This is a genomic window from Mesorhizobium sp. M0678 (assembly GCF_040320505.1).
Classification (GTDB): domain Bacteria; phylum Pseudomonadota; class Alphaproteobacteria; order Rhizobiales; family Rhizobiaceae; genus Mesorhizobium.
This window is the reverse complement of record NZ_JAMYPT010000007.1, coordinates 56,461-112,270: the sequence shown is the minus strand read 5'-3', so window position 1 is coordinate 112,270 and position 55,810 is coordinate 56,461. Positions and strand designations below refer to the sequence as shown.

The window sequence follows — 55,810 nt, the reverse complement described above, 5'->3', positions numbered from 1 at the left end:
CGCATTGGGTTTCGGCGCTGCCGTCCGACAGAGGGGAACAGCATGGACACCACCGACCTTGTGCTTGCCATCTTCCATCATCTGCTGGTGTTTTCGCTGGCAGGCATCATCGGCGCCGAGTTCGTCCTGATCCGCAGCGACTTGTCCGCCGCGACGCTGAAGCGGCTTGTCGGCATCGATCGCCACTACGGCATCATCGCCATGCTGATCATCGTCGCCGGCATCGGCCGCGTCATCCATGGTCTCAAGGGCTGGGAATTCTACGTCTACAACTGGATGTTCTGGGCAAAGATGGCCGCTTTCGCAATTGTCGGCCTGTTGTCGATTATCCCGACCGTCCGATTCCTGTCCTGGAACAGGCAGGCGAGCGCCAGTCCCGGCTTCCAGGTGCCTGCGGCGGAGCTAGCGTCCGTTCGCACCTATGTCCGCACCGAGGCATCGATCTTCCTATTGATCCCGGTGTTCGCGGCGGCGATGGCGCGCGGCTATGGCTACTAGCATAGGTTGGAGGAAGGGCATCGCACGGCCCATCCTTCCCACTCATTTGCGCGGATAGACGTGCAGTTTGCCGTTTGAGCCCGATTGTCATTTGTCGGGTTGCGCTAGTTATTGCTCCATCTACAGTCGGTTTTAGAGGAATCCGCGCAGCGGTTGGCAATCATATCCTGGGAGGAAACACGATGCGAAAATTCGTCGCCGCGCTAGCTGTCGCTGCGGCCGCCATGCTTTACCCACCGGCCGCTGGCGCGCAGACCTACCCCGAACGCACCATCACCATTGTCGTGCCGTTTTCGGCCGGCGGCCCTACTGACACCGTCACGCGTCTTGTCGCGGAAGCCATGTCGAAGGACCTCGGCCAGCAGGTCATCGTCGAGAATGTCGGCGGCGCCGGCGGCACACTGGGCGCGGGCCGCGTCGCAAATGCCGAGCCTGACGGCTACACGCTGCTCCTCCATCACATCGGCATGGCGACGAGTGCTACGCTCTACAGAAAGCTCGCCTACGACACGCTGAACGCATTCGAATATGTCGGCCTCGTCACCGAGGTGCCGATGACCATCGTCGGCCGCAAGGACCTCGAGCCGACCGATCTGAAGGGGCTGGTCGACTACGCCAAGGCCAACAAGGACAGCATCACCGTTGCCAATGCCGGGATCGGTGCCGCCTCGCATCTGTGCGGCATGCTGTTTATGAGCGCCATCGGCACGCCGCTGGTCACCGTACCCTATAAGGGCACCGGCCCGGCCATGACCGATCTTCTCGGCGGCCAGGTCGACATCATGTGCGACCAGACGACCAATACCACCAAGCAGATCCAGGGCGGCACGATCAAGGCTTATGCCGTAACCTCGCCGCAACGGCTAGACGTGCTGCCGGACGTGCCGACGACGATAGAGGCCGGTCTTCCCCAGGTGCAGGTCGGCATCTGGCACGGCATCTATGCACCCAAGGGCACGCCGGCCGAGATCACCGAACGCCTGTCGAAATCTCTGCAGGTGGCGCTGAAGGACCAGAACGTCGTCGCCAGATTTGCCGAACTCGGCACCAAGCCGTCGCCCGAGGCCGATGCCACGCCGGCCGCGCTCAAGGCCAAGCTGGAAAGTGAGATTGCGCGCTGGAAGCCGATCATCGAAGCGGCTGGCCAGTACGCCGACTAAAGGTTTTTAACGGGGCGCCGCCAGCGCCCCGTTTTTACACCGGCATCGGCACGCCCGTGAGGCGGGCCGGGAGGACGCCATGAAACCTTTCGCAATCGACAGAACCAACGGCATATGCGCCGCGCTGTTGATCTTTATTGGCGCCTTTTTCGCGCTGCAGTCGCTGGGCCTCGAAATCGGCACCGCCTTTCGCATGGGGCCGGGCTATTTCCCCCTGGTTCTGGCGATCGTGCTCATTCTGCTCGGCGCCGTCATCCTAGTCGAGGCAGTGCGCTTCGAGAGTGAGCCGATCGGTTACATTGCGTGGCGCGGCATGCTGTTCATCCTGCCTGCTCCGATCTTCTTCGGCCTGACGGTGCGCGGCCTCGGCTTCATCCCGTCGATCTTCCTGACGGCGCTGATCGCATCTTTCGGTAGCGGCCGTATGAAGCCGCTGACTGCACTCGTGCTGTCAGCCGGCCTGACGCTGTTCGCATTCGTCGTCTTCAGCTACGCACTCGGCCTGCCGTTTCGGCGTTTCGGCCCGTGGTTGCCACTGTCGTTGTGAGGAGATGAAATGGAACTCCTCAACAACCTCGCACTCGGCTTTTCGACAGCCACATCTTTGGCAAACCTCGGTTTCTGCCTGATCGGCGTCCTTCTCGGCACGCTGATTGGCGTTCTGCCCGGCATCGGTGCCACCGCAACCATCGCCATGCTGTTGCCGATCACCTTCCAGATCGGCGACCCGGTTTCCTCTCTCATCATGCTCGCCGGCATCTATTACGGCGCGCAGTATGGCGGCTCGACCACCGCCATTCTCATCAACATGCCCGGCGAATCCTCGTCGGCCGTCACCGCAATCGACGGCTATCAGATGGCCAGGAACGGCCGCGCCGGAGCAGCCCTGGCGACCGCGGCGATAGGCTCGTTCTTTGCCGGCACGGTGTCGACCTTCCTCGTCGCCATCTTTGCCCCACCGCTGACGGCGATAGCGCTGAGATTCGGCGCGGCCGAGTATTTTTCGCTGATGATCGTCGGCCTGGTCTCGTCCGTCGCGCTCGCCCACGGCTCGATCGTCAAGGCGCTGGCTATGGTCGTGCTCGGCCTGCTGCTGGGACTTGTCGGCACCGATATCTACACCGGTACGCCCCGCTTCACACTCGGTATCCGCGAATATGCCGACGGGCTGAATTTCGTCGCAGTGGCGGTCGGTGTCTTCGGCGTCGCCGAGATACTGCGCAACCTCGAAAACGAGCATGAGCGTTCCGTGCTGATCCGAAAGATCTCCGGCCTTATGCCGACCCGCGAAGATTTTCGGCGCATGGCGGCTCCCATCGTGCGCGGAACGATCATCGGTTCGGCGCTCGGCATCCTGCCGGGAGGCGGCGCGATCCTTGCCGCCTTTGCCTCCTACACCGTCGAAAAACGTGTCTCGAAAAATCCCGGGGAATTCGGCAAGGGCGCCATCGAAGGCGTCGCCGGACCGGAATCGGCCAACAATGCCGGCGCCCAAACCTCCTTCATCCCGATGCTGACGCTCGGCATTCCGGCCAACCCGGTAATGGCGCTGATGATCGGCGCGATGATCATCCAGGGCATCGTGCCCGGCCCCAATGTCGCCATCGAACAGCCTGCACTGTTTTGGGGTATCATCACCTCGATGTGGATCGGCAATCTGATGCTGATCATCTTGAACCTGCCGCTGATCGGGCTTTGGGTGAAACTTCTTACCATCCCCTACTATGTGCTCTTCCCGATCATCATGGCGTTCTGCTCGATCGGCGTTTACAGCGTCAACACCAACGTCTACGACCTCTATGCCGTCGCCTTCTTCGGCTTGCTTGGCTACCTCCTGACCAAGCTGCGCTGCGAACCTGCGCCGCTGCTGCTCGGCTTCGTGCTCGGCCCGCTGCTCGAGGAAAACCTACGCCGCGCCATGATCCTCTCGCGCGGCGATCCGAGCACCTTCGTGACGCGGCCGATCAGCGCCAGCCTGCTCCTCATCGCGCTTGCCGTGCTCGTCATCGTGTTTCTCCCCGCGGTCAGGAAGAAGCGCGAGGAGGTGTTCGTCGAGGAGAGTTCCTGAATGTGGACGGCGCCACATACGAGGAACTTCAGAGTCACTTGCCGGGCACTGACTCAGTAGCCGCTTCTACTGGCCCGAGCGGCGCGATCTCGACCAGCGGTGCAGGCACGCTGGTCGTCTTTTCCTTGGCCTTGCAGATATCGGCGATGACGCAGGCCGGGCAATCCGGCTTGCGCGCCTTGCAGACATAGCGGCCGTGCAGGATCAGCCAATGATGCGCGTGCCGCATATATTCATCCGGAATGATCTTCAGGAAACCTTGCTCGACCTGTTCCGGCGTCTTGCCCGGCGCCAGGCCGAGCCTGTTACCGATGCGGAAGATGTGCGTGTCGACCGCCATCGTATGCTGGCCGAATGCCACGTTGAGCACGACGTTGGCGGTCTTGCGGCCGACACCCGGCAGCTCGACCAGTTGATCGCGATCCTCAGGCACCTCGCCGCCATGGTCGCGGATCAGCGCCTCCGACAGCGCGATGACGTTCTTGGCCTTGTTGCGCCATAGCCCGATGGTGCGGATATGGTCGCCGAGCTTGGCCTCGCCTAGCGCCAGCATCTTTTGCGGCGTGTCGGCGATTTTGAACAGCGCCCGCGTCGCCTTGTTGACGCCGGCGTCCGTCGCCTGAGCCGAAAGCACCACCGCCACCAACAGCGTGAAGGCGTTGATATGTTCGAGCTCGCCCCTCGGTTCCGGCCGCTGAACGGAAAAGCGCCGGAAAATCTCATGCACCTCGGCCGCGCTGTAAAGCGCCCGCGATCTCGCCGGCCGCGGACGCGGCTTGACGTTCGAGCCGTCGCGGCGGCCGGGCAACAGGTCTTTTTTTAGCGCAGAAGAGTTTTTGGGCTTGGGGCTTGTCATTGCCTTCCTATAATATTCCCCAATGAGCGACACAAACGCCTCATTTCAGGCCGACGAGCCATTTTTCCAGGCGCTGCTGACACCGCACCGGTCGCTGGGCAAGACCGGCTTTGCCATCCTGATGGGCGCCCTGCTGTTCGGCTGGCTGGTGACCGGAGCTTTTTTTCTGTCGCGCGGCGCCTGGCCGGTGTTCGGCTTCTTCGGCCTCGACGTGATCGCCGTCTACATCGCCTTCCGCGCCAATTATCGTGCCGCCCGGGCTCGCGAGGAGGTATCGGTGTCGCGCACCAGCCTCGACATCCGCAAGACTGCCCCGTCAGGCAAATCGGAAGCACACCGCTTCAATCCGTTCTGGGCGCGCTTTTCGATCGCCCGCCACGCCGAGATCGGCATCACCAGAATGGCGGTCGAGGCGCAAGGAAAAACCGTCTCGATCGGCGGCTTCCTCAACCCTGCCGACCGCGAAAGTTTTGCCACCGCATTTTCGCGCGCTCTGGCAGCCGCCAAGGCGCGCTGAGCCAGCGTTTCAGAACCGATAGCGCAACAGCCTGCCGATCTTGCGCAATGCTGGAATATATTTCCAAAGGCGAACGAACAGTTTCGCGAACCAGCGCATGCGAGCGGCATGTTCCGGCTTATAGGCAGGGATGTCCTCGACGAACCGCAGCTTCGGAACGGCTCGCTCCAATTCATGCGGGTTCTCGATGCTCCAGTGGACCTCGGCGCCGGTGGCGCGGAAGGAGGAATTGAGGCGAATGATCTTCAGTCCCAGGCGACTATAGTCAGGCCTTCCGCCACGACTATGGCCGGGCGATCCCGAGGTACTTTGTTCAGCCATCCAGGTTCGGTGACCGACGAAGCGATCAGATGGTAGTGATCCCGCACTGGATAGAGCTTGCGCCTGAGATCGATGACTTCGGGATAGTCGACGTCGAACCAGTCCACGCCGGCTGGCGGGTCGATACGGAATATGCGCGTATCGAGCCCACACCCGAGATGCAGTACGATGGCGTCAGGATTTCGGGCGAGAAAGTCCTGAACGCAGACGTCCAGCGTCTTTGCCCTGATTGCTAGACCGATGCCGAGATTGTTGTCGACCTTGAGCCGTGAGAAATCATAGTCGATGTTGCGCACCGCCTCGTCGGCAAAGTAGTCCCTGAGCAGCGAATTGGGCAGCCGGCTCTCCAGCGCCTTGCCGTAAAGTGTCAAAAGCAAAGTCTCCTTTGCCCCGGTCAGGTTTACTTTTTCACCAGCCACGACCGTCCTCCCCATTCAAAGCCCAGCTCTATCTGGGTACATGCCGCGGGAAAGCAAGTTTCGGGTGGTGATCGGCGCCGCGAAGGACGATATTCGCACTCAAGGAGATACTGCCATGAACGCCCAAATGCCTCTCAAAACGACAGCAATCCTTCAGAAAGACATCACGCCTGAAGGTGGAGACTACGAAATCGTCCGTCGTGCCATCGAAAAGATCAGCCTCGACTATCGCGACCAGCCTTCGTTGGAAGTGCTGGCCGAGGAGGTCGGCGAGACGCCGACCGGGCTGCAGAAGCTGTTCACCCGCTGGGCCGGCCTGTCGCCCAAGGCTTTTCTGCAGGCCGTCACCCTCGATCATGCGCGCAAGCTGCTCGATGCCGGCATGCCGCTGCTTGAAACCTCGTTCGAACTCGGCATGTCCGGCCCAGGCCGGCTGCACGATCTGTTCGTCACCCACGAAGCGATGTCGCCGGGCGATTACAAGACCCGCGGCGCAGGGCTCACCATCCGCTACGGCTATCATATCTCGCCTTTCGGCATCGCGCTGATCATGGTGACGGACCGCGGCCTTGCCGGCCTCGCCTTCAACGACCCAGGCGGCGAGCGTGCGGCCTTTGCCGACATGTCCAGCCGCTGGCCGAATGCGACCTATGTCGAGGACATGGCTGCAACGGCGCCCTATGCCGCGCGCATCTTCGATCCGACGCTGTGGCGCGCCGACCAGCCGCTGCGCGTCGTCATGATCGGCACCGACTTCCAGGTCCGCGTCTGGGAAGCCTTGCTGCGTATTCCGATGGGCCAGGCCTGCACCTATTCCTCAATCGCCGCGCGCATCGGCGCACCGAGCGCCAGCCGGGCTGTCGGTGCCGCGGTCGGTGCCAATCCGATGTCCTTCGTCGTGCCGTGCCACCGGGCTCTCGGCAAGTCCGGTGCGCTCACCGGCTACCATTGGGGCCTGACCCGCAAACGCGCCATCCTCGGCTGGGAGGCGGGACAGGTCTCTTCTTGAATAGCCAACAAATGGAACGATAGGAGCGATGCAAGGACCGCTAGGGTGACAAGCAGCGATCTTACGGAGTAGCTTCCCGCGCAATTAGAGTGGTATGCGCTAGCGGGAGGCACTTCTTGATCGTCGTCATCGGCTCCATCAATCTCGATCTCATCGCAAGTGTCGACCGCTTGCCCGGTCCCGGCGAGACCGTGCGCGGCTCCGGTTTCGCTACCGCCCCCGGCGGCAAGGGCGCCAACCAGGCGCTGGCCGCCGCCCGCGCCGGCGCCAAGGTGCGCATGGTCGGCGCGGTCGGCAAGGACAGCTTCGCCAGCGACGCTCTGGCGCTGCTGCGCGACGGCAAGATCGACCTGTCCGGCGTCGGCGAGACCTTTGCCTCGACCGGTACCGCGTTGATCATGGTCGGCGCCGACGGCGAGAACGTGATCGCCGTTGTGCCGGGCGCTAATGATTCGGTCGTGCCGGGTGACCTTTCCAAGGCTTTCGTAAAAAACGGCGACGTCGTGCTGCTGCAACTGGAGATCCCGCTGCAGACCGTCGAGGCAGCACTCGACGCGGCAAGCACGGCCGGCGCGATCACAGTGCTCAACACCGCACCTTTCCATGGCGACGCGGCCGGCTTCCTCGGCAAGGCCGACTATCTCGTCGCCAACGAAACCGAGTTCGACCTCTATGGCGAAGCGCTGTCGTTGAATGGCCGCGACCGCCCGGCACGGATGCGCGACTATGCCGCGAGAACCGGGCGCACCATCGTCGTCACGCTTGGCGCGGACGGCGTTCTGGCGGCAACGCCGGACGATCTCCTGATGGTTCCGGCGCTGAAGATCAGTCCGCTCGATACGGTCGGCGCCGGCGACACGTTCTGCGGCTATTTTGCAGCCGGGCTGGCAGCCGGCCTGCCGCTCGACCAGGCGCTTGCCCGCGCTGCCGCAGCCGGTTCGCTGGCCTGCCTGAAGGCCGGTGCACAGCCGGCCATCCCGCTGGCCAGGGACGTCGATGCCGCCCTGCAGAAATCTGCAGGCTAAAGCGGGATGACAGCCATGCGCCCGACGACCAAGCATGCGGTGCCGCCCGCCGGCGACATCTGCCGCCTGTCTGCCGTGGAGCTTGCCGAGAAGATCAGGCGCCGGCAGCTTTCGGTGCGCGAAGTGGTCGCGGCATTCCTCGACAGGATCGAGGCGGTGAACCCGCTGGTCAACGCTATCGTTTCATTGCGTGAGCGTGCCGACATCCTGCGCGAGGCCGACAGCGCGGACGCTCACCTGGCGCGAGGAGTAGATACCGGATCGCTGTTCGGCCTGCCGATCGCGATCAAGGATCTTGCGCTGACATACGGCCTGAGAACCACCTTCGGCTCGCCGATCTTCGCCGATTTCGTGCCTGAGGAAGACGACTTCTTCGTCGAGCGCGTCCGTAAAGCCGGCGCGATCATCATCGGCAAGACCAACGTTCCCGAATTCGGGCTCGGCTCCAACACCTACAACACCGTGTTCGGACAGACGCTCAACGCATTTGACCCGGCGCTGACCGCCGGCGGCTCGAGCGGCGGTGCGGCGGTCGCGCTGGCGCTCGACATGGTTCCCGTTGCCGATGGCAGCGATTTTGGCGGTTCCCTGCGCAATCCCGCTGCCTACAACAATGTCTATGGCTTCCGTCCATCGCAGGGATTGGTGCCGGCCGGCCCTGACCTTGATGTGTTTCTTGCGCAAATGGGCGTCGAAGGGCCGATGGGGCGTAACGTGCGTGACATGGCGTTGCTGCTCGACGTTCAGGCCGGCTATCATCCTCGCGCGCCGCTGTCGCATGATAAGCCAGGCTCGTTCCTCGAAGGGCTGGAAGCACCGGCGCCCGGCGGGCGCATCGCCTGGCTCGGCGATCTCGAAGGCCATCTGCCGGTTGAAGCAGGCATTCTACAGCTTTGCGAGGCAGCACTCGACCGGTTCGCGGTTGTATCCTTCGAGGCCGAGCCGCTGATGCCGGGATGCGACTTCGAAGCCCTGTGGCAGGCCTTTGTAACGCTTCGCCAGGCGAGCAGCGGTTGTGCACTCAAGGCGCATTACGACGATCCCTCGAAACGCAGTCTGCTGAAGCCGGAGGCCGTTTGGGAGGTGGAACATGCACTGCGCCTCACCGCGCCGCAGATCCACGCCGCCACGGTGAGGCGCTCGTCCTGGCATCGAATGCTGCTGTCGCTCTTCGAGCGTTTCGACCTGATTGCGCTGCCAGCCGCACAGGTCTTTCCCTTCGATGTCGTCACCCACTGGCCAAGGGAAGTGGCCGGGCGTGCCATGGACAGCTATCATCGCTGGATGCAGGTTTCAGCGTTCGCCACGCTGGGCGGCTGCCCGGCGGTCAACGTACCGGCGGGCTTCGACGCCAGGGGCAGGCCGATGGGCATGCAATTGATCGGGCGGCCGCGCGGTGACCTCTCAGTGCTGAGGGCGGCTGCGGCCTATGAGGCAACGCTGCCATGGCAGGCCGGCGCCTGCTGAAATCAACTCCGCATTGTCGGCGCCGACTTGCACGCAACTCATCGCCATGCATTGATCGCGACAGCGCGCCGCACGAGCGGCATCTGTGGAGGGAAAAAATGTCGCTGGAACTCTACGCCACCTATGTCGTCGCCTGCATCGTCATCATCCTGGTGCCGGGGCCGACGGTGACGCTGATCATTGCCAACAGCATCCGCCACGGCTCGCGCGCCGGGCTCGCCAATGTCGCCGGCACCCAGGCCGGGCTAGCCATCATGATCGCCATCGTCGGCATCGGGCTGACCTCGCTGATCGCCGGCATGGGCCACTGGTTCGAATGGGTCCGGCTGATCGGCGCCGCTTACCTGATCTGGATGGGCGTGCAGATGTTCCGCTCGAAAGGCAAGCTTAACGCCGACGGATCGGCAAAAAGGCCGCGTGGCGGCTTCTTTTTGCAGGGGCTGCTGGTGGCGATCAGCAATCCAAAGACACTGGTGTTCTTCGGCGCCTTCTTTCCGCAGTTCATCGCGCCTGAAGGCAATTACGCGTTACAGATCGGCGTCATGGGTTTCACTGCGATGATCTTCGCCGCCGTCTCGGATTCGACCTACGCGCTGGCCGCCGGCCGCGCCGGACGCCTGCTGTCGGCCGGCCGCGTCAAGCTCTTGTCGAGGATCAGCGGCAGCTTCCTGGTCGGCGGCGGCCTGTGGCTGGCGTTTTCCAAGGCGAAGTAACGGCCGCGAGCCCGGCGACGCCAACAGCAGCATCCTGGAATAGGAAGGCCGATTGAAAGTCGGCCTTCAGGCCACCACATGGATCAACAGTTGGGGATTCATGTCTATGCCGTGGACTTACGCGGGTTTGAAAAGGAACGCGTTTGGCGTGATCCTGTTCATTGGTTTGTTCGCGGCGATGGTTCCGTCGGCTCTGAACAAATGGGCGAATGACGCAAGTCCGATCCGGTCGGTCGACCGGTCGATGCAACGATCAAAAGTGGACAGGGTAAAGGGCGCAATATCCAATATCTGCTGGTCCTTGAGAACGGTTCGACGGTCCTCGTTTACGACGACCTCCCGCATCTGATCGGCTCGCGCGTAGGCATCGAGCGCGTCACGCGCGACAATGGCTTCGTCTTTTACCGGTTTGCAAATTGAACGACGATCGATCGATAAGCTGTTTTCAAAGGTGAAGCGAGTGACATGGCTTTTTCGGGGAATCGCTCTTGAACAATGCCCCTATGCTACTCAACTCTAAGATATGGGGCCGACAAATATTTCTCTTAGAACCCGCATTCTTTTGCTTCGGGAAGAGTTTCGCGACAGAGTTGTTGGCATCACAATTTTGTGCGCGCTCGCTCTCGCGATCGCTGTGCCGATTGTAACTAGGCAGAACAGTCCGATCACTGGCACACAACTCGTAGGACGCACCGTCGAAGATGTTGCGACGATGCCTCTAAATCCGAAAGGTTCCGTCGGACATGGACTTTATTATAGATATGAAGTCCGCCTCCATGACGGCAACGCTCGGATATTTGTCGATGGTGAGGTGGAAACACCCCACATGATCGGATCGGAAGTCTCGATCGAAGAACAGCAACGCCAGGACGGTACCACCACCTACCGCCTGCTCAACTACTGAGCAGCCCTAAAGCCGCCCCAGCCTTTCCAGCAACAGCGCGAAAAACGCATCATGGTCGATGTCGCGCATTACCATGGCGTTCTTCGGCCGCTTGGTCACCCCCCACCAGTCGATCACCGTCATGCCCATCGTGAGCTCCGAGGCGGTTTCCACGCTGACATTGCAGTTGCGACCCTTGAACAGCTTCGGCTTCAGCAGATACGCGATCACGCAAGGATCGTGCAGCGGGCCGCCGTCGGTACCGTATTTCTCCTCGTCGAAACGTTCGAAGAATTCCAGCATGTCCGCGGTGGCCGTGCCGACCCTGGTGCCGAGCTTGCGGAAGGCCTTCGTGCGCTTGGCGGTGGTCAGCGCCTTGTGGGTGACGTCCAGCGGCATCATCACGATCGGAATGCCGGATTTGAACACGACATCGGCGGCATGCGGATCGACATAGATGTTGAACTCGGCGGTCGGCGTGACGTTGCCGCCCTCGAAGAAGCCGCCGCCCATCAGCACGATTTCCTTGATGCGCGGCGCGATTTTCGGCTCGCGGATCAGCGCCAACGCAATGTTGGTGAGCGGCCCGAGCGCGCAAAGCGTGATCGTGCCGCTCTCCTCCCTCATCAGTGTCTCGACTATGAAATCGACCGCATACTCTTCCTGCAGTTTCATCTTTGGTTCGGGCAGTTGCGGCCCGTTGAGGCCGGTCTTGCCATGCACTTCCTCGGCGGTGACCAGTTCGCGCGCCAGCGGCCGGATGGCGCCTGCATAGACCTTGACGTCCGGCCGGCCGGCCAGCTCGCAGATCTTGCGGGCGTTTTTTTCGGTAAGTTTCAACGGCACGTTGCCGGCCACCGCGGTGATGCCGACGATCTCCAGCTCGGCGCTGCCGAGCGCCAGCAATATGGCGACGGCATCGTCCTGGCCGGGGTCAGTGTCGATGATGATCCTGCGGGATTGGGGCATTTCAATTCCTTGTTTTGGCAAGTCTTTTTGGGCGGGACGTGTGACGGCTTGAAGTCTGCCGGGCGGCGGACCATATCAAGACCATCGGGAAAAATGCCATCCGGGTTTTTCCACTTTATGTCGCTCTTGAGAGGACACTGTAACATGAGCCGAATGACGCCTTTTTCCAGCCCGCTTCTCCTCGGTTTCGATTCCATGGAAAAGACGCTGGAGCGCTTGGCAAAGTCCGGTGACAGCTATCCTCCCTACAACATCGAGCGCCTCAGCGGTGCCGACGGCAAAACCGAAAGGCTGCGTATCACGCTCGCCGTCGCCGGTTTCGCGGAAAGCGATCTCGATGTCACAACGGAGGAGAACCAGTTGGTCGTGCGCGGCCGTCAGAACGACGACACCGAGCGCGAATTTCTCCACCGCGGCATCGCCGCGCGCCAGTTCCAGCGCTGTTTCGTGCTGGCCGACGGCATGCGGGTGATTGCGGCGGAATTGAAGAACGGCCTTCTGTCGATCGATCTCGATCGGCCGGAATCCGAACGGCTGGTACGAAAAATAAACATATCGGTGAAAGACTGATTTTTGCCGATAGCTCTCATGCGGGATGGCCTTGAGCGGCGTCTCGCGGCAAGGAGGCTTGAAATGACCAGAACTAACGAGAATATCATCATGACCAGCGGCGAATTCGCCCATCTCGGCGAAGGTTCGGTCGCCTATCTCAGGAAAGTGTCGAGCGACGATCTGCGCGGCCGTTTCCCGGGCCTCGGCGAAATCGCGCCGGGTCTGGAACTGTGGGCCCTGTTTGCCGCTAATGGCCAGCCGATCCTGCTTTCGGACGCTCGCGACCGGGCACTGGCTGGCGCGCTGGAAAACGATCTGACCCCGGTCGCTATCCACTAACGTCGCTATCCACCAACATTGGCGCCATCGACTGACAAATACGGCGCAGCGATCTGGCTGGAAACGGACAGGGCCGCTCACGGCGGCCCTTCAAAGGATTTAATCAAAACCTCAAGCGGCGTGCGAGGCCTGCGTGTCCGACAGCAGCGCATGGATGGCCACGGCGTCGCGCGTGCCCCTGATCTTGGCAACCGTGTCGGCGTCGCGCAGCACCCGCGCGATGCGCGACAGCGCCTTGAGGTGGTCGGCGCCGGCACCTTCGGGAGCCAAAAGCAGAAACACCAGGTCGACCGGCTGATCATCGAGGGCCTCGAAGTCCACCGGTGTCTCCAGCCGGGCAAAAACGCCGGCGATCCGCTTCACCCCAGCCAGCTTGCCGTGCGGAATGGCGATGCCGTTGCCGACGCCGGTGGAGCCGAGCCGCTCGCGTTGCAGGATGGTGTCGAACACCTCTCGCTCCGGAATGCCGGAAATTGCCGCCGCCCTTTCGGACAGCAATTGCAGCAGCTGCTTTTTGGAGTTCGCCTTCAACGCCGGCATGATTGCCGGAACGCTGACGAGATCGCTCAGATCCATGCTTGAAATCCCTTGTTCGCCTGCCGTCGCCAGTCCCCACGCTCGCGTGCGGCTGGTCTTTACCCCTGCGCGACCTTGGCCGTGGACGGGTCGATCCAGCCGATATTCCCGTCCGGCCGGCGATAGACGATGTTGAGATGGTCATTTCCGGCATTGCGGAAGACCAGGACCGGGCTGTCCTTGGTGTCGAGTTCGATCACCGCTGACGCCACCGACATGGTCCGCAGCGTCATAGTCGATTCGGCGACGATGGCCGGCGCGAAATTCTCCGGTATGTCCTCCTCGTCGTCGGCAAGCGGCGCCATCACCGTATAGGCGACGTCGGTGAGCTCGCCGTTGCTATTGCCTGAATTGTGCGACTTCAGCCGGCGCTTGTAGCGCCTGAGGCGCGTTTCCAGACGGTCTGCCGCGGTATCGAAGGCAAGCGTTGGATCCTGGGCATCGCCGGTCGCCTGCAGCGAAGCACCGGAGTCCAGCCGGATCATGCAATCGGCCGTGTAGCGCGACCCCGATTTGACGACTACGATTTGCCCTGAAAAGCCCCGATCGAAATATTTCCCGATCACTTCCCCGACACGGTCGTTGATGCGCGTACGGAACGCATCGCCGATATCCATGTGTTTTCCCGATATGCGCAGTGTCATCTGAAAACTGACCTTCCTTGCTCAGGCTTCAAACTGTCCCGAGTTTATACTCGTGGTCCGCGCGCACAAGCTTTTGCGGCGTCACTTGCGCCGATTTTAGATCCGAACTTTCCGGTTGATCACAAGCCGCCTTCTTGGCCGTCCCGTGGCCTACGTCGTGACGGACCATCTCTCGTGCGGGCATCGGCGAACTCAAATCCACTCGCCAGCCCGTCTCATGCGGGCGGGCTTCTAGCCACTTCGTCGCCGCTTGTCAATGAAGGGCGAAAGCTGTGGAAATTCCGCCGGAGATCAACGGCCGGCGCTGGCCAAAGCGCGTTTTTCGCGCCGCCGCTGCACCGAAGAGGGTATGTTCATGCCTTCCCGGTATTTGGCCACCGTGCGCCTGGCGATGTCGACGCCGCTTTCCCGCAGCATGTCCACGATGGCATCGTCGGAAAGCACATCGATGGCTTTCTCCTCGTCGATCAGCTGCTTTATGCGGTCGCGCACCGCTTCCGACGAATGCGCATCGCCGCCACCTGACGAAGCGATCGAGGCGGTGAAGAAATAGCGCAGCTCGAACACACCGCGCGGCGTCAGCATGTATTTGTTTGCCGTGACCCGGCTGACCGTTGATTCGTGCATGCCGATGGCGTCCGCCACCGTGCGCAGGTTGAGCGGCTTCAGGTGCCGCACGCCGTGGACGAGAAAAGCGTCCTGCTGGCGCACGATCTCAGAGGCCACCTTGAGAATGGTCTTCGCCCGCTGGTCGAGGCTGCGCGTGAGCCAGTTGGCGTTCTGCAGGCATTCGGCAAGGAAATCCTTTTCCGCCTGGTTTTTCGCATGTGGCGTGACCTGGGCGAAATAGATGTGATCGACCAGCACGCGCGGCAGCGTCTCGGCATTGAGCTCGACCGTCCAGCTGCCGTCATTGGCTGCACGCACCTCGACGTCGGCCACGATCGCATCGCTGGCACCGCGCGAAAACGCCATTCCAGGCCGCGGGTCGAGCGCCCGGATCTCGGCCAGCATGTCGAGCAGATCCTCCTCGTCGACGCCGCAAATCCGCTTCAGCGTCTGGAAATCGCGCCGTGCCAGGAGTTCGAGATTGGCGATCAGCACCTTCATCGCCGGATCGAGCCGGTCGCGCACGGCCAGCTGCAGCAACAGGCATTCGGCGAGGTCGCGGGCGAATATGCCGGCTGGCTCAAATGTCTGGCAGACCGCCAGGACCGGTGCCATCGCCGTGGCGTCCGTGCCGAGGCGGGCGGCGATCTCGGCCATGTCGGCACGCATGTAGCCGGCCTCGTCGAGGCCGTCGGCAAGCTCGCCGGCGATCAGGCACGCCGCCGGATCAGCAAAGGCGAGCGCCACCTGCTCGCCGACATGGTCGCGCAGCGTGATGGCCGCCGCCGCCATATCCGCGACGTCGAAGCCGTCGGAGGAAGAGGTGGAGCCGTTGCCGGACGCCGATTTCCATTGTGCCGTCAGGTCGGGCCCGAGCCGCTCGCTCGTACCAGGATCGTCAGGAAACAGGTTTTCCAGCGACGTATCGAGCTTTTCCGAGATCGCCTCGGCGCTCCACGCCGTTTCCGCCTCGAACCAGTCGCCGTCGGCAGCCGGTTCCGATGCGGCGTCGCCCTTCTGCGCCTGGTCGCTGGCGGCGTCCTCCTGCGGTTCGGCGCGTTCCAGCAGGGGATTGCGTTCGATCTCGTCGTCGATGAAGCGTTCCAGCTCGAGATGGGTGAACTGCAGCAGGCGGATCGACTGCATCAGCTGCGGCGTCATCACCAGCGACTGCGACTGTCGTAGCTGTAGTTTTGCCGCCAACGCCATGGTTCGGTTTCAAACGCTCCGTCTACGCACCCGCACTGCTGGAAGGAATTTTCCAGGCCAGCATAGAAACTGGCCCGGCTTTTGCTTGTCAAGGCGAGGAGCGGTAAAACTCGCCTGTCGGAGCGTTTTCAGGCAGAAAATTGAAGAAAAAGCTGCTGGACTACGCCGGAAATCCCGCTCGAGCCGGAATTTCGCACTTAGAGCGTAAATCCCTCGCCGAGATAAAGCCGCCGCACATCGGCATTTGCGACCACTTCGTCGGCTCGACCATGGGTCAGCACCTGGCCGGCATGGATGATGTAGGCGCGGTCGATCAGGCCAAGTGTCTCGCGGACATTGTGGTCGGTGATCAGAACGCCGATGCCACGTGCCGTCAAGTGGCGCACGAGCTGCTGGATGTCGGCGACGGCGATCGGATCGATGCCGGCGAAAGGTTCGTCGAGCAACATGTAGGCGGGGCGGGTTGCCAAGGCGCGGGCAATTTCGAGGCGTCGCCGCTCACCGCCGGAGAGCGACAGCGACGGAGCCTTGCGCAGATGGCTGATGTGAAATTCCTCGAGCAATTCGTCGAGCAGGCGCTCACGCTCCTTGCGGCTCTTTTCGACCACTTCGAGCACGGCCCGGATGTTTTGCTCGACATTCAGGCCGCGAAAAATCGAGGCTTCCTGCGGCAGATAGCCGATGCCGAGACGGGCGCGGCGATACATCGGCATCGACGTGACGTCGAAACCGTCGATTTCGATCGTGCCTTCATCGACCGGCACCAGGCCGGTTACCATGTAGAAACAGGTCGTCTTGCCGGCGCCGTTGGGGCCGAGCAGCCCAACCGCCTCGCCGGCGCGCACGCCCAGCGTCACGCCGCTGACGACTTTGCGGCCCTTGTAGCTTTTGGTCAGCCCCTTGGCGATCAAGGTTCCCTTGAACTTTGCCGCTTCGACGGTGACCCTGGCCGGTGCCGCAAGTTGGCTGGCGGCGCGCCCTGGAAGACGCGCCAGCAGCGACGATATGCCGGTCATCAGGGTTTCGCTGCTCCAGACTTCGCCGGCGGCGTGATCGACATCATGACGCGGCCGCCGCAGGCGTCGACCTGGGCAAGGCCGCTCTTCATCTGCACAGTGAGCTTGCAGCCGACAAGCACGTTGTCGCCTTGCGAGAGCACGACCTTGCTGCCCGAAAGCACCAGCACTTCGGTCTTCATGTCGAAAGTGCCGCGGTCGCCGGTGGCAACCTGATTGTCCGATTTGATGTAGACCTTATCGTCGACCTCGAGATGGTCGATGTTGGCGGATCCGGTCATTGCCGCGGCACCCGCCGGCTGGGCGCTTTTGGCGGCGCCTGCATCCCTGACGTAATAGACCGTCATTTTGCCGGCCTTGAGCACAGTTGGACCCTGGACGACGTTGACGTTGCCGGTGAAGACGGCAACGCTTTCCGCTTGGCGCACCTCGAGCTTGTCGCTTTCGATCTGGATCGGCTTGTCGCCCGACAGCCTGAGGCCGGACATTTGGCTGGTGGCCTTGGACTGCGCCAGCGACGGCGCCGTCCCCAAGGTCAGCCCCAAGGTTAGCAACGCCGAAATCGCGGCGAGGCGCCGTGCCGAACTACTGAACCGCATTGGTCTCTCCGCTCTTTGCCTCTGCCGCCTTCAAACTGGCGGGATCGATGTCGACGCGCACCTTGTTCTCGAAAACCAGGACCTTGCCATTGTCCTGGACCGACATCGAATCCGCCCTGATCCGCGACCCGCCGCGGCTGACATCGACGGGCTCGCTTGTCTTCATAGTGCCTTCGCCCATGTCGAGATAGACTGATTTGAATTTTGCCACCACACCATCCGTCGTCGACACGGTCACATCGCTGGTCAGGCTGAGCGTGTTGCCGTCGCGATCGTAGGTGCCGTGCGTGGCGTTGATGGCGGCCGTGTTGTCGGCCGCAATCGGCAGCTTGGCCTTGATGCCTTCCAGATCGATGATGCCCTGTTTGCTGACGTCCTGTATGGCGCGCAGGGCCGTCATCGAATAGGGCAGGTCCTGCTTGGTGAAGCCGTTGAGCTTGGGATTGGCCATCACCAGCTTGCCATCGGCAAAGGCGCCGCCGTCGGCCTGCACCTCGATTGCAGCGGGAGCCATGAGATAGGAATAGACCGGAAACGCGACCGCAATCACGGCAGCGACCAGCGGCACGGCCAGCTTGAGGATACGGACCCGGCGCGAATGACGCTGCGCAACGTCAAACGCGTCGACCCGCGCCCGGCCTGCGGCCTTGGGAGCCAACTCCGTCTCGGTGTTGGTCGGTTCGATTGGTCCCGCTAACATGACTGCTTCTTCTAAACCCCTGCCCGCCAGGCCGCCCTATAGGTGGGGTGCCGGCGCCCTCAAGCAAGCACAAGCCGAGGAAAACCGCAAAAATGTGACAGCCGCCCCTGTACAATGAAAATGGCCCCAGCGCAGCCTGTACCTCATACCAGATATGGGCGCACAGTGTTAGAGCCTGTAGAACGTGACAGGTTGAGGCTTGCCGCGAATGCCTAAGACGGCCTTTGGCGCAAGGCCGTCAGGAAACGGTAGCCGGGCGCGAATGGTTGCTTTAAAAGCATCTGCTCCCACCGACTACGAGGCTGACCATGGCATTGAGAGCCGACGACCTGATCGACCGCCGCCGCTTGCGCCGCAAGCTGACATTCTGGCGTGTTGCGGCGATTATCGTCGCAGCAGCCGGACTGATCGCCTTCTCGGCATGGATCTATGGTGACGACTTCACCGGCGCGGCTGTCGACCACATCGCCAAGGTCAAGATCGAAGGTACCATCACCGAAGACGAAGAACTGATCAAGCGGCTGGAGGCAATCCGTCAGTCGCCGCGCGTCAAGGCTGTGATCCTGTCGATCGATTCACCCGGCGGCACCACCGTCGGTGGCGAGTCGATCTATGAGGCAGTGCGCAAGCTCGCCGCCGACAAGCCGGTGGTGGCCGAGGTCGGCACGCTCGCGGCTTCGGCGGGCTATATGATCGCCACCGCGGCCGACCATATTGTCGCACGCAAATCCTCGATCGTCGGCTCGATCGGCGTGCTGATCCAGTACCCGGACGTCAGCGGCCTCATGGACAAGCTCGGCGTCAAGCTGGAGGAGGTGAAATCCTCGCCCTTGAAGGCCTCGCCTTCTCCCTTCAAGCCGACCAATGACGATGAGCGCGCCATGGTCCGCAAGCTCATCCTCGACAGCTACGACTGGTTCGTCGGCATCGTCGCCGAGCGCCGCAACATGACCAAGCCGGAGGCGCTGGCGCTCGCAGACGGGTCGATCTTCACCGGCCGGCAGGCGGTCACCAACAGATTGATCGACGCGGTCGGCGGCGAGGCCGAAGCAATCGACTGGCTTGCAGGCAAGGGTGTCGATGCCAAGCTCAAGGTGGTGGAATGGAAGGACACGGAAAAACGTGGTGGTTTCCTGTTCTCCAAGGCGATGGCGCAGACCGTCGGTGCTGCGCTTGGCCTGCCCGGCCATGGCGGCGACGTCCTTCACGAAATTGGAGCGGACCGCTTGTTTCTTGACGGTCTCGTTTCCGTCTGGCACCCTTGAGGAACCGCTTGGGACGAGTGAAAAACCAAATAAAATCATTCTGATAATTTCGGCGGCACTGCTTTTACGGGGAGCCTTTTTATGATCAAATCCGAACTTGTGCAGATCATCGCCACGCGTAATCCGCATCTTTTCCTGCGCGACGTCGAAAACATTGTCAGCGCCATCTTCGATGAAATCACCGACGCGCTTGCCGAGGGCAACCGGGTCGAGTTGCGCGGCTTCGGCGCGTTTTCGGTGAAAAACCGCCCTGCCCGTACCGGCCGCAACCCGCGCACCGGCGAATCCGTAGAGGTCGAGGAGAAATGGGTACCGTTCTTCAAGACCGGCAAGGAATTGCGTGAAAGGCTGAACGGAGGCAAATAGGCGCGGCGCCCGCCACCGCTCCCGCCTTTTCTTCCGAACGGAAAAACATGTTCAATCGCTTTCTCCTCATCGTGGTTTTCGTGCCGCTGGCCGTCATCCTGATTGCGTTGGCCGTCGCCAACCGCGAACCGGTCGCCTTCACGCTCGATCCGTTCAACCCCGGCAATCCGGCGCTGACGCTGACCATGCCGCTCTTCATTTTCCTATTCCTGGCGCTGGCCATCGGCATGATCGTCGGCAGCCTGGCTACCTGGACCAAGCAGGGCCGCTACCGCAAGCTGGCGCGCCAGCGCGGCGCCGAGGCAGAGAACCTGCGCCAGGCGGTCAGCCGCGCGCCCACCGCGTCGCAGGGCCCAGCCTTGCCGAAGCCGACGAACTGAGCCGCGGCTCGGGCCTGAAGCACAACCGGCCTAGTTCTCCACGGAGCCTTTCATGCTGACCATTTCCGCCGCCGAGGTCGACCGCGCGCTGACCTTTTCCGGGCTGGTCGAGACGTTGCGCGCCGCTTTTCGCGATGGCGCCGTGCAGCCGGTCAGGCACCATCACACGGTTGAGCGGCCCGATGGCGCCGCCTCGACGCTGCTTTTGATGCCGGCCTGGACCGACTTCAACGCAGCCGGCACCTCGGCCGATGGCCATATCGGCGTCAAGATCGTCACCGTGTCGCCCGACAACAATGCCGTCGGCAAGCCCGCGGTGATGGGGCTTTACCTGTTGCTCGACGGCGCCACCGGCGAGCCTCAGGCCTTGATCGATGGCCAGCGGCTGACACAGTGGCGCACGGCCTGTGCGTCGGCGCTGGCCGCCTCCTATCTGGCCCGCGCGGACGCATCGCGGCTGCTGATAGTGGGCGCCGGCGCGCTGTCGCCGTTCCTTGCAAAGGCGCATTCGGCGGTACGTCCGATCAAGAACATCCGCATCTGGAACCGCACGCCGGCCAACGCCGAAAAGGTCGCGGCAAGATTGCGTGCCGAGGGTTTTGCGGCCGAAGCAGCAGGCGATCTCGACGCCGAACTCGGAAAGGCCGATATCGTGTCGTCGGCGACCATCACCACCATGCCACTGATCAAGGGCGCACTCTTGAATCCCGGCGCCCATGTCGATCTGGTTGGCGGCTTCACGCCGGCGATGCGCGAAAGCGACGACGACGCGATTGCACGCGCCCGGGTCTATGTCGACACCCGCGCCGGCGCCACCAAGGAGGCAGGCGATATCGTCCAGCCGCTGGCCTCCGGCGTTCTGAAGCCGGAAGCCATCGTCGCCGATCTCTATGAACTGGCGCGCGGCCAGAAAAAAGGCCGGCAGAACGACGATGACATCACGCTGTTCAAGTCGGTCGGCGCGGCCCTCGAGGACCTCGCCGCCGGCATTGCCGTGTATCGGGCAAGTGTAGGGCAGTAGGGCAGTAGGGCAGTAGGGCAGTAGGGCAGTAGGGCAGTAGGAAACCGTGCTAATCGTGCGGCGCCGCGCCTAGTGCTACTTTGCTCTCGCCTACTGCCCTACTGCCCTACTGCCTTTGCCAATAAACCCGCAGCCGGTGGCTGTCGGGATCAAGCGCGATGAAGGTGCGGCCGAAATCCATGTCGGTCGGCGTCTGCAGAATTTTCAGCCCGCGGCCGGCCCACTCGGCATGGGTGGCGTCGACGGCACCCGGCGTGTCCAGCGCAAAGACGATCTCGGCGCCACCGCCTGCTGCCGCGGCGGCCGGTTCCACGGTGTGACGCGACCAGAGGCCGAGCTTGAAGCCGTTGTCGAGCACGAACAGCACGAAGGTCGGCGAGGTCTCGACCGGCTGCCGCCCAAGCAGCGCGCTGTAGAAGGCGCCGCTTTGCTCAGGCTTGTCGACAAAGAGGATGACGAAATTGGGCGGTGTCATGAATTGCTCTCCAGATGGTTTCGACTGGAGGAGCATACCGTACGCCACTGCCAGATTCTGGCAGCAGTCTCAACTGAGCAGCAGCCTTAGCTTGGCGTGTCGAGCGTCGCCCGCCATTCTTTGAGCAGCACCTGACGGCGACGCGGATAGCGCATCTCGGTGGCATTGAGGCCGGATATCCGGTCGGCGCGAAAGTGCCTGAAATCCTGGCGCATCTCGCACCAGGCCGCGACGACGCGCACCTTGTCGAAGAAGCCGAGTGCGAACGGCCAGACGGTGCGCTCGGAGGCAGCGCCGCCGGCGTCGCGATAGACAAAGCTCAGCTTGCGCTCCTCGCGGATGGCCTGCCGCACCACGCCGAGATCGATGCCTTCGGTGACCTCGGTGCGCGACCCGACCAACAGCGTCGAGGCGTCGAGCTCTTCGCGCAAATCGTCCGGCAGCACCGCGGCGATCTTGGCCAGCGCGTCGGTGGCGGCGTTCGCAAGCCGCCAGTCCGGCTGCTTGGCCACCCAGCGCGAACCGAGCACGATCGCCTCGATCTCCTCATCGGTGAACATCAAGGGCGGCAGCATGAAACCGGGCCTGAGCACGTAACCCAACCCCGCCTCGCCCTCGATCGGCGCGCCCTGCCCCTGCAGCGTGGCGATATCGCGATAGAGCGTGCGGATCGACACACCCATTTCGCCCGCAAGGCTGCGGCCGCTGACCGGCCGGCGATGCCGGCGCAGGATCTGGATCAGGTCGAGCAGGCGTTCAGCACGGGACATGAATCATGACCTAGTTTCAATCACGATAGAGCCCCAGCACTTTCGGCGGCAAGCGACATGGTGGCGGACGGGAACGTCTGCGCCCTGACGCCGTTGTCTGGCCATTATGGATATACGCGGGTTCCTGTTGTTCTGGTCGGTTTTGACCGCCATCGTCGCTGCGCTCAGCCTCGGACCATCCTTCGCCCATGTGCTGGAATCGGTGCCGCGGCTGACCAGATGGCCGCCTTCGCTCTGGCGTGAAACCACTGTCTTCAACGCTCAGTTCCAATTCTTCGCGATTGTCGGCGCACCGCTGGACGTGGCCGCGATCGCCTGTCCGGGGCTTCTCGCCTGGATGCTGCGCAGCGACCGCCCGGCATTCTGGTGGATTTTGGCCGCCACCGTGCTTTATCTGATGGCCCTCGTGGCGTGGTTTACCCTGGTCAAACCGGCAAACGATGTCCTGGCCACCTGGGTGCCTGGACCGATCCCGGACAATTTCGAAAGTATCCGGAGCAGCTGGGAAACCGGCCATATGGTCGTCACCGGCTTCAAGGCCGTTGGTTTCATAGCGCTCGCAGTCGGCCTGCTGTCGATCAGGCGCGGCTGATCCGGTTGCACACGTCGGCAGCCCTTTTGTTGCGCCGGTCAATGTGCTGTGGCAGAAGCGGCGAGCCGCCTTCCGGAGATGCGCCTTCTTGAAACCTTTTCGCGACAAACGCCGCGACAGCCGCCCGCCCGCGAAGGGCGGGGCGGAGCAGCCGCGGCGGCGCGACGCCGGCCTGACCGCCGGTTCGGAGCCTAAACTGCAGGACCGGTCCGAGCCGAAAGCCGCGCCGCGCCCTCTATCCCGCCGCGATGGCGCGCTGCCTGCCGAACATCTGCCGCTGATCCTCGAGGTCGGCGCCAATCAGGACTACGCGCTGCTCGACAGCGGCGCCGGAGAGAAACTCGAGCAATACGGCCCCTACCGCATCGTTCGGCCGGAGGGCCAGGCGATCTGGCAAAAGGCTTTGCCGGCCAGGGACTGGGAGCGCGCCGACGCCATTTTCACCGGCGATACCGACGAGGAAGGCATCGGCCGCTGGCGCTTCCCCAAGACGCCGCTCGGCGAGACCTGGCCGATGAAGCATGACGGCATAGATTATCTCGGCCGCTTCACTTCGTTTCGCCATGTCGGCGTCTTTCCCGAGCAGGCCTCGCACTGGGACCACATGGCCGGACTGATCGCGGCGGCAAAACGGCCGGTGAAGGTGTTGAACCTGTTCGGTTACACCGGCCTTGCCTCCTTGGTGGCGGCGCGTGCCGGCGCCGAGGTCACCCACGTCGATGCTTCCAAGAAGGCGATCGGGTGGGCGCGCGAAAACCAGGAAATGGCGGGCTTGTCGCAAAAGCCGATCCGCTGGATCGTCGACGATGCCGTGAAATTCGCCGAACGCGAGGAGCGCCGCGGCAGCCGTTACGACATCATCCTGTTCGACCCGCCCGCCTATGGCCGCGGACCGAAAGGCGAGGTCTGGCAGCTGTTCGAGGACCTGCCGGCGCTGACCGATATCTGCCGCGCGATCCTGACGCCGAAGCCGCTCGCCGTGGTACTGACCGCCTATTCGATCCGCGCCTCTTTTTTCGCCATCCATGCCCTGATGCGCGACACCTTCGCCGGCATGGGCGGCACGGTCGAGTCGGGTGAATTGATCATCCGCGAGAAATCTGCCGGTCGGGCGCTTTCGACCTCGCTGTTCTCACGCTGGGTGGCCTGAATGAGTGCGTACGAACGGCACGCGGGCGCGCCAGGGCAGGTGAAGGAAGTCACCAGCCTCGCCAACCCGCTGGTCAAGGCCATCAAGGCGCTCGCGCTGAAGAAATTCCGTGACCAGCAGAATGCCTTCATGGCCGAAGGCCTGAAGTTGGTCATCGACGCGCTCGATCTCGGCTGGTCGATCAGGACATTGGTCTTCGCCAAGGCCGGACGTGGCAATACGGCGGTTGAAAAGATCGCGGCGCGCACGGTCGCCGCCGGCGGCACCGTCCTTGAAGTTTCGGAAAAAGTGCTGGTCGCCATCACCCGCCGCGACAATCCGCAAATGGTCGTCGGCGTGTTCTCGCAGAAATTCCTGCCGTTGAAGGACATCCGCGTCCGTGACGGCGACGTCTGGGTGGCGCTCGACCGCGTCCGCGACCCCGGCAATCTCGGCACCGTCATCCGCACGGTCGACGCTGTCGGGGCCAGGGGCGTCATCTTGGTCGGCGAGACCACCGATCCCTTTTCGGTCGAAACGGTGCGCGCCACCATGGGCTCGATTTTCGCCGTGCCGGTCGCCAAGGCGTCGCCCGAAGCTTTTCTCGCCTGGCGAAAGAGCTTTCCCGGCCTCGTCGCCGGCACCCATCTGAAGGGTGCGGTCGACTACCGCTCGGTCGATTTTTCAAAAGGCCCGGTGCTTTTGATGATGGGTAACGAGCAGCAAGGCCTGCCTGACGAGCTTGCCGCAAACTGCGACAAACTGCTGCGGATACCGCAGGCCGGCCGCGCCGATTCGCTCAACCTTGCGGTGGCCACCGGCGTCATGCTGTTCGAGATCCGGCGCGGCGCGCTGAAGCTCGGCCCGGAGGATGCCCGATCGTGACGTCCCAAACCGTGAAACTGCAAACTATGAAGTCCTGGAGCCCCTACGCTTTTCTGGTTGTCGCCGCGATAGCGCTCGACCAGTGGCTGAAATATCTGGTCGAGACCGGCCTTGCCTTTCAGGAAAAGCTCGATCTCCTGCCTTTCCTGGCGCTGTACCGCACCTACAACACCGGCATCGCGTTTTCGCTGTTTTCGTCCTTCGGCGACACCGGCCTGGTGGTCGTCGCGGTTGTGGTGGTCGCTTTCGTGCTCTACCTTGCGGCCCGCACGCCGCCGGGCCACCTGCTTGCCCGCATCGGCTTCGCGCTGATCGTCGGCGGCGCGCTCGGCAACCTGATCGATCGCGCAATCTACGGTCATGTAATCGACTATGTCCTGTTCCATACGCCGGTCTGGTCCTTCGCCGTCTTCAACCTCGCCGACGCCTTCATTTCGGTTGGTGCGGTACTGGTCGTCTTCGACGAACTCATTAGCTGGCGGCGCGGAGCGTCGAGCGATTGACCTCACTCGCCTGGCGCCGCACATTCTGATCTGCAAGCCCGAGGAGAAAAAATGCCCGAAACCTTCAAAGCCATCCTCGTTTCGCGTGACGCCGAGAAAAACCAGTCAGTCGCGGTGACCGAGCTTACCGAGGCAGACCTGATGGAGGGCGACGTCACCGTCGCGGTCGAGGCGACGACGGTGAACTACAAGGACGGTCTTGCAATTACCGGCAAGGCGCCGGTAATCCGCCGCTGGCCGCTGGTGCCGGGCATCGATTTCGCCGGCACCGTCATCTCGTCTTCCAATCCTGACTGGCGCAAGGGCGAAAAGGTCATATTGAACGGCTGGGGCGTCGGCGAGACGCATTTCGGCGCCTTTGCAGGGCGCGCCCGCGTCAAGGGCGACTGGCTGGTGCCGTTGCCGGACGGCATGAGCCCGCATGATGCGATGGCGGTCGGCACCGCCGGCTACACCGCCATGCTTTGCGTCATCGCGCTGGAGCGGCACGGCATCGTGCCCGAGCGCGGCCCGGTGGTCGTGACCGGCGCTGCCGGTGGCGTCGGCTCGGTCGCGGTCTCGATCCTGTCCAGCCTCGGCTATCACGTCATCGCCTCGACCGGCCGCGCTGCCGAAAGCCCCTATCTGATCGACCTCGGCGCCGCGGAAGTGATTTCACGCGACGAGCTCACCCAGCCGGCAAAACCGCTCGCCAAGGAACGCTGGGCCGGCGGCGTCGATGCGGTCGGCAGTCACACGCTGGCCAACGTTCTGTCGATGACCTCCTATGGCGGCGCCGTCGCCGCTTGCGGCCTCGCCGGCGGCATGGACCTGCCGGCAAGCGTCGCCCCCTTCATCCTGCGCGGCGTCTCGCTGCTCGGCATCGATTCGGTGATGGCGCCGAAGGCGGTCCGCCTCGAGGCCTGGCGCCGCATCGGCGCCGATCTCGACCACGCAAAGCTTGCCAGCCTGTCGATGAGCATCGGCTTCGACGGCATCATCGGCGCCGCGCATGAGATCGTCGAGGGCAAGATCCGCGGCCGCGTGGTGGTGGATATATGAGCCCCCAAGGGATAAAAAAGAGCGCGACCGCTAAAATTCGAGCGATCAACCACAACCTTCGATAAGCTCTGTCTGGCAGGAGTTCCGTATGATTGCGGAACCCGGCATCAGAGAGGCGGAACCAGCCGAACGGGCCGACGGGACGGCCCCCGCGGCGCCAGGACGGCAGCTTGTCGCCGCGCCACCGCTGGCGCCGGAACTGCCGGCCTCCAACCGCGAAGGCCTGCCCTTCCTGACGCTCGTCGCCATCGTCGTGCTGGCAGGCTTTTCGCATCTGACCGGGGCGCCGATCTTCATCACCATCGGCCTTTTGGCGACAGCCATCGCCGGGCTCGCCATGCATCTGCGCAACAGGCGCACCGAGCGCCGCGCGGTGGCCCTGCTCGATGCCACGACCGCCCGCAGCCGCGCCGAAATCGAGACGCTGGCCGACCGCATGTGGGAGATGCAGGAGAGCGAGGAGCGCTTTCGCGGGCTGATCGATGCACTCGGCGATCTCGTCGTCCATCGTGACCGCGACGGCCACATTGTCTACGCCAACAAGGTTTTCGCCGACCTTGTCGAAACCGACCAGCGCGACCTTGCCGGCAAGACCCTGGCCGAACTAGGCATCGATGTCGGCATCGTCCCCGACGCCGCGTTTTCCGACCATGAATGCCTGAGTTCCACCGACGTCGCCATTCGCACGCCGGACGGCCCACGCTGGTTCTCTTGGATCGAGCTGTCGGTGCGCGACAAGGACAGCGGCGCCGTTTCGCATCGCGCCATCGCCCGCGACATCACCGCTCGCAAGCGCGCCGAATCCTCGCTGATCACCGCCCGCGAGCGGGCCGAATATGCGAGCCAGGCCAAATCGCGCTTCCTCGCCACCGTCAGCCACGAGATCCGCACGCCGATGAACGGCATCATGGGCATGGCCCGGCTTCTCGCCGACACCAGCCTTTCGCCCGAGCAGCGGACCTATGTCGGCGCCATCTCGACCTCGGCCAGCGCGCTGCTGGCGCTGATCGAGGACCTGCTCGACTACTCCAAGATCGAGGCCGGCCGCTTCGATCCCGAACCGCAGCCGATGTCGGTGCGCGAGATCGCCGACAATGTCATCGAGCTTTTGGCGGCGCGGGCTTTTGCCAAGGATATCGGCCTCGGCTGCCATGTCGAACCCGACGTGCCGCAGCTGATCACCGCCGACCCCGGCAGGGTCAGGCAGGTGCTGCTCAATCTCATCGGCAACGCCGTCAAGTTCACCGACAGCGGCGGCGTCCTGGCAAGCATCGCCCGCGTCCGCACCGAAACCACCGACCGCATCTGCTTCACCATCACCGACACCGGCCCCGGTCTGCGCGAGGAGGACATGGAGCGCATATTCGAGGACTTCGAACAGGCTGACGGCACCTCGACCCGTGCGCATGGCGGTGCCGGCCTCGGTCTCGCCATTTCCAAACGCCTGGTGATCGCCATGGGCGGCACTATCTCTGTGTCGAGCCGGCTTGGCCAGGGGTCCGAATTCGTCTTCGAGATTCCCGCTATTTCCGCCGTCGAGGCGCCGCAGATCCGCCAGGACGCGCTGTCGGGCCGGCATGCGGTGATCGTATCGAAGAACCTGGTCGAGGCCGAAGCCCTCGCCCGCACCATTCGCGCCAATGGCGGCACGGTCGATCTGGCCACCGCCGCCGCCCAGGCCACCGCTTTCGCCGAGGGCTGTGACGTGCTTCTGATCGATGCTGCCATGGAGCAAAGCGACGGCAGGCTGCTCAGGCGCCTGCGCCAGAGCGGATTTGCCGATTGCGAGGCAGTGACGCTGATCGCGCCGACCGACCGCGGCATGCTTGGCGAGTTCCGTGCCAACGGTTACGCCACCTTCCTGGCGAGGCCGGTGCGCGGCGAGACACTGCTGCGCGTGCTTTTGACCAGCCATGCACCGGTCATCGCCGAGCCGCAACTGCAAAGGCGCGGCGCGCAGGCGGGGCACGCCATTGGCGCCCGCCAGCAGGGCCTGTCGGTGCTGATCGCCGAGGACAACGACATCAACGCCATGCTGGCCCGCGCCACGCTGCTGAAGGCCGGGCATCGCGTGAAAGTGGTCGGCAACGGCAAGGCCGCGGTCGAGGCGGTCATCAGCACCGGCCACAAGCACCGCTACGACGTGGTGCTGATGGACTTGCACATGCCTGTCATGGACGGTCTGGACGCCATCGCCGCCATCCGCCGCCATGAGGAGGAGACCGCGGTGCCGCCGGTGCCGATCATGGTGCTGTCGGCCGACAGCCAGGAAAAGACCCGCCACGCCGTGCTCGCTCACGGTGCCAGCGGCTTCGTCACCAAGCCGCTCGACCCCGATGCCCTGGTTCATGCGGTCGAAGGGCAAGCGGCCGCCTGAGGCACAACATAGACGGTTGATAGATTACCCAGCCGACGAAGTATTGCCCGCAGAGCCGTATCACGGTACTGTCACAATCCTGTTGCACCTACACCGTATCCCCGTGCCAAGAGGGATGGCTCGAAGGAGAATCACTCGTGCATACAGTCATGCCGGAATGTGATGCTCGGCCGAACGCCAGCGGGCCTTTGCTCGTCGGCCGGAACGCCGATGCCGTCATAAAAGGCGCATCGCTCGGCCGCATCGGCAATCTCGAAGTGCGGCTCGCCCGCAACGAGCCCGAGATCGCTGCCGCGCAGGAAGTGCGCTACCGGGTGTTCTACGACGAGCTTGGTGCCAGGAAGGACCTGTTCCAGATGCAGGACCGCCGCGATGCCGACCGCTTCGATCCCCTCTGCGACCATCTGCTGGTCTTCGATACTTCGCTTTCCGGCCCCGAGCATCGCCGCATCGTCGGCACCTACCGCCTGCTGCGGCAGGAGATTGCCGCGGCCGCCGGAGGCTTCTATTCCGAAGGTGAATTCGAACTGACCAAGCTGATCGCGCGGCATCCCGGCCAGCGCTTCCTCGAGCTCGGCCGCTCCTGCGTTCTGCCGGAATACCGCTCGAAGCGCACCATCGAGGCGCTGTGGCAAGGCATCTGGGCCTATATCAATCATTACGGCATCGGCGTGATGACCGGCTGCGCGTCGTTCCACGGCACCGTGCCGGCGGCACATGCAGAGGCGCTGACCTATCTTGCCCACCACTGCCGGACGAATTCATCCTGGGACGTGCGTGCCGTCGCCGGGCGCTATTGTTCCATGGATCTGATGCCGATCGAGGCGGTCAATACCAAGGCGGCGATCGCCGCGATGCCGCCACTGGTCAAGGGCTATCTGCGCGTCGGCGCGCGCATTGGCGACGGTTGCGTCATCGACCGTGAATTCTCGACGGTCGACGTGTTCGTGGTGATGCCGGTCAAGGAGATCGGTGCCCGCTACGTCAATTATTATGGTGGAGAAGCGCAGCGGTTTGCGGCGTGAATAGTGAATAGTGAATAGTGAATAGTGAATAGTGAATAGAACATAGCACTGACTGCTGGAGCAGCAATTGGCTACTCACTACTAACCATTCACTATTGACCATTCACCCATTCACGCATCTTTCTCAGCCTGCTCGTTGACCGGCCCCGGCTCGACTGGCGCTTCGCTCGCCACATGCTTGGGGCCGCCCTTAGCGACGCCGACCATGGCGGGCCGCAGAACACGCTCGCCGATCGAATAGCCGGGCTGCACGACCTGCACGACCGTGTTGGCCGGTACGTCGGGATTGGGCACCTCGAACATCGCCTGGTGGAAATTCGGATCGAATTTCTCGCCCTCGGGCTCGAGCTTCTTCACGCCGTGGCGTTCCAGCGCCGACAGCATGGCGCGCTCGGTGATCTCGACGCCGTCGATCAGCGCCTTGAAGCCGGCATCGCCCGAAGCCTTGGCCTCCTCCGGGATGGCATCCAGCGCACGGCGCAGATTGTCTGACACCGAAAGCATGTCGCGGGCAAAATTGGCAACCGCATAGGCGCGCGCGTCGTGGACGTCGCGGGCGGTGCGGCGACGCAAGTTCTCCATGTCGGCCGCGACGCGCAGCGCGCGATCCTTCAGCTCTTCGTTTTCCTTCAGAAGCCGCACAAGCGCTTCATAGTCGCCGTCGACGCCACCTTCCCTTGGCTCCGCGGCAGCCTCGGTCTTCTCGGCTTCATCGGGCGCGCGTTCGTCTTTTGCCTGGTCGCTCATCGCCGTTTCCCGTCATTTTCGAATGGTGTGGATTTGCGCCCGATATCGAGGTTTAGCGGCCAAAAATCAAGGGGCAAGCGATACTGCAGCCGCTGTCGCTGATTGATGGCGGACGGCGCAGACCTTTCGATTTTAATTCAAACTTTACCGTACCCGACGTCTTTGCTTGCCGGGACACTACAATGCGGGAACCATTCCTCCCTTGGAAGAGTTTCGAAGCCGACACAGGATTTTGGATGATGCCCCGCAGGAATGGCGAAAAACGCGATGGGCTCGCCGCCGATATCCGGCGCCAGCTCGGCACCGAGGCGACCAAGCGCTTTCTGCGCACCTTGCCGGCCTTCCGCACGGAGTCCGATATTCCCGACCGTCTGAAGGAATTGCTCGACCGCCTGGACGGCGTGGAAGCCAAGGTGGTCGCAGGCGGGCGCCGTCGGTAGACACCATTGCAGGCCGTGCGCCCGGCGACTGCGGCCATCAATTCCTCGCCATCGCGCGACATTTACCCGCAGTAACTTTGCGTGATCGCCGGCTTGCGGCAGCGCGCTGCTCCGCCTATGTTTCATGATGAACATGATTTCCCCCGAAGCTGTGGCAAACAGCAAGCGCGCCTGGTTGAAAATCCTGTCGCGCTATAAAAAGCCCGACAGGCGTCGCAGCGCCGTCGAACTCGCCATCACCCTCATCCCCTTCGCCACGCTGTGGACATTGTCCTCGGCCGCTTATGCCTATGGCCATTGGTGGGGTCTGGTCCTCATCCTTCCAGCCGCCGGCTTTCTGGTGCGGATCTTCATGATCCAGCACGATTGCGGCCACGGCTCCTTCTTTGCCAATCGCTATGCCGACGACTGGATCGGCCGCGTCCTTGGCGTGCTGACGCTGACGCCCTACGATTGCTGGCGCCGCGCCCACGCAACCCATCACGCCAGCGCCGGCAATCTCGACGAGCGCGGCACCGGCGACATCAAGACACTGACCGTCGCCGAATACCGGCAACTGTCGTGGCGGGGCCGGCTCGCCTATCGCCTCTATCGCCATCCGCTGGTGATGTTCGGCCTTGGCCCGATCTGGATTTTCATTTTCGAGCAGAGACTGCCCTTGGGCATGATGCGGGGCGGCCTCACCCCTTGGGTGTCGTCGATGTCGACCAACCTAGCCATCACGGTCATAGCCGCGCTGCTCATCTGGTTCGTTGGCCCCGGCGCGTTTCTGGTCGTGCATTTGCCGATCGTCATCCTCGCCGGATCGGCCGGCATCTGGCTGTTCTATGTCCAGCATCAGTTCGAAGAGACGGAGTGGACAAAGGACTCCGAGTGGGAATTCCAGCACGCTGCCCTGCACGGTTCGTCCTATTACGACCTGCCGCCGGTGCTGAACTGGATCACCGGCAATATCGGCGTCCACCACGTGCACCACCTCTCGGCCAAGGTGCCATGCTACCGGCTTCCGGAAGTGCTGAGGGACTATCCGGAGCTGCGTGAGATCGGCCGCGTCACACTCCTCGACAGCCTGCGCTGCGTCAAGCTGGCGCTGTGGGACGAGAGCCGCAGCAAGCTGGTATCGTTCCGCGAAGCGCGGATGGCCGTGTAGACGTACCGCCGCACCTAAAGCGCGTCGCGCTCGACCGGCCTCATGCGACGCGCTTTAGGTTCTTGTTTATGCATGCCGTTATCGCAAAACCGCTGAACACTTTTGCGCGACATGCGTTAGGGGTGCGGCGGGCTCCACATTCCGAGCTTAAGCCGCCTGGCGCTGGTCGCGCATCAGGATCTCGCCCTGGCGGATCTCGGTGCCCAGCACTTTCAGGCATTCGCGCATGAACGCGGCAAGGCCCGGCCAGCCCTTGGCCGACACCAGATTGCCGTCGACATGGGCGCCGGTCGGCGCAACATCGATATAGATGCCGCCGGCCAGCGTGACTTCCGGCTCGCAATACTGCAGCGCCGCGACTTCGCGGCCGCGCACCACGCCGTCGACCGCGATCAGGATCTGCACGCCGTGGCAGATGGTGAAGATCGGTTTTCCCGTCTCATGGAAATGCCGCACCAGCGCCTGCACGCGCTTGTCGATGCGGATATATTCCGGCCCGCGCCCGCCCGCCGCGTAGACGGCGTCGTATTCGGCCGGGTTGACCTCGGAAAACGTCTTGTTGAGAATGTAGTCGTGGCCGAGCTTTTCCGTATAGGTCTGGTGGCCCTCGAAGTCGTGCAGCGAGGTCTTCAGGATATCGCCGGCCTTCTTGTCGGGGCAAACGACATGGACGGTGTGGCCCACCGCATGCATGGCCTGTTCAAAGACGAAAATCTCGTACTCCTCGCTGAACTCGCCAACGAGCATCAATATCTTCTTGCCAGCCATACCCGGTTCCTCCCTTGTGGCCACATTTATTCGGATCGCGAAATAATGGGTCTATCCTAAGGCGGAGAGGCGCAAAATAAAAGGTTGAATCTGGAATGTGGTCCGACCAGAAGGCTTCTGGCCCTCTGGAGCGGATCAGCCGGCGCGCACCCGCCGCCAGGAATATTTCGGGCCTTTGGCCTCCGGCTTCACCGCCGGCTGATAGAACAGCGGCAGTCCGCCTGTGCGGCCTTGCTCGAGCCGCTTCAGCAGCACCGGGTGCGATATCTCGAATTCATCGAAGCCGACGCGCAGCATATGCGGCAGCTGATCAATCAGCACCTGCCCGGTGGCGCGCATAGCGCCTGCAAAATGATAACGGCTGCGCAGCAATTCGCCCTTGGAGAACGAGCGGCCGTCATTGAACGCCGGAAACGCCAGCGCCACCAGTGACAGCTGATCGAGCAGGCCTGCGATCTTTTCGAGCTGATCGCCGGGCTGCAGCAGCACACCGATGCGCTCCTTCGCCGACCGCCGCACCTCCGGATCGAGGCCGAGAAACGCCTGCAACGGCAGGATGAAACGGCCATTGCCGACCAGCGCCTCGGCGCTTTCGGCATGAACCCACTCGTCCTCGCGGAACCCATCCGGTGTCCACAGCCGCATTGCGTTTTCGGCTATCAAGTCGCTCATCAAGAAAATTCCCAAGTCCACAATATTCTCAAATTCAAAACACCCCGGGGTGTGTCGAGATTCAGGTCAGGCCAAGCCGAAGCCGACGGCGGGCGCGAAGCGACCAAACTGGGTGGCTTCCGAGAACCGGAGCGGAGCGTACTTTGGGTACGTGAGCGCCGGAAGCGCAGGAAGCCGCCGTTTGCAGGCCGGCTGAATATCAACATATCCTAAAGCGAGGCGTCGGTCAGCGACCTTTCCAGCCCCGACAAGTGGATGCCGCATTCGGTCTTGGCGTGCCCGGCCCAGCGGCCGCTGCGCGCGTCGTCGCCCGGCTGCACCGGCTGCGTGCATGGGAAGCAGCCGATCGACAGATAGCCATAGGCGACCAGCGGGTTTTCACGCAGCGCATGTGCGCGCATGTAGCCGGCCTGGTCCGATGTCGTCCAGTGCGCCAGCGGATTGATGCGGATGCGCGAGCCGACCGCCTCGAACACTGGCAGCGCTGCCCGGGTCGCCGCCTGGAAGCGCTTGCGGCCGGTGAACCAGGCGCGGAACGGCTCGACGCCGCGCGCCAGCGGCTCGACCTTGCGGACGTCGCAGCAGGCGTCGGTGTCGGTCTCGTTCAGATTGCCGGTCGGGTCGATCCTTGCCAGCGCCGCATCGTCGGGCCTGATCACCCGGATATCGCTCAGCCCGAAATCGGCGGCCAGCGCGTCACGATAGCCGAGCGTCTCCTCGAAATGCTTGCCGGTGTCGAGAAAGATCACCGGCAGCGTGCGGTCGATCTCGGCGATCATGTGCAGCAGCACCGCCGAATCCGCGCCGAAGGACGAGACGGCGGCGATTTCGCCGTGAAAGAACTCCCGGGTCGACCGCTCGATGATCTCCAGCGGCTTCAGATGGCCGTAGAGCGCGTCGAGACCCGCCGCTTGGGCGGCGATGCCGGCCTCGACGTCGACAATACGGTCAAGCGGCCTTGGCTTCGCCAGCATAGAGCGCCTCCTTGAACGGCGCGGGACCGACTCGGCGGTAGGCGTCGATGAATCTTTCGTTTCTGTCCAGCCGAAGCCCGAGATAGGTCTCGACGATCTGCTCGATGGCATCGGTGATCTCTTCCGAACTGAAGCCGCGGCCGATGATCTCGCCGACCGAGGTGTTCTCGTCGGCCGAGCCGCCGAGCGTCACCTGGTAGAGCTCGGCGCCTTTCTTCTCGACCCCGAGGATGCCGATATGGCCGACATGGTGATGGCCGCAGGCATTGATGCAGCCGGAAATCTTCAGCTTCAATTCGCCGATCTCGCGCTGGCGCTCCAGTGAGGCGAAGCGCCGCGAGATTTCCTGCGCCACGGGAATCGAGCGCGCCGTTGCCAGCGCGCAATAGTCGAGGCCGGGGCAGGAGATGATGTCGCTGATCAGGTTGGAATTGGCCGTCGCCAGCCCGATATCGACAAGCGCGTCATAGACCGCCTTGAGGTCGGCCCGCGCCACATGCGGCAGGATCAGGTTCTGCTCGTGGCTGACGCGCAGCTCGTCGAAGGAATATTTTTCGGCAATGTCGGCGACCGCTTCCATCTGGCTGTCGGAGGCATCGCCCGGCGTCTCGCCGATGCCCTTGAGCGAGATGGTCACCGCCGCGTAGTCGGGATGGCGATGGGTGACCACATTCTGGTCCAGCCATTCGGAAAAGCTCTTGGAGTCGAGGCGGGCAAGCTTGACCGCCTCATCGCCTTCCGGCCGGTCGACAAGCGGAGGCGGCGCGAAATAGGCGTCGATGGCGCGGATGTCTTCTTCCGGCAGCCTCAGCTCGGCGTCCTTCAACTCCTGCCATTCGGCCTCGACCTGGCGGGTGATCTCCTCGACGCCGGTCTCATGGACCAGGATCTTGATGCGCGCCTTGAACTTGTTGTCGCGACGGCCGTAGAGGTTGTAAACGCGCAGGATCGCCGTGCAGTAGGACAACAGATCCGCTTCGGGCAGGAAATCGCGGATCTTCTTGGCGACCATCGGCGTGCGGCCCTGGCCGCCGCCGACATAGACGGCGAAACCGAGCTCGCCGGCAGCGTTCTTCTTCAGATGCAGGCCGATGTCGTGCGTCTGGATGGCGGCGCGGTCGCGCTCGGCGCCGGTCACCGCGATCTTGAATTTTCGCGGCAGGAACGAGAATTCCGGATGCACCGACGACCATTGCCGCAGGATTTCGGCATAGGGGCGCGGATCGGCAACCTCGTCAGCGGCGGCGCCGGCGAAGTGGTCGGCGGTGACGTTGCGGATGCAATTGCCGCTGGTCTGGATGGCGTGCATCTCGACGCTTGCCAGATCGGCCAGGATCGCCGGGATGTCCGACAGCGCCGGCCAGTTGAACTGGATGTTCTGGCGCGTCGTGAAATGGCCGTAACCCTTGTCGTATTTGCGGGCGATGTGGCCGAGCATGCGCAGCTGCTTGCTGTTCAGCGTGCCGTAGGGCACCGCGATGCGCAGCATGTAGGCATGCAGTTGCAGATAGACGCCGTTCATCAGCCGCAGCGGCCGGAACTGGTCCTCGGTGATCTCGCCGGCAAGGCGCCGCGCGACCTGGTCGCTGAACTCGGCGACGCGGGCCTTGACGAAATCGTGGTCGAACTCATCATAACGGTACATATTCAGGTCTTTCCGGGCGCGTCCGCCCGTTAGTTTCTTCGTTCGAGCATGATCGGGATTATGCTTGGGTCATCTATGCCGCGCGTGCGGCTTGCGGACGGGCCTGCTTGCCCAGGTCGTTGCGGGTGGTCGGGCCGGCGGCACGGATCTTTTCACGCAGCCGGACCGCTTCGACCGTGCCGTTGGCCACGGTCACGTCTATCAGGTTGACGTCGACCACTTCGTTGTTGGCGGAGGCCTTGGCGCCGATCGCCTCCAGCCGGTCCTCGGCCGCCTTGTCATGGGCGATGTCGGCATGGTCGATAGTCTCGGCCCAGCCGCCATTGGCGTACCAGACGGCTATGCCGTCGGCGAGGCGGTTCGCGGTCAGGACTTTCATTGGTTCACTCCTTGCGCGGCAGCACGGGCCACGCTTTCCTGCCTGTGTGCCGCCAGTGGCTCGGACCGTTCGAAATTGGCGCCGGCGACCGCGTCGCCGATGATGGTCATCACCGGGCCGCTGAGGTCGGCACGCGCCTCCAGCGATGGCAGGTCGGCGAGCGTGCCGTGGAAACGGCGGCGGCTGGCAAGGCTGGCATTCTCGACCACGGCGACGGCCGTATCCGGCGACAGGCCGGCTTCGATCAGCCGGCCGGCGACCTCTGCAGCGACCGAGCGGCCCATATAGACGGCGACCGTCGCGCCGGAAATAGCGAGCTTTGCCCAATCTGGCAGCGAATTTCCCTTGAGGTCATGGCCGGTGGTGAACACCATCGACGACGACACGCCGCGCAGCGTCAGCGGCAGTTCGAAATCGGCGGCGGCGGCGAAGGCCGCGGTGACGCCCGGAACCACTTCGTAGGCGACGCCGGCATCGCGAAGTGCCGCCATCTCCTCGCCGGCCCGGCCGAACACCAGCGGGTCGCCGGACTTCAGCCGCACGACACGCTTGCCGGCGTGGCCAAGCTCGACCAGCAGCGCATTGATCTCGGCCTGGCTCTTGGAATGGCAGCCCTTGCGCTTGCCGACCGGCAGGCGCTCGGCATCGCGGCGGCCCATGGCGACGATCGCCTCCGGCACCAGCGCGTCATGGACGATCACGTCGGCTTCCATCAGCAGGCGATGGGCGCGCAGCGTCAAAAGGTCCTCGGCGCCCGGACCGGCGCCGACAAGCGCGATATGGCCCGATGCCGGTTCTTTCGAAAGCAGCAGGCCGACGGCCGCATCATGCGCCTGCGAAAGCTCGCCGGCCTCGACAGCGCGGGCCGGCGCGCCGCCAAAGAAATCGCTCCAGAAGCGGCGGCGGGCGTTGCCCTTCGGCAGCAGTCTTTCGGCGGTGTCGCGAAACGATGCGGCGAGAGTTGCGAGCGGACCGAGCGAGGGCGACAGCATGCGGTCGATGCGGCTGCGCAGCATCTGCGCCAGCACCGGGCCGGCACCTTCCGTGCCGATGGCAATGGCGACCGGCGCGCGGTTGACCAGTGCCGGCGTGAAGAAATCGCATAGCTCCGGCCGGTCGACGGCATTGACCGGAATGCCCAGCCGGCGCGCATCCCCGGCAACGCGGCGATCGAGCGCCTCGTCGCCGCTGGCGGCAAACACCATCACCGCACCATTGAGATGTGCTGCATCATAGGCCTCGGCGATGTGGGCGGCCCCCGTCTCGGCGATAAAGGCCAGCAGCTCCGGGCTTGTTTCATCGCTGACGATGCGCAGCACAGCGCTCGACTGCGCGAGCAGCCGCGCCTTGGCCAGCGCTTCCTCTGCGCCGCCGACGATGGCTATGGCTTCGCCCTCGACCCGCATGAAGACGGGAAAGGCATTGAGCTTGGGCGTGGCTTGCGGCATGACGAGCGGAATCCTGGAACCGTTTGTCAGTTCTACGCGGGGGCGCGAAAAACCAGAAGGCACCCACTCGCGCATCGCTTCGTAGCAGGCAATCTCTTTTCTGCAAGCATGAAGGCCAAGAGAAAAATATTCCACATTCAAATGCGGAGCAGATTGAAGCTGCTGTTGCAGCCCTTGATCCGCTGCCTTTCTAGCGCCTGGAGGAGCTAACCACAAAACAGATTTTTCTAAATTCTATCAATTTAGTAGATTAAGCCGCCGGATGCTGACCGAGCGATCGACGGCAGCCCCGCGCTCTCGCCGGCCCTTGTCGGAATACCGGGTCCGAGTACCGGAACATTCCCGCCTCGGCACGCGTTTGCACTAGGGCCCAAGCCCGGTCATGCCCCTACGGCAAAGGCTTGGCGATGGGCTTGAAAAATCAAAAAAGGAGCGCCCCATGAGCAACGTCAGACTGAAACGCGGACTGTGGATCGTGGTGGCAGATGGCGAAAAGGCGCTGTTCCTCGAGAACCGTGGAGACGTCCAATATCCCGACCTTCAGGTCGTGCACGAGATGGAGCAGGAAAATCCGGCAACCCGAGAACAGGGCACGGACCGCCCCGGCCGCTACAGCGACGGCCCTTCCGTCCACCGCAGTGCGGTCGAGGACACCGACTGGCACCGTCTCGGCAAGGAGCGTTTTGCCGAAGAGATTGCCGACAGGCTCTACAAGCTCGCGCATCGCGGCAGCTTCAAGGAGATCGTGCTGATCGCGCCGCCGCCGGTGCTGGGCGACATGCGCAGGAAGCTGCACAAGGAGGTCACCGACAAGATAACGGCCGAAATTCCAAAGACGCTGACCAACCACAGCATACCCGATATCGAGAACCTGCTGCAGGCGACCTGATCGGCATCGGCGGCGTCAACCGCCGCCAGACTTGAACACGCCGCCCGCGATGCTGACAAATCCTGCCGGCTCGCTCGCCTGGAAAGCCTTCTACACGTGCTGGCCGCCATTGATGTGTATTTCCGAGCCGGTCACGTAGGACGCCTGCTGCGAGCACAGGAAGAAGATGATGTCGGCGACTTCCGCCGTGGTGCCCAGCCTTCTCAGCGGAATGGTCTCGACGATTTTTTCGGTGCCCGGCGACAGGATCGCGGTGTCGATCTCGCCCGGCGCAATCGCATTGACGCGAATGCCGTGCGGGCCGAAATCATGCGCCATCTCGCGGGTCAGCGAGCCGAGTGCTGCCTTCGACGTCGCATAGGCGGTACCGGCGAAGGGGTGCACCCGGGTGCCGGCGATCGAGGTGACGTTGACGATCGAGCCCTTGGCCGACGCCAGCTCCTTGAACAGTCCGCGCGCCAGCATGATCGGGGCAAAGAAATTCACCTGGAAGACGTCGCGCCAGACATGCATCGGCGTGTCGATCGAGTTCATGCGGCTGTTGCCGTCCTTGAGCTTCGGCGAGATGCCGGCATTGTTGACCAGCGCATGCAGCTGCCCGCCATGCGCCTCCAGCCGGTGGCGGATCTCGGAGATGGCGATGCCGACATCCTCCTGGTCGGCGAGGTCGACCTTGATATGGTCTTCCGGGCCGGCCGGCCACGGGCAGTCCTCGGCAAAGGCCTGGCGCGAGCAGGTGATGACGCGCCAGCCTTCGCGTGAAAAGCGCTTGACCGTGGCGTGGCCGATGCCACGGCTGGCGCCGGTCAGCACAATGGTCTTTCTGGTGTCGGTCTCTGCCATTCGCGGTCTCCAAACGGGAGATGTAGCGGAACGCGGCAGCGGTGGCGAGGGGGCCTGTTGTTCAGCCGCCTGTCAGGATGTCCAGGATCGACGTCTGCCGCTTCTTGACCGGGCCGCCGACATTGCCGGGCGGCACCGGATGCTTGATCGATGCGGTGGCGCTGTCGACCCCCGGCATGGCCAGGCCGCCGGCATCGACCGTCTCGGCAGGACGCACGGGACGCGAAGCCGGCTGGGTAGCTGCTGCAGGCGGCGCCGATTGGCCAACGGAAGCGACCGGCGCCGGCGGCGCCGTGTCGGACGGTATGTCGTCCGGGACGATGGTGTCGGGCGGCGTCGACTTCCAGGTTCCAGGCAGCGGCCGCACCGGCACGCCCTCATGCGCGGCGACCATGAACTCGTGCCAGGCCTGCGCCGGCAGCGCGCCGCCGGTGACCTTCTTCATCGCGCTGCCGTCATCATTGCCGAACCAGACGCCGGTGGTCAGATTGGCTGTATAGCCGATGAACCAGGCGTCGCGCGAATTCTGGCTGGTGCCGGTCTTGCCGGCCGCCGGCCAGGCGAACGCCGCCTTCCTGGCCGTGCCGATCTCGACCGTGCCGGTCATCATCGAGTTCATCATGCCGACAACATCGGGATTGACGACCCGCGGCGCACCGCCGCCATTGTTTTCGTAGAGCACCTTGCCGTCGCTCGTCGTGACGCGGCGGATGAAATGGATGTCGGGCTTATAACCGCCATTGGCAAAGGGAACATAGGCCGAGGTCAGTTCCAGCGGCGTCACTTCCGAGGTGCCGAGCGCGATCGATGTGTTGGCCGTCAGCTCGGACTGGACGCCCATGCGGTGCGCCGCCTCGACCACCGCATTCGGCCCGACTTCCATGGTCAGCTGCGCGGCAACCGAATTCAGCGATTTTGCCAGCGCCGTCGCCAGCGTCACCTTGCCGAAATATTTGCCGCCGTAATTGTCGGGCGTCCAGTTGCCGATCTTGATCGGCGCGTCGTTGCGCACGCTGTCCGGCGTGCGGCCGGATTCCAGCGCCGCCATGTAGACGAACGGCTTGAACGCCGAGCCCGGCTGCCGGCGCGCCTCCGAGGCGCGGTCGAACTGGCTGGTCGAATAGTCGTAACCGCCGACCATCGCGCGCACCGCGCCGGAATTGTCGATCGACACCAGCGCGCCCTGGCTGACATTGAGCTTCTTGCCGCTCTGATCGATCAGCCGGCGGATCGATTGCTCGGCGAGTTTCTGCAGCGTCAGATCGACGGTCGTGTCGACGACGATATCGCGGCGCACGTCGCCGATCAGGTCGGGCAGTTCTTCCATGATCGTATCGGCGACGTAGTTTTCCGAGCCGGTCCAGTAGGACGGCGCGCGTGTCGCCGGCGCGCTCATCGCCGTGGTCTGCTCCTTTGCGCTGATCTTGCCCTCGTCGCGCATCGCGGCGAGCACCAGCTGCGAGCGCTGCTCGGCCGCCTTCGGGTCGCGCGCCGGCGACAGCCGCGACGGCGCCTTGAGCAGGCCGGCGAGAAGGGCGGCCTCCGACAGCGTGACGTCACGCGCGCTCTTGCCGAAATAGCGGCGCGAGGCCGCTTCGACACCATAGGCGCCAGAGCCGAAATAAACCCGGTTGAGGTACATTTCGAGGATCTGGTCCTTCGTATGCTTGTGCTCCAGCCACAGCGCCAAGAGCACTTCCTGCACCTTGCGTTCCAGCGTGCGGTCCGGCGTCAGGAACAGGTTCTTGGCCAGCTGCTGGGTCAGCGTCGAGCCGCCCTGCGAAAAATGCCCGCCCAGCACATTGGTCACCATGGCCCGGGAAAGGCCGATCGGGTCGATGCCGAAATGCGAATAGAAACGGCGATCTTCGATGGCGATGACGGCCTCGGGAATATAGAGCGACATTTCGTGCAGGCCGACGGCCTCGCCGCCGCTCATGCCGCGATTGCCAAGCAGCTGGCCGTCGACCGAGACGATCTTGATGTTGGGGGCGCGATCGGGAATGGCCCAGGTGGTGGCCGCCGGCATTTTCGCGCCGTAATAGACGACGATGCCGGCAGTGGCGATGCCGCCCCAGATGGCCAGCACGAAGCACCAGTAGAACAGCCGGGCAAGCACGCCGAACACGCCGCGCCGGCTTTTGCCGCGCCCGCCGCGCGGCGGCTTGGCCTTGGACGATTTGCGCTTTGCAGCGGCTTTTCGGTTGCTCGGCACGACGCGGTCCTCCTCGCTTACCGAAAAACCCGCCGAGGATCTCGCCCCCGGCGATGCCTCGAAGCTGGGCTCGATGCGGCTGTCTTTCCGGTTCGCCATGCGCTGTGCTGTCTTCCCCATGCCTATGGCGTTGGGGTTGAAGACTAGATGCGGCGGTTTAAAGGCGGGTTAAGTCGGGAAAATCTGAATCGATTGGTAATCAAATGGGTGCCGGGCACCTATTGCCGCTGTTCACGCCGCCTGATTCTGACGTCAGCGAATCGGTCGGTAGCCTCCAGGATAGCGCGGTCATATTTCTCGGTCGTGCTGATGCCCAGTGGCCGGCAACCTCGCGTGGGTCGTTCAGACTGGCGCCCGCGTCTGGCTTGATTGGTCACGGATAGTGATCGGCGGCCAGAGCGCACGCTACGGCTTCGCCACTAGCTGTCAGCAACAGGAAGATGCCGGCCGAGAAGGCAGCCCGGCCCGGCGCTGGCACTTGGCTCTGGCAATGTATTTACGAGCGTGGCCGAGCAGGGGAGGACATGGCATCATCGCGATCAAGGTCCAGGCGGTTGCCAAGGTAGAATGCACCTTCACGCGCCTCATCGGCGCGCTCTTAATTGCACCATTGCGGCCTTCGCCAGTCCGTGGCCGGGCGACACTTCATTCGTAATCGTCGAATTTCATAGCGACTTTTCCCCTGTTTATAGGCGCAATCCGGTCGGAAAGAGGTGGGTTCCAAAGCTGAACTCTTCAACTTTCGCCAGCAGGCGTGATGCCATGGCGCTTTTCCCACAGCGCCTTTGCTTCATTTTGGTCCAGACAGACCAAGGAAGCCTTGCTGTGTAGGAGATTTCGACCCGGGTTGCCCAACTTGGGAAAGATGTCGCAATGGTAAGGGTTTGGACCATAGGGCTGGTCCGGCGCTATCGGAGTGTATGCGATCCCTAGCGGCTCAACACCCTGTTTAGTCTTTTGATCAATTCGATTCATCGTGTTCCGCACCGCAGAGACGCTAATCTTCGTCGCACCTAGGCCCTTCTGAGATACAATGCGGTCATTCACCAAAACGTTCGCTGCTTCCAACATCGAAAGCAACTCGACCGAACAGCCTCCTTCCATAGAAGTCCAAAGTTGCGGCGAAACTCCATACCCCTCGCCTTCAACGTGTACAATATGGGCTGACGTTTTAACTATTCTTAACAGGTCGTCATCGGCAGAAATCGCCAAGTCATCGAACCAGCTATCCGGATCATCATTTGGTTGCGGCGTTGGTGACAGCGTCAGCCCCCCGAGGGAAGTGTACTTGTAGCGCCCTGACAAAGCCCAGGATGGCCGCATCTCCCGATAGCGTGATAGGGTCCTTGTTGGCTACTTTAAGAAACAAGTGCCTAGCATCCTCACTATCAACACCATAAAACAAGGTCAAATATCTACGATGCCATTCGGCTTGTAAGGACCCATCTGCTCCTGGAATGATCTCGGGCAGCGGACCTGAATAATCCTCCAGTGCAGATTCTAATTCGGAAATAAATGCCTTGACCCTGTACTTGGGGAGGGGCTCGGCCCCATATCCGTCCCAATCTTTTCGAAGGCCGCTTAGTAAACTCCTTTGGGAATCAAGTGACTTTCGCACCGCAGCGTTCAATCCTCGCTTAGCTTGGGGCGGCGCAAGCCACGGATCTGCTAGTGCGATCATCCCGTAGACGTTTCCCGGCAGATCAATCTGCCGCACAAATGTTTTAAGGAGGCGATCATTCGCGGCCCAATCAGGAAAAGCGCCTACAACGTCGGGAGCGTAAAGCGTGCCGACCACCGTACCCATTACATGACGATGACTTGATGTATGAGGCGTCTCCGCCAACATCGACTGACTGCAAATGACCATAGGATCGAAAACAGGTCCAAAGCTCCCAAGTTCCGACGCATTATTGACACCAAGCACCGGCTCGTAAGCGGAGCTAGTACCGTAGCCAATGCCGGTTTCTGTAGGGGCATACATATTAAGGATCGCAGCGAATCGGGTCGGCACAAGCTGCTGTGGCTCCTCAAGCTTACCACGAGCCGTAGGACTCCCGTTGCCTCGATCAATTCGCGCGAATTTCATCGCACAACTGGCGAGCATGCCCTCGGAAACGTATTCAGGAAAAATGGTCATAACCGTCAGATAATATCAGCTGGGCCTCTTTTACAATCTCGTCGAGAACCTCATCAAAATCTTGCGCTCTCATAGGCGTCTCAGGTGCGGCAAATACGTCCACGTATTGGGTCGCGATGTAAGCCCCTAGGTGCTGAAGCATATTGCCTGGGTTTGCTAGGTCAACCTGCACGGCAACCCGCCGACCGTTGGCAACCCGATACATCCGCTGAATTGTGACGTTCGGGTCAACCAAGCTGGTGCGCGGCACATTTGTATGGAAACTTACGTCTATAGTGGCCTGAGGAACCACAACTTGCCCTGGCAGGAGCGAAACCGCTTTTGCGACTGAGCCTCCTAAGTCTGGGAATTCTTCGGAGGTTTGAAAAACCACAGCAGGCCTCAGAATGTGCTCTCCAGCGGAAAGCTTCTTCAAAACTGAGATGCCTTTAGCCATCGCAGAATTTGGCTGAGATACCGTTCCTAAGTTATTAGGGAGATTTTCAGGCGGCCTAATGACGACATCGATCCTGTTTAGTTGAACGATAACAATGAATTGCAAGCCGCCGATGGAACCTACGGCTTGGGAGCCAGCCCCCATCGGCAGCTGCTGGAAGCTGTCAGGCATTTTTCCAAACTCAGACTGCCAAAGTTCGACAGCCGTCCTGATTGGCGGCCGCGTTGTGAACGTCACGAACTGCAGACTGTCGTAGATAATTGCCATAAAAAACCAATCGATGAACGGTACAGCAAACCTAACCCCAATGGATTGACGAGTTCTTAGCAGCCATTCGACTCCGAAACAACGGCTGGCCCTCCCACTCAAGGCACTCATAGTCTTGGGAGTTTTCCGATCGGCCAGGGCTCAAGCGAAAGTGGCGCGACATTCAGTCGATAGGTTTCGAGACGGACTTCACGCGCTGGGCTAAATTGAGTTTCAGCTTTCGCAGCGATGAATTTGGGTCTCCTCAGACTCGAACTATCATTGAAAAATGTTGTATTTCGCTGGCCTGTCGCGCCGAAGGTCGAGAGTCCACCACTTGCCCATTTCTCCGAGTTTGACGACCCTTGCGGTAACAGGCGCTCACCAATCTTCAAGGGCGGGTTAAGTCGCAAATCGAAGCTGCTGCGATTGGAAGCCAAGCCACGAGAGACCTGAAAACGAAAAACCCGCCTCGGCGGGCGGGTCGTTGGAGCCAATTAGCACCATAGCCAAATTAATAGCATAGCTGCCGGCACAAAGCAAGAACAAAATACGCCATCCAGGAATAAATCGCTTCACCGTGCGATGCCGGCCGGCGACATACCCGGCCTCAGTCGTCGGCATCCGCATCGTCGGAGGCCGGCCGCCAGCTGATCGGCTCGATCTTCCTTTGCGTATGGCCGTCCGTATAGGCCCACCAGCCGGCGTCGCTTTCGTCCCAGTCGCCGCCGGCCGCCTTCAGCCGGTCGAGCGAACGGTATTGCGCGATGCTCTCGTTTATCACGCCGTCGCTGTCCTGCCAGTAGACGGTGACCTTGGAACCGTCCCTGGGTGCCGTTTCGATTGATTTTCGGGCAGCCATTTCAATTCCTCCCGGCCGACGGCGTTAAAGTGCCAGAAGGCCATCAGCTGTGGGCGAAGATGTCCTCTTCATCCCAGCCCATCAGGTCGAGTTTCGCACGCGTCGGCAGGAAGCGGAAGCAGGCATCGGCCTCCCTGGTCCGGTTGTCGCGCGCCAGACGCGCGCTCAGTACGTCGCGCAGCCGGTGCAAATAGAGCACGTCGGAGGCGGCATATTCGAGTTGCTCGGGCGACAGCGTCTCGGCGGCCCAGTCCGATGATTGCTGCGCCTTCGACAGGCCGATCCCGAGAAGCTCGAAGCAGATGTCCTTCAGCCCGTGCCGGTCGGTGTAGGTGCGCGTCAGCCGCGACGCGATCTTGGTGCAGAACACCGGCTCCGGCATGACGCCGAAGGCATTGTAGAGAACGGCGAGATCGAAGCGGCCGTAATGGAACAGCTTGGTGATGCTGCGGTTCTTGAGCAGGCTGACGAGGTTCGGCGCCTTCTTCTGGCCGGGCGCGATCTGGATGACGTCGGCCGAGCCGTCGCCCGGCGAGATCTGCACGACGCAGAGCCGGTCGCGATGCGGGTTCAGCCCCAGCGTCTCGGTGTCGATGGCGACCGCCCCGACATCGTAATGCAGCAGGCCGGGCAGATCGTTTTTGTGGAAACGTATGTCGCTCATCGTCTTCTCCGGTCGCGGCCCCGTGCAGCGATGCGCGACGGACCGTGCCCGTCCTTGCCGCGATCCGGCGAAAAATCAACAAAAACTTGAGTCTGGCGCAATTTCAGCGTGTCAGCGCCTCGAGAATGCGCGCCCAGGAGCGCTGGCCCTTGTGGAAGGAGCTCATCTCGTACTTCTCGTTCGGCGAGTGGATGCGGTCGTCGTCGAGGCCGAAACCGACCAGCAGCGATTCCATGCCGAGATAGGTCTGGAAATCGCCGACCACCGGGATCGAGCCGCCGCTGCCGGTCACCACCGCCGGCTTCGGCCATTCGTCGGACAGCGCCTGCTTGGCCTTGGCGAGGAAGGGCGAGTCGTAGGAAAGCTGGATCGCCGGCGAGCCGCCATGCGGGTGGAATTCGACCGAGCAGTCGGCCGGAACCCGCTGCCTGACGAATGCCTGGAAGGCGGCGCGGATTTTTTCCGGATCCTGTTTGTGGACCAGGCGGAAGGAGACTTTCGCCGAGGCTTGCGCGGCGATCACCGTCTTGAAGCCCTTGCCGGTATAGCCGCCGATGATGCCGTTGAACTCGGCCGTCGGCCGCGCCCAGGTCAGTTCGAGCACCGAGCGGCCCTTTTCGCCGGACGGGATCGACAGGCCGATCGGGCCGAGGAAGGTCTCGGCCGTCTCACCGAGCGACAGCCACGACTGCAATATCTGCGACGGCGTTTCCTCGACGCCGTCATAGAAACCCGGAATGGTGACGTGACCATCCGCATCGTGGATGTCGGCCAGAATTTTTGCCAGGATGCGGATCGGATTGGCGGCCGCACCGCCATAGAGCCCGGAATGCAGGTCGCGGTCGGCGGCAGTCACCGTGATCTCCTCGCCGACCAGCCCGCGCAGCGAGACGCAGATCGACGGCGTATCGCGGTCCCACATGCCGGTGTCGCAGACCAGCGCGAAATCGGCCTTGAGCTCATCCGCATTCGCCTCGAGAAACGGCTTCAGCGACGGCGATCCGGACTCCTCCTCGCCCTCGAACAGGATTGTGATTCGGCACGGCAATCCGCCATGCACCTGCTTCCAGGCGCGGCAGGCCTCGACGAAGGTCATCAGCTGGCCCTTGTCGTCGGCCGCGCCGCGGCCAGTGATCACCTTGTGGCCGGGCTCGATCTCCTTGACCGCCGGCGCGAACGGGTCGCTTTCCCACAGCTCGATCGGATCGACCGGCTGGACGTCGTAATGGCCGTAAAACAGCAGATGCGGCGCGCCCGCCGGCCCATCGTGATGCGCGACCACCATCGGATGCCCCGGCGTGTCGCGCACGCTGGCGTCGAAGCCGATCAGCTTGAGCTCGGCGACCAGCCATTCGGCGGCCTTGCGGCAGTCGGCGGCGTAGTCCGGATCGGTGGAGATCGACTTGATGCCGAGCAGGCCGAACAGGCGTTCCAGGCTCTGGTCGAAGTTCTTGTCGAGGCGGTCGAGAACAGGGGAAACTGCGGACATCTGGCGGGCCTTTCGATTCTGGCGGCGAATCTAGAGCCCATACGGCGAAACGGAAAGCCCGCGACCGTTAGGCCACAAGGCAGGATCTTGTCGAAAGGCAAAAAAATGCCGCCGTGGTGGAGGGGGAACCACGGCGGCCTTACTCGAAACGATGCGGCAGCCCGGAGAGGGGGGATAGGCTGCCGCAAGTGTCCGGGATAGGCGGGGGACGGGCCTTGCTCCGGACTTCGGCGAAAACTGCCGATGGCGTTTATCTGTGTCTGCGAACGTGGCGATTCAAGGGCACAAAAATTACACTTTTGTAACATAGGCGTGAGCGAACAAAGCTCCGGCCACGCCGGCAGGGCCGGCCAAGCTCGCACGCCATTTGTCAGGGTGTTGCCGGAACCCTTGGCGGAAGCCGCCTTTGGCATGGACCGCGGCGCTGCGCCGCGCTATCCCTCGTGCCATGAAAAAAGGCGATCATCTCTTCCTTGTCGACGGCTCCGGTTACATCTTCCGTGCCTATCACGCGCTCCCGCCGCTGTCCCGCAAGTCCGACGGGCTGCCGACCAGTGCCGTGCTCGGCTTCTGCAACATGGTCTGGAAGCTGACGCAGGACGCCCGCAACACCGATGTCGGCATCGTGCCGACGCATTTCGCCGTGATTTTCGACTATTCGTCGAAGACCTTCCGCAACGACCTCTACCCCGAATACAAGGCCAACCGCTCGGCGCCGCCGGAAGATTTGATCCCGCAATTCGGCCTGATCCGCCAGGCGACCAGGGCCTTCAACCTGCCATGCCTTGAGACGGAAGGCTACGAGGCCGACGATTTGATCGCCACCTATTGCCGGCTTGCCTGCGAAGCCAGCGCCGACACCACCATCATCTCTTCCGACAAGGACTTGATGCAACTGGTCGGCCCAACGGTTGCCATGTACGACCCGATGAAGGACCGCCAGATCGGCGTTCCCGAGGTGATCGAGAAATGGGGCGTGCCGCCACAGAAAATGATCGACCTGCAGGCGCTGACCGGCGATTCGGTCGACAATGTGCCGGGCGTGCCCGGCATCGGGCCGAAGACGGCGGCGCAATTGCTCGAACAGTTCGGCGACCTCGACACGCTGCTCGTCCGCGCCGGCGAGATCAAGCAGGACAAGCGGCGCGAATCGATCATCGCCAATGCCGACAAGGCGCGCATCTCGCGTGACCTGGTGACGCTGAAGAACGACGTGCCGGTGACCGAGGGGCTCGACGAGTTCGTGTTGCACGCGCCGGACGGCCCAAGGCTGATCGGCTTTCTCAAGACCATGGAATTCTCGACGCTGACCCGCCGCGTGGCCGAAGCGACCGGAACCGACGCGGGCGACGTTCCAGCCACCCCCGTCACCATAGAGCGTGCCGATACCGCGCATGGCCCCGATATGGGTTTTGGCGCGCCCGCGGCCGCCGAGAGCGCACCGCCGTCGGACAAAGCGGCACTCGAAGCCCCGGCCGCAGCCAAGCAAGGCGACACCCCATCCCTGCTTTCGGCGCTTCGCCTGGAGGCTGCCACCGCCCGCAAGATCGACACCAGCGCCTACGCCTGCATCCGCGACGCCGCGACGCTGAAGGTCTGGATCGCCGAGGCGATGGAGAGAGGCATCGTCGCCTTCGACGTTAAGACCTCCTCGCCCGATCCGATGCGGGCCGAACTGATCGGCCTTGCCATGGCCGTCGCGCCCGGCCACGCCGCCTACGTGCCGCTTGCCCACAAAAACGGCAATGGCGACCTGCTCGGCGGCGGCGCGGTCGAAAACCAGATCCCGATCCGCGACGCGCTGGCGTTGCTCAAGCCGCTGCTCGAGGACAAATCCGTCCTCAAGATCGTGCACGACATGAAATACCGCCTTGTCGTCATGAGCCGTCACGGCATCGAGATCGGCCCCTATGACGACACCATGCTGATCTCCTACGTGCTTGAGGCCGGCACTCACGGTGGCCATGGCCTGGAGGCGCTGGCCGATAAATGGCTCGGCCACGCGACCATTCCGCTGAAGGAACTGGCCGGTTCGGGAAGAAGCTTCGTCGGCCTCGATCAGGCCGACCTCGGCAAGGCGACGGCTTACGGGGCCGAGCACGCCGACGTCGCGCTCAGGCTCTGGCAGGTGCTGAAGCCACGGCTTGCCGCCAAGGGCCTGGTCTCGGTCTATGAACGGCTGGAACGGCCGCTGGTGCCGGTCCTGGCACGGATGGAGCAGCGCGGCATCTCCGTCGACCGGCAGATCCTGTCGCGGCTCTCCGGCGAACTGGCACAGGGTGCCGCACGGCTCGAGGACGAGATCTACCAGCTGGTCGGCGAACGCATCAACATCGGCTCGCCAAAACAGCTCGGCGACATCCTGTTCGGCAGGATGGGTCTGCCCGGCGGTTCAAAAACCAAGACCGGCCAGTGGTCGACCTCGGCGCAGCTTCTCGAAGACCTCGCCGCCGAAGGCCACGAATTGCCGCGTAAGATCGTCGACTGGCGCCAGCTGACCAAGCTGAAATCGACCTATACCGATGCGCTGCCCGGCTTCATCCATCCCGACACCAAGCGCGTCCACACCTCCTACGCGCTTGCCGCGACGACGACCGGACGGCTGTCGTCCTCGGATCCCAATCTGCAGAACATTCCGGTACGCACCGTCGAGGGGCGAAAGATCAGGACGGCCTTCATTGCCGACAAGGGCAACAAGCTGGTTTCCGCCGACTACAGCCAGATCGAATTGCGCGTGCTGGCCCACGTCGCCGAAATCCCGCAGCTCAAGCAGGCCTTCGCCGACGGCGCCGACATCCACGCCATCACCGCGTCCGAAATGTTCAACGTGCCGGTCGAGGGCATGCCTTCGGAAGTGCGCCGCCGTGCCAAGGCGATCAATTTCGGCATCATCTACGGCATTTCGGCCTTTGGCCTCGCCAACCAGCTGTCGATCGCGCGCGAGGAAGCCGGCGACTACATCAAGAAATATTTCGAGCGCTTCCCCGGCATCCGCGACTATATCGATGCGACCAAGGCCTATGCCCGCGAGCACGGCTTCGTCGAGACCATTTTCGGCCGCCGCATCCACTATCCGGAAATCAGATCGTCAAATCCTTCGGTCCGTGCCTTCAACGAGCGCGCCTCGATCAACGCCCGCCTGCAGGGCACCGCGGCCGACATCATCCGCCGCGCCATGATCCGTATGGACGATGCCCTGGAAAAAGCCAGGCTTTCCGCCCGCATGCTGCTGCAGGTGCATGACGAGCTGGTCTTCGAGACCATCGAAGCCGAGGTCGAGGCGACGATCCCGGTCGTGTGCCACGTCATGGAGAACGCGGCCATGCCGGCGGTGTCGATGTCGGTGCCGCTGCACGTCGACGCCCGCGCCGCCAACAACTGGGAAGAGGCGCATTAAGGCGGGCCACAGAGCCATATTCGGTTCAAGGTTCACGAGCAGCACCGGTATGCTATAGTGCCCGTATGATCACCAAGGCACTTGAGAATCTGGTAAGGCATGCGGAAGCTTGGCCTCGCGAAGACCAGGAGGAGCTTGCCGACTATGCCCGCGTCATCGAGGCGCGGCGGACTGGCGTGTATGCGACGTCGGAATCAGAGCGCAGCGCGGTCACAGCGGGCCTAGCAGAGGCCGATCACGGCACTTTCGTAGATGAGGATACCGTTCGCGCGGCCGACACCCGCCGCAGGCTATGAAGGTCCGATTTACGCGGCAAGCCTTTGCCGAACGCGAGGCGATTTTCAACTACCTCGAAGAGCGGGCGCCTCAGGGCGCCCTTTCAGTCATTTCTCGGATCCACGCTGGGATTTCGCGACTTGCCGAATTTCCAGAAAGTGGCCACGCGACCGATATTCCTGGCGTTCGCGTTCTCTTCATAGGTCGCTACCCGTACAAGGTTTTCTATCGTGCCCGTTCCGATGCAATCGAAATCCTGCACATCCGGCATACCTCAAAGAAGCCGGTTGGCTAGGCCGTAAACTAGGTGGAAAGCGGACTTGGGATTTGTGGAAAGCACTCATGGCGTATGTCATGCTAGAACCGCAGTCATCAAGAATGGTTCATGCATGAATTGGGAACAGATAGCATCGGATTTCGCTTGGGACGGCTCATGGCGAGACATCTACGTTCTGAACACGTCTGAGGCAGATTGGCAGGGCGTCTGGAACATCCTCCTGGAATGGACCCCGCCTGCTAGTTTCAGTGTCTCCGGCAAGATCGAGTCGATGCCATTGGGCGTCGAAGCGGCCCTGGAAAGCGAAACAGGCAGCTTACTGTCTTTTTACGTCGGGCCAATTCAGCTTGCATGTCACTTCTTCACCGTTATCGAAATTGAGTTCGACTTCGATCCAAGGCAAGTCAGCGGAAAAACCGAGGTTGAGCACCTTGACCGCTTTATGCGATTGCTCGGTGACGCTACTGGGAAGCAGATAATTCTCACGCAGGAAAATGATCAACAGGCTATCATCGCACGCTACTCTCCCGATCTTGAGAGGGTAGTTTGGACTGCACTTTCATAGCCGAATGTCTGCAACGGGTCGTTTGTTGACTGGCGGCTTCCGCCTCATGGAGGCTATCGCCAAACCATAGGAACCATCGTGAGCCCACCAGCGAGGCGTGAATACTGCCCCGCCGCCTTCGAAGTGTTGCCTTCGGGCTTGCTAAGCCGCTTCAGCCAAACACTTCGCACATGTCCCACGAAACTCGATCACCGCCTTCTTGGCGGCGAAGCCGGTCGAACGCACCCATTCGTCGAGCCGGTGTCCGACATCGTGGTCGGAGAACTCGGTCACCTGGCCGCAGGTGTCGCAGATGGCAAACGCCGTCATCGAATGGCTGTGGTCGTGCGGCTCGGCACAGGCGACGAAGGAATTGAGGCTTTCGAGCCTGTGCACGAAGCCGGATTTCACCAGCGTGTCGAGCGCCCGGTAGACCTGCAGCGGCGCGCGAAAACCGCGCTCGCGCAGTTGGTCGAGCAACGTATAGGCGCTGAGCGGGCCGCTGGCGGCCTCGAGCTTCTCGAGAACGCAAAGCTGGTTCTTCGTCAGTACATCCCTTGCCGCCATGATCCTGTTCCAAGCCGCTCCGTGCCGATCGCTGCCATTTCGCAAGCAGTCGGACCTCTTCCACTGAGATAGCGACGAACTGCCATTTTTGCTACTGTTTCTATTCGCAGCCGGTGGTCGGCTGGCCGGCGACGCCATATTCAAAATACTGACAAAATCCTCGGCCAGGCTGGCCGTGCTTGGAAATTCGATCGGGCTTGGGGAAGCAATCATGATCAAAGTGACGCGGCGGACGCTGCTTGCCGGCACGTCCGCGCTGGCCGCTGCCGGCCTGGTGCCGTTTCGGGCATTCGCAGCGGCGCGCACCTACCATGCGCTGCTTGTTGCCTGCACCGATTACCCGAACCTGCCGAAGAAAAACTGGCTGATCGGACCGAAAAACGATGCCGGCCTGGTGCGCGATTACCTCCTGGGGAACACGCCCGCGCCGGTAAAATTCCTGGCCGAAAACGTCACGCTGCTCGCCAAGGATGTCGAAGGCGCCAACGGACCGCCGACACATGCGGCGATCAAGGCGGCGTTGGCCGATCTTGCCGCCAAGGTCCAGCGCGACGATTTCGTCTACCTGCATTTGTCCGGTCACGGCGCGCAGCAGCCGGCAGCGAACAAGGGCGACGAGACGGACGGCCTCGACGAGATTTTCTTGCCGTCCGACATCGACAAATGGGTGAACCGCGAAAAGGGCGTGCCCAATGCGCTGGTCGACAACGAGATCGGCACCGCGCTCGACGCTATTCGCGACAAGGGCGCCTTTATCTGGGCCGTGTTCGACTGCTGCCATTCCGGCACGGCGACGCGCGCCGCCGAGGTCGACGACGAGTTGGAACGCAAGGTCGAGTTCGCCGATCTGGTCGGCGGCGACGACGCTGCCAGGGCGGCTGCGGTGAGAGCCTATGACGAGATTGCGTCGGCCGCGCCGCGCGGCTTTGACGAGGACGGGCAGCGCAAGCCGGCCTTCAAGCTGACGCCGACCGGCGCCGAGCCGACCACCAAGGGCAAATTGGTCGCCTTCTACGCGGCGCAGACGGTGGAGACGACGCCCGAGATGCCGCTGCCCAAGGGCACGGCCGATGCACCGCGTTTCGGGCTGTTCACCTTCACCATCCTGTCGAAACTGGCCGAGAACCCCAACATCACTTATCGCCAGCTCGGCCAGGCCGTGCTGCAGCAATATTCGGCGGACGGCCGCACCCGGCCAACGCCGCTGTTCGAGGGAGAACTCGACGCACGCGTCTTCGGCACCGACAAGACCGAGGCGGTCATGCAATGGCCGATCGTCATCGAGAACGACAAAGCCACGATCGGCGCCGGGTTGCTGCATCGCCTCACCCCCGGCAGCAGGCTCGCAATATTGCCGTCGGCGCTGTCGCCGCTGTCCGAGGCGCTTGGCTATCTCCAGGTTCAGTCGGCGAAAAACCTGGAAAGCCGGGTCAAGCCGGTCGAGTTCGGCGGCAAGCCGGCGCTCAAGCTGGCCGACATCCCCGCCAATGCCTATGCGCGGCTGGCCGAGCTCGCCGTCGACTACAAGCTCGTGGTCGCGCGGCCGGCAGCGGCCAAAGGCCTCGAGAAAGAGGCCGCGCTGGCGAACTCGGTTCTCGACGAACTGGCGGCCAGGGAGAACTCAGGGTTCCACATCGCGCTGGTCGAGCCCGGCAAGAGCGCAGATCTGCGTCTCGCAGTGCTGCGCGAGAACGCCATTGCCGGCGCCGCAGAAGATGCCACCGACACGCCGGCGCTGTGGTTCCTGCCGGCTTCGGGCGACATGACGCTCAAGGACGGCAACAAGCCGCCGTTGATCGTCATTCATCCGGACGGCCGCGAAAAGTTGATCGAGGCCGCCGCAGGGAATCTGACGAAAATCTTCCGCGCCATCGGCCTGTCGAGGCTGGCCGCCGCTTCCGATTATCGGCCGGAAGAGGTCAGCGTCGAGTTCCGGATCAAGCGTTTTGACAGCGACACGCTGCAGCCGATCGAACCGTCGACGGTGCCGCGTGTTTCGCCCGACGATCAGGTCCACGTACTGGCCAGGAACGGTTCGACCAACCTGGTCGACATCAACGTGCTCTACGTCGGCTCCGACTATTCCATCCAGCATTTTCTTGCCGAGCGCCTGACCGAAGGCGCCGTGCTCGAGGAAGGCCTGTTCAAATTCACCGACACCAGCTTCGGCATGGAGCGGATGATCGCCGTCTTGACCGAGGCGCCGCCGCAGAGCGAGAAGCAGGATCTGAGCTTCCTGGCGCAAGAGGGGGTTGTCTCGGTAACGCGCGGACTGGGACAGCCAAGCTTCGCCGACATGCTGGCCGATATCAGCATGGCGCCGGCGACGCGTTCGGCCATGCGGCTCACCGACGACAAGGGATCGAAGGGCGCCGTGATGATCTTCCCGATGGAGACGGTGCCGCGCGCCTGAGGCGGGGTCAGGTGCCCGGCCGGGCCTCTTGCCTAATCGGCTGATAATGAACATTCTTCGACCGCCGCTGCCGGCGGCCGAACGGAACGGATGAGGGCGTTCGTGAACAGGATCGTATTTTCGTGGCGCGCAACAACCGCCGGCCTTGTCGCCGGGCTGTTGCTGGCCGCCAATGCTTCGGCGGACGAGGCTTGCGGCCTCTGCGCCAAGGAGGTCGTCATCAACTCCGAACTGGCGAGCTGCTTTCTCGACCAGTACGACCGGATCGCCAAAACCGGCAACACCGCCGTTGTCGTCGATCTCAGCAGCTGCGCCTCGCGCGGCGTGGTCGAACCATTGCCGTCGCCGAGC

At 62.8% G+C, this 55,810-nt stretch carries 58 protein-coding genes (1 of these 58 cut by a window edge); 31 read left to right on the top strand and 27 right to left on the bottom strand.

All coding sequences use genetic code 11. From position 1 onward, the window contains the following. Positions 1-42 precede the first annotated feature (42 nt). The 4 genes from NKI29_RS15145 (at position 43) to NKI29_RS15130 (ending at position 3,726) form a co-directional block, all read left to right on the top strand. Positions 43-498 carry a DUF2214 family protein gene (locus NKI29_RS15145; protein ID WP_352568214.1) on the top strand — a complete coding sequence of 152 codons (456 nt, stop codon included), beginning with the start codon at positions 43-45 and terminating at the stop codon, positions 496-498. Positions 499-680: 182 nt separating this feature from the next. Next, positions 681-1,658, top strand: a complete 978-nt coding sequence (locus NKI29_RS15140) for a tripartite tricarboxylate transporter substrate-binding protein (RefSeq protein ID WP_352453992.1) — start codon at positions 681-683, stop codon at positions 1,656-1,658. A gap of 79 nt (positions 1,659-1,737) precedes the next feature. Then, positions 1,738-2,205 (top strand): tripartite tricarboxylate transporter TctB family protein, encoded by a 468-nt coding sequence (locus NKI29_RS15135; protein WP_352568215.1) that lies wholly within the window; start codon positions 1,738-1,740, stop codon positions 2,203-2,205. Positions 2,206-2,214: 9 nt separating this feature from the next. Continuing rightward, positions 2,215-3,726 carry a tripartite tricarboxylate transporter permease gene (locus tag NKI29_RS15130; RefSeq protein ID WP_352588322.1) on the top strand — a complete coding sequence of 504 codons (1,512 nt, stop codon included), beginning with the start codon at positions 2,215-2,217 and terminating at the stop codon, positions 3,724-3,726. Between the two features lie 34 nt (positions 3,727-3,760). On the opposite strand, the gene nth is transcribed toward NKI29_RS15130, so the two are convergent. Then, positions 3,761-4,582 (bottom strand): endonuclease III, encoded by an 822-nt coding sequence (nth, locus tag NKI29_RS15125; protein ID WP_023675282.1) that lies wholly within the window; start codon positions 4,580-4,582, stop codon positions 3,761-3,763. 22 nt (positions 4,583-4,604) lie between these two features. Here nth and NKI29_RS15120 point away from each other — a divergent pair, with 22 nt between their 5' ends. Continuing rightward, positions 4,605-5,099, top strand: coding sequence for a DUF2244 domain-containing protein (locus tag NKI29_RS15120; RefSeq protein WP_023675281.1), 495 nt, complete (start codon positions 4,605-4,607; stop codon positions 5,097-5,099). Between the two features lie 245 nt (positions 5,100-5,344). On the opposite strand, the gene NKI29_RS15115 is transcribed toward NKI29_RS15120, so the two are convergent. Next, on the bottom strand, positions 5,345-5,839 hold the full coding sequence (locus NKI29_RS15115) for a class I SAM-dependent methyltransferase (RefSeq protein WP_352568216.1): 495 nt from the start codon (positions 5,837-5,839) through the stop codon (positions 5,345-5,347). A gap of 115 nt (positions 5,840-5,954) precedes the next feature. Between NKI29_RS15115 and NKI29_RS15110 the strand changes: the two genes are divergently transcribed. The 5 genes from NKI29_RS15110 to NKI29_RS15090 all read left to right on the top strand — a co-directional run bounded on the left by NKI29_RS15110 (position 5,955) and on the right by NKI29_RS15090 (position 10,266). After that, the gene (locus tag NKI29_RS15110; RefSeq protein WP_352568217.1) at positions 5,955-6,848 is read left to right on the top strand and encodes a methylated-DNA--[protein]-cysteine S-methyltransferase; all 894 of its coding nucleotides are present in this window, start codon (positions 5,955-5,957) and stop codon (positions 6,846-6,848) included. 116 nt (positions 6,849-6,964) lie between these two features. Further along, a complete protein-coding gene (locus NKI29_RS15105) occupies positions 6,965-7,873 on the top strand; it encodes a ribokinase (protein ID WP_352568218.1) in 909 nt (302 codons plus the stop codon). A gap of 6 nt (positions 7,874-7,879) precedes the next feature. After that, positions 7,880-9,340: an amidase gene (locus tag NKI29_RS15100; RefSeq protein ID WP_352796605.1), complete on the top strand. Its 1,461-nt coding sequence runs from the start codon at positions 7,880-7,882 to the stop codon at positions 9,338-9,340. A 98-nt stretch (positions 9,341-9,438) separates the two neighbouring features. Next, positions 9,439-10,053, top strand: coding sequence for a LysE family translocator (locus NKI29_RS15095; protein ID WP_352568222.1), 615 nt, complete (start codon positions 9,439-9,441; stop codon positions 10,051-10,053). 78 nt (positions 10,054-10,131) lie between these two features. Beyond that, positions 10,132-10,266 (top strand): hypothetical protein, encoded by a 135-nt coding sequence (locus NKI29_RS15090; protein WP_352568224.1) that lies wholly within the window; start codon positions 10,132-10,134, stop codon positions 10,264-10,266. Positions 10,267-10,963: 697 nt separating this feature from the next. Here the strand turns inward: NKI29_RS15090 and NKI29_RS15085 are convergent. After that, on the bottom strand, positions 10,964-11,905 hold the full coding sequence (locus NKI29_RS15085) for a nucleoside hydrolase (RefSeq protein ID WP_352453985.1): 942 nt from the start codon (positions 11,903-11,905) through the stop codon (positions 10,964-10,966). Between the two features lie 144 nt (positions 11,906-12,049). Between NKI29_RS15085 and NKI29_RS15080 the strand changes: the two genes are divergently transcribed. Next, on the top strand, positions 12,050-12,475 hold the full coding sequence (locus NKI29_RS15080; RefSeq protein ID WP_023675270.1) for an Hsp20 family protein: 426 nt from the start codon (positions 12,050-12,052) through the stop codon (positions 12,473-12,475). 63 nt (positions 12,476-12,538) lie between these two features. After that, a complete protein-coding gene (locus tag NKI29_RS15075) occupies positions 12,539-12,796 on the top strand; it encodes a BQ00720 family protein (RefSeq protein ID WP_023675269.1) in 258 nt (85 codons plus the stop codon). A 111-nt stretch (positions 12,797-12,907) separates the two neighbouring features. Here NKI29_RS15075 and ptsN read toward each other — a convergent pair whose 3' ends face one another. From ptsN to lptC, 6 genes are all read right to left on the bottom strand, one after another. Beyond that, entirely contained in the window at positions 12,908-13,372 is a 465-nt protein-coding gene (gene ptsN / locus NKI29_RS15070; RefSeq protein ID WP_023675268.1) for a PTS IIA-like nitrogen regulatory protein PtsN, read from the bottom strand. A gap of 59 nt (positions 13,373-13,431) precedes the next feature. After that, positions 13,432-14,016 (bottom strand): ribosome hibernation-promoting factor, HPF/YfiA family, encoded by a 585-nt coding sequence (gene hpf / locus NKI29_RS15065; RefSeq protein WP_023675267.1) that lies wholly within the window; start codon positions 14,014-14,016, stop codon positions 13,432-13,434. A gap of 291 nt (positions 14,017-14,307) precedes the next feature. After that, positions 14,308-15,834 (bottom strand): RNA polymerase factor sigma-54, encoded by a 1,527-nt coding sequence (gene rpoN, locus NKI29_RS15060; protein ID WP_352568225.1) that lies wholly within the window; start codon positions 15,832-15,834, stop codon positions 14,308-14,310. Between the two features lie 197 nt (positions 15,835-16,031). Continuing rightward, entirely contained in the window at positions 16,032-16,850 is an 819-nt protein-coding gene (lptB, locus tag NKI29_RS15055; RefSeq protein WP_023675265.1) for an LPS export ABC transporter ATP-binding protein, read from the bottom strand. Then, positions 16,850-17,449, bottom strand: coding sequence for an LptA/OstA family protein (locus NKI29_RS15050; protein WP_023675264.1), 600 nt, complete (start codon positions 17,447-17,449; stop codon positions 16,850-16,852). The genes lptB and NKI29_RS15050 overlap by 1 nt, the downstream gene beginning before the upstream one ends. Then, positions 17,436-18,149 carry an LPS export ABC transporter periplasmic protein LptC gene (lptC, locus tag NKI29_RS15045; protein WP_352568226.1) on the bottom strand — a complete coding sequence of 238 codons (714 nt, stop codon included), beginning with the start codon at positions 18,147-18,149 and terminating at the stop codon, positions 17,436-17,438. Before lptC ends, NKI29_RS15050 begins: the two co-directional genes overlap by 14 nt. 308 nt (positions 18,150-18,457) lie before the next feature. On the opposite strand from lptC, the gene sppA reads away from it, so the two are divergent. The 4 genes from sppA to lhpI all read left to right on the top strand — a co-directional run bounded on the left by sppA (position 18,458) and on the right by lhpI (position 21,181). Next, entirely contained in the window at positions 18,458-19,414 is a 957-nt protein-coding gene (gene sppA / locus NKI29_RS15040; RefSeq protein ID WP_352568227.1) for a signal peptide peptidase SppA, read from the top strand. An 81-nt stretch (positions 19,415-19,495) separates the two neighbouring features. Then, a complete protein-coding gene (locus tag NKI29_RS15035) occupies positions 19,496-19,780 on the top strand; it encodes an integration host factor subunit beta (protein WP_023675261.1) in 285 nt (94 codons plus the stop codon). Positions 19,781-19,827: 47 nt separating this feature from the next. Beyond that, positions 19,828-20,160, top strand: a complete 333-nt coding sequence (locus NKI29_RS15030) for a LapA family protein (RefSeq protein WP_023675260.1) — start codon at positions 19,828-19,830, stop codon at positions 20,158-20,160. Between the two features lie 52 nt (positions 20,161-20,212). After that, the gene (gene lhpI, locus NKI29_RS15025) at positions 20,213-21,181 is read left to right on the top strand and encodes a bifunctional Delta(1)-pyrroline-2-carboxylate/Delta(1)-piperideine-2-carboxylate reductase (protein WP_352568228.1); all 969 of its coding nucleotides are present in this window, start codon (positions 20,213-20,215) and stop codon (positions 21,179-21,181) included. Between the two features lie 106 nt (positions 21,182-21,287). On the opposite strand, the gene NKI29_RS15020 is transcribed toward lhpI, so the two are convergent. Together NKI29_RS15020 and NKI29_RS15015 are read right to left on the bottom strand one after the other, a co-directional pair. Continuing rightward, positions 21,288-21,656 (bottom strand): VOC family protein, encoded by a 369-nt coding sequence (locus NKI29_RS15020; protein WP_352796603.1) that lies wholly within the window; start codon positions 21,654-21,656, stop codon positions 21,288-21,290. 86 nt (positions 21,657-21,742) lie between these two features. Continuing rightward, positions 21,743-22,426, bottom strand: a complete 684-nt coding sequence (locus NKI29_RS15015; RefSeq protein WP_352468341.1) for a helix-turn-helix transcriptional regulator — start codon at positions 22,424-22,426, stop codon at positions 21,743-21,745. 106 nt (positions 22,427-22,532) lie between these two features. Here NKI29_RS15015 and NKI29_RS15010 point away from each other — a divergent pair, with 106 nt between their 5' ends. The 7 genes from NKI29_RS15010 (at position 22,533) to olsB (ending at position 29,978) form a co-directional block, all read left to right on the top strand. Then, entirely contained in the window at positions 22,533-23,018 is a 486-nt protein-coding gene (locus NKI29_RS15010) for a DUF1772 domain-containing protein (RefSeq protein ID WP_352568230.1), read from the top strand. Between the two features lie 88 nt (positions 23,019-23,106). Next, entirely contained in the window at positions 23,107-24,168 is a 1,062-nt protein-coding gene (locus NKI29_RS15005) for an RsmD family RNA methyltransferase (RefSeq protein ID WP_352568231.1), read from the top strand. Further along, on the top strand, positions 24,169-25,032 hold the full coding sequence (locus NKI29_RS15000; protein ID WP_352568233.1) for a TrmH family RNA methyltransferase: 864 nt from the start codon (positions 24,169-24,171) through the stop codon (positions 25,030-25,032). A gap of 26 nt (positions 25,033-25,058) precedes the next feature. Continuing rightward, complete coding sequence (gene lspA / locus NKI29_RS14995; RefSeq protein ID WP_352568316.1) at positions 25,059-25,535, top strand: signal peptidase II; 477 nt, start codon at positions 25,059-25,061, stop codon at positions 25,533-25,535. 51 nt (positions 25,536-25,586) lie between these two features. Next, a complete protein-coding gene (gene acuI / locus NKI29_RS14990; protein ID WP_352568234.1) occupies positions 25,587-26,576 on the top strand; it encodes an acrylyl-CoA reductase (NADPH) in 990 nt (329 codons plus the stop codon). Positions 26,577-26,664: 88 nt separating this feature from the next. Then, the gene (locus NKI29_RS14985) at positions 26,665-28,953 is read left to right on the top strand and encodes a PAS domain-containing hybrid sensor histidine kinase/response regulator (protein ID WP_352568235.1); all 2,289 of its coding nucleotides are present in this window, start codon (positions 26,665-26,667) and stop codon (positions 28,951-28,953) included. Between the two features lie 149 nt (positions 28,954-29,102). Further along, positions 29,103-29,978, top strand: coding sequence for a l-ornithine N(alpha)-acyltransferase (gene olsB / locus NKI29_RS14980; RefSeq protein ID WP_352568317.1), 876 nt, complete (start codon positions 29,103-29,105; stop codon positions 29,976-29,978). A gap of 111 nt (positions 29,979-30,089) precedes the next feature. Here olsB and grpE read toward each other — a convergent pair whose 3' ends face one another. Next, entirely contained in the window at positions 30,090-30,725 is a 636-nt protein-coding gene (grpE, locus tag NKI29_RS14975) for a nucleotide exchange factor GrpE (RefSeq protein WP_023675250.1), read from the bottom strand. 236 nt (positions 30,726-30,961) lie between these two features. Here grpE and NKI29_RS14970 point away from each other — a divergent pair, with 236 nt between their 5' ends. Then, positions 30,962-31,165 (top strand): hypothetical protein, encoded by a 204-nt coding sequence (locus NKI29_RS14970; protein WP_023675249.1) that lies wholly within the window; start codon positions 30,962-30,964, stop codon positions 31,163-31,165. A 127-nt stretch (positions 31,166-31,292) separates the two neighbouring features. Continuing rightward, complete coding sequence (locus NKI29_RS14965) at positions 31,293-32,315, top strand: fatty acid desaturase (protein ID WP_352568236.1); 1,023 nt, start codon at positions 31,293-31,295, stop codon at positions 32,313-32,315. A gap of 147 nt (positions 32,316-32,462) precedes the next feature. Here NKI29_RS14965 and NKI29_RS14960 read toward each other — a convergent pair whose 3' ends face one another. From NKI29_RS14960 to cysG, 6 genes are all read right to left on the bottom strand, one after another. Continuing rightward, on the bottom strand, positions 32,463-33,083 hold the full coding sequence (locus NKI29_RS14960) for a DJ-1/PfpI family protein (RefSeq protein WP_352468335.1): 621 nt from the start codon (positions 33,081-33,083) through the stop codon (positions 32,463-32,465). 135 nt (positions 33,084-33,218) lie between these two features. Further along, positions 33,219-33,755 (bottom strand): DUF934 domain-containing protein, encoded by a 537-nt coding sequence (locus NKI29_RS14955; protein WP_352568237.1) that lies wholly within the window; start codon positions 33,753-33,755, stop codon positions 33,219-33,221. A 209-nt stretch (positions 33,756-33,964) separates the two neighbouring features. Next, entirely contained in the window at positions 33,965-34,729 is a 765-nt protein-coding gene (locus tag NKI29_RS14950) for a phosphoadenylyl-sulfate reductase (protein WP_352448339.1), read from the bottom strand. Continuing rightward, entirely contained in the window at positions 34,704-36,374 is a 1,671-nt protein-coding gene (locus tag NKI29_RS14945; RefSeq protein WP_352568238.1) for a nitrite/sulfite reductase, read from the bottom strand. The genes NKI29_RS14950 and NKI29_RS14945 overlap by 26 nt, the downstream gene beginning before the upstream one ends. Positions 36,375-36,447: 73 nt before the next feature. Next, positions 36,448-36,753 carry a DUF2849 domain-containing protein gene (locus tag NKI29_RS14940; protein ID WP_352453967.1) on the bottom strand — a complete coding sequence of 102 codons (306 nt, stop codon included), beginning with the start codon at positions 36,751-36,753 and terminating at the stop codon, positions 36,448-36,450. Then, positions 36,750-38,201: a siroheme synthase CysG gene (gene cysG / locus NKI29_RS14935; protein ID WP_352698487.1), complete on the bottom strand. Its 1,452-nt coding sequence runs from the start codon at positions 38,199-38,201 to the stop codon at positions 36,750-36,752. Before cysG ends, NKI29_RS14940 begins: the two co-directional genes overlap by 4 nt. Before the next feature lie 439 nt (positions 38,202-38,640). Between cysG and NKI29_RS14930 the strand changes: the two genes are divergently transcribed. Next, positions 38,641-39,090, top strand: a complete 450-nt coding sequence (locus NKI29_RS14930; RefSeq protein WP_023675241.1) for a baeRF12 domain-containing protein — start codon at positions 38,641-38,643, stop codon at positions 39,088-39,090. Positions 39,091-39,180: 90 nt separating this feature from the next. On the opposite strand, the gene NKI29_RS14925 is transcribed toward NKI29_RS14930, so the two are convergent. The 8 genes from NKI29_RS14925 to NKI29_RS14890 all read right to left on the bottom strand — a co-directional run bounded on the left by NKI29_RS14925 (position 39,181) and on the right by NKI29_RS14890 (position 47,985). Further along, a complete protein-coding gene (locus tag NKI29_RS14925; RefSeq protein WP_023675240.1) occupies positions 39,181-39,933 on the bottom strand; it encodes an SDR family NAD(P)-dependent oxidoreductase in 753 nt (250 codons plus the stop codon). A 61-nt stretch (positions 39,934-39,994) separates the two neighbouring features. Further along, complete coding sequence (locus tag NKI29_RS14920) at positions 39,995-42,247, bottom strand: transglycosylase domain-containing protein (protein ID WP_352698485.1); 2,253 nt, start codon at positions 42,245-42,247, stop codon at positions 39,995-39,997. Positions 42,248-42,883: 636 nt separating this feature from the next. Beyond that, positions 42,884-43,360: a hypothetical protein gene (locus NKI29_RS14915; protein WP_352568244.1), complete on the bottom strand. Its 477-nt coding sequence runs from the start codon at positions 43,358-43,360 to the stop codon at positions 42,884-42,886. 25 nt (positions 43,361-43,385) lie between these two features. Continuing rightward, complete coding sequence (locus NKI29_RS14910) at positions 43,386-44,288, bottom strand: hypothetical protein (RefSeq protein ID WP_352568245.1); 903 nt, start codon at positions 44,286-44,288, stop codon at positions 43,386-43,388. Next, the gene (locus NKI29_RS14905) at positions 44,272-44,991 is read right to left on the bottom strand and encodes a hypothetical protein (protein ID WP_352568246.1); all 720 of its coding nucleotides are present in this window, start codon (positions 44,989-44,991) and stop codon (positions 44,272-44,274) included. Before NKI29_RS14905 ends, NKI29_RS14910 begins: the two co-directional genes overlap by 17 nt. A gap of 589 nt (positions 44,992-45,580) precedes the next feature. Continuing rightward, positions 45,581-45,832 carry a hypothetical protein gene (locus tag NKI29_RS14900; protein WP_352755093.1) on the bottom strand — a complete coding sequence of 84 codons (252 nt, stop codon included), beginning with the start codon at positions 45,830-45,832 and terminating at the stop codon, positions 45,581-45,583. A gap of 43 nt (positions 45,833-45,875) precedes the next feature. Continuing rightward, complete coding sequence (locus tag NKI29_RS14895) at positions 45,876-46,496, bottom strand: ribonuclease D (RefSeq protein ID WP_254816792.1); 621 nt, start codon at positions 46,494-46,496, stop codon at positions 45,876-45,878. A 103-nt stretch (positions 46,497-46,599) separates the two neighbouring features. Next, positions 46,600-47,985, bottom strand: a complete 1,386-nt coding sequence (locus tag NKI29_RS14890; RefSeq protein WP_352755096.1) for a M20/M25/M40 family metallo-hydrolase — start codon at positions 47,983-47,985, stop codon at positions 46,600-46,602. Between the two features lie 448 nt (positions 47,986-48,433). On the opposite strand from NKI29_RS14890, the gene polA reads away from it, so the two are divergent. The 3 genes from polA (at position 48,434) to NKI29_RS14875 (ending at position 52,500) form a co-directional block, all read left to right on the top strand. Then, on the top strand, positions 48,434-51,382 hold the full coding sequence (gene polA / locus NKI29_RS14885; protein WP_352577456.1) for a DNA polymerase I: 2,949 nt from the start codon (positions 48,434-48,436) through the stop codon (positions 51,380-51,382). Positions 51,383-51,674: 292 nt separating this feature from the next. Continuing rightward, the gene (locus NKI29_RS14880; RefSeq protein WP_352568250.1) at positions 51,675-51,953 is read left to right on the top strand and encodes a type II toxin-antitoxin system RelE/ParE family toxin; all 279 of its coding nucleotides are present in this window, start codon (positions 51,675-51,677) and stop codon (positions 51,951-51,953) included. A 94-nt stretch (positions 51,954-52,047) separates the two neighbouring features. Then, complete coding sequence (locus tag NKI29_RS14875; RefSeq protein WP_352568251.1) at positions 52,048-52,500, top strand: hypothetical protein; 453 nt, start codon at positions 52,048-52,050, stop codon at positions 52,498-52,500. Between the two features lie 141 nt (positions 52,501-52,641). On the opposite strand, the gene NKI29_RS14870 is transcribed toward NKI29_RS14875, so the two are convergent. Then, positions 52,642-53,046 (bottom strand): Fur family transcriptional regulator, encoded by a 405-nt coding sequence (locus NKI29_RS14870; RefSeq protein WP_023675234.1) that lies wholly within the window; start codon positions 53,044-53,046, stop codon positions 52,642-52,644. A gap of 211 nt (positions 53,047-53,257) precedes the next feature. Between NKI29_RS14870 and NKI29_RS14865 the strand changes: the two genes are divergently transcribed. Continuing rightward, positions 53,258-55,459, top strand: coding sequence for a caspase family protein (locus NKI29_RS14865; protein ID WP_352620243.1), 2,202 nt, complete (start codon positions 53,258-53,260; stop codon positions 55,457-55,459). Positions 55,460-55,561: 102 nt separating this feature from the next. Continuing rightward, a protein-coding gene (locus NKI29_RS14860) for a hypothetical protein (protein ID WP_352796599.1) crosses the window boundary here: on the top strand, positions 55,562-55,810 show its 5' portion. 132 nt of this gene lie beyond the right edge of the window; only the first 249 of its 381 coding nucleotides appear in the window; it begins with the start codon at positions 55,562-55,564; its stop codon lies beyond the right edge, outside the window.

Coding starts and splice junctions, on each gene's coding strand:
- NKI29_RS15085 (WP_352453985.1), bottom strand. CDS start 11,905: ATGCCCCAATCCCGCAGGATCATCATCGACACTGACCCCGGCCAGGAC.
- NKI29_RS14925 (WP_023675240.1), bottom strand. CDS start 39,933: ATGGCAGAGACCGACACCAGAAAGACCATTGTGCTGACCGGCGCCAGC.
- NKI29_RS15140 (WP_352453992.1), top strand. CDS start 681: ATGCGAAAATTCGTCGCCGCGCTAGCTGTCGCTGCGGCCGCCATGCTT.
- NKI29_RS15075 (WP_023675269.1), top strand. CDS start 12,539: ATGACCAGAACTAACGAGAATATCATCATGACCAGCGGCGAATTCGCC.
- NKI29_RS14890 (WP_352755096.1), bottom strand. CDS start 47,985: ATGTCCGCAGTTTCCCCTGTTCTCGACCGCCTCGACAAGAACTTCGAC.
- sppA (WP_352568227.1), top strand. CDS start 18,458: ATGGCATTGAGAGCCGACGACCTGATCGACCGCCGCCGCTTGCGCCGC.
- olsB (WP_352568317.1), top strand. CDS start 29,103: ATGCCGGAATGTGATGCTCGGCCGAACGCCAGCGGGCCTTTGCTCGTC.
- lspA (WP_352568316.1), top strand. CDS start 25,059: ATGAAGTCCTGGAGCCCCTACGCTTTTCTGGTTGTCGCCGCGATAGCG.
- NKI29_RS15000 (WP_352568233.1), top strand. CDS start 24,169: ATGAGTGCGTACGAACGGCACGCGGGCGCGCCAGGGCAGGTGAAGGAA.
- NKI29_RS14950 (WP_352448339.1), bottom strand. CDS start 34,729: ATGCTGGCGAAGCCAAGGCCGCTTGACCGTATTGTCGACGTCGAGGCC.
- lptC (WP_352568226.1), bottom strand. CDS start 18,149: ATGTTAGCGGGACCAATCGAACCGACCAACACCGAGACGGAGTTGGCT.
- lhpI (WP_352568228.1), top strand. CDS start 20,213: ATGCTGACCATTTCCGCCGCCGAGGTCGACCGCGCGCTGACCTTTTCC.
- NKI29_RS15080 (WP_023675270.1), top strand. CDS start 12,050: ATGAGCCGAATGACGCCTTTTTCCAGCCCGCTTCTCCTCGGTTTCGAT.
- NKI29_RS14920 (WP_352698485.1), bottom strand. CDS start 42,247: ATGGCGAACCGGAAAGACAGCCGCATCGAGCCCAGCTTCGAGGCATCG.
- acuI (WP_352568234.1), top strand. CDS start 25,587: ATGCCCGAAACCTTCAAAGCCATCCTCGTTTCGCGTGACGCCGAGAAA.
- NKI29_RS14905 (WP_352568246.1), bottom strand. CDS start 44,991: ATGGCAATTATCTACGACAGTCTGCAGTTCGTGACGTTCACAACGCGG.
- NKI29_RS14900 (WP_352755093.1), bottom strand. CDS start 45,832: ATGGCTGCCCGAAAATCAATCGAAACGGCACCCAGGGACGGTTCCAAG.
- NKI29_RS15135 (WP_352568215.1), top strand. CDS start 1,738: ATGAAACCTTTCGCAATCGACAGAACCAACGGCATATGCGCCGCGCTG.
- NKI29_RS14865 (WP_352620243.1), top strand. CDS start 53,258: ATGATCAAAGTGACGCGGCGGACGCTGCTTGCCGGCACGTCCGCGCTG.
- NKI29_RS14960 (WP_352468335.1), bottom strand. CDS start 33,083: ATGGCTGGCAAGAAGATATTGATGCTCGTTGGCGAGTTCAGCGAGGAG.
- NKI29_RS14945 (WP_352568238.1), bottom strand. CDS start 36,374: ATGTACCGTTATGATGAGTTCGACCACGATTTCGTCAAGGCCCGCGTC.
- cysG (WP_352698487.1), bottom strand. CDS start 38,201: ATGCCGCAAGCCACGCCCAAGCTCAATGCCTTTCCCGTCTTCATGCGG.
- NKI29_RS14955 (WP_352568237.1), bottom strand. CDS start 33,755: ATGAGCGACTTGATAGCCGAAAACGCAATGCGGCTGTGGACACCGGAT.
- ptsN (WP_023675268.1), bottom strand. CDS start 13,372: ATGGATCTGAGCGATCTCGTCAGCGTTCCGGCAATCATGCCGGCGTTG.
- NKI29_RS14965 (WP_352568236.1), top strand. CDS start 31,293: ATGAACATGATTTCCCCCGAAGCTGTGGCAAACAGCAAGCGCGCCTGG.
- NKI29_RS14970 (WP_023675249.1), top strand. CDS start 30,962: ATGATGCCCCGCAGGAATGGCGAAAAACGCGATGGGCTCGCCGCCGAT.
- NKI29_RS15020 (WP_352796603.1), bottom strand. CDS start 21,656: ATGACACCGCCCAATTTCGTCATCCTCTTTGTCGACAAGCCTGAGCAA.
- NKI29_RS14895 (WP_254816792.1), bottom strand. CDS start 46,496: ATGAGCGACATACGTTTCCACAAAAACGATCTGCCCGGCCTGCTGCAT.
- NKI29_RS14930 (WP_023675241.1), top strand. CDS start 38,641: ATGAGCAACGTCAGACTGAAACGCGGACTGTGGATCGTGGTGGCAGAT.
- NKI29_RS15100 (WP_352796605.1), top strand. CDS start 7,880: ATGACAGCCATGCGCCCGACGACCAAGCATGCGGTGCCGCCCGCCGGC.
- NKI29_RS14985 (WP_352568235.1), top strand. CDS start 26,665: ATGATTGCGGAACCCGGCATCAGAGAGGCGGAACCAGCCGAACGGGCC.
- hpf (WP_023675267.1), bottom strand. CDS start 14,016: ATGACACTGCGCATATCGGGAAAACACATGGATATCGGCGATGCGTTC.
- NKI29_RS15095 (WP_352568222.1), top strand. CDS start 9,439: ATGTCGCTGGAACTCTACGCCACCTATGTCGTCGCCTGCATCGTCATC.
- nth (WP_023675282.1), bottom strand. CDS start 4,582: ATGACAAGCCCCAAGCCCAAAAACTCTTCTGCGCTAAAAAAAGACCTG.
- NKI29_RS14880 (WP_352568250.1), top strand. CDS start 51,675: ATGAAGGTCCGATTTACGCGGCAAGCCTTTGCCGAACGCGAGGCGATT.
- NKI29_RS15130 (WP_352588322.1), top strand. CDS start 2,215: ATGGAACTCCTCAACAACCTCGCACTCGGCTTTTCGACAGCCACATCT.
- NKI29_RS15050 (WP_023675264.1), bottom strand. CDS start 17,449: ATGCGGTTCAGTAGTTCGGCACGGCGCCTCGCCGCGATTTCGGCGTTG.
- NKI29_RS15110 (WP_352568217.1), top strand. CDS start 5,955: ATGAACGCCCAAATGCCTCTCAAAACGACAGCAATCCTTCAGAAAGAC.
- NKI29_RS15030 (WP_023675260.1), top strand. CDS start 19,828: ATGTTCAATCGCTTTCTCCTCATCGTGGTTTTCGTGCCGCTGGCCGTC.
- NKI29_RS15015 (WP_352468341.1), bottom strand. CDS start 22,426: ATGTCCCGTGCTGAACGCCTGCTCGACCTGATCCAGATCCTGCGCCGG.
- polA (WP_352577456.1), top strand. CDS start 48,434: ATGAAAAAAGGCGATCATCTCTTCCTTGTCGACGGCTCCGGTTACATC.
- NKI29_RS14910 (WP_352568245.1), bottom strand. CDS start 44,288: ATGACCATTTTTCCTGAATACGTTTCCGAGGGCATGCTCGCCAGTTGT.
- rpoN (WP_352568225.1), bottom strand. CDS start 15,834: ATGGCGTTGGCGGCAAAACTACAGCTACGACAGTCGCAGTCGCTGGTG.
- NKI29_RS15120 (WP_023675281.1), top strand. CDS start 4,605: ATGAGCGACACAAACGCCTCATTTCAGGCCGACGAGCCATTTTTCCAG.
- lptB (WP_023675265.1), bottom strand. CDS start 16,850: ATGACCGGCATATCGTCGCTGCTGGCGCGTCTTCCAGGGCGCGCCGCC.
- NKI29_RS15035 (WP_023675261.1), top strand. CDS start 19,496: ATGATCAAATCCGAACTTGTGCAGATCATCGCCACGCGTAATCCGCAT.
- NKI29_RS14875 (WP_352568251.1), top strand. CDS start 52,048: ATGAATTGGGAACAGATAGCATCGGATTTCGCTTGGGACGGCTCATGG.
- NKI29_RS15010 (WP_352568230.1), top strand. CDS start 22,533: ATGGATATACGCGGGTTCCTGTTGTTCTGGTCGGTTTTGACCGCCATC.
- NKI29_RS14870 (WP_023675234.1), bottom strand. CDS start 53,046: ATGGCGGCAAGGGATGTACTGACGAAGAACCAGCTTTGCGTTCTCGAG.
- grpE (WP_023675250.1), bottom strand. CDS start 30,725: ATGAGCGACCAGGCAAAAGACGAACGCGCGCCCGATGAAGCCGAGAAG.
- NKI29_RS15145 (WP_352568214.1), top strand. CDS start 43: ATGGACACCACCGACCTTGTGCTTGCCATCTTCCATCATCTGCTGGTG.
- NKI29_RS15090 (WP_352568224.1), top strand. CDS start 10,132: ATGGATCAACAGTTGGGGATTCATGTCTATGCCGTGGACTTACGCGGG.
- NKI29_RS14940 (WP_352453967.1), bottom strand. CDS start 36,753: ATGAAAGTCCTGACCGCGAACCGCCTCGCCGACGGCATAGCCGTCTGG.